Genomic DNA, 57671 nt, shown 5'->3' with positions numbered 1-57671 from the left:
AGGGTGATAAAACATAAATGACCCCGTTGAACCTGCATTTCCCCATGCGTTATACTTGGCCGGCATCAATATCGGTACAGTTTTGATATTCATGATCCCGTAGCCATAATCAATGCCAAGAAAGAATTTACCACAATCTGCTTTCATTTTCTGAATCATGTTCTTACCAATGATTTTTTCCTCTACCAATGCTTTCATGAAAGTTAACAAGTCTTTGTTCGTTGAAACAATGCCACCACCAGCATAAACAATACTTAAGCTTTGATGATTGACTATATTTACATTTTGAATATATAAGTCTGCTACTGGATATTTGCTTTTTTCGATTGGTGTGGAACCATGTAGATAGGAGTTAGTCATTTGCAGTGGCTGAAAAATATACTGATGATAGGCTTCGTGAAGAGGTTGATTTGTGATGTTTTCAATGATTAATCCTAGCAAATGATATCCTGTATCAGAATAATGAAATCCCTGTCCTGGAGGGAAAAATGGCCGCATGTTCTCTTTTGCCCATGTAATGACTTCACGTGGTGTCCATTGATGTGCTGGGTCATTCAGTACCAACTCAACCATCGATTTCCCACGCGTTGGCTTATCCTCCAAAAAATCTTGTAAGCCAGACGTATGATTCAGCAAATGCTTTAGTTGTATTCCGTTGGTATAATCTTTTCCTTGATACACATGTAAGTTATGGTATACATTCGGCTCCAAATACTTTGTCATATACTCATCAAACGAGCACATTCCCTTTTCAACCAAAATGGCAAAAAGAACAGACGTAAATAGCTTGCTCACACTGGCAATATAATAGGGCTGTTGTGCATGTACAGGTGTATTTCCGGTTGTACCTTCTGCCATGTTCACATGTAAATCATTTTTTTCACTTTCTACTAACAAATAGGCATTATGAATTGTAGGATCTTTCTGTACCTTTTTACGAAAATGTTCTTCTATTTTCCTTATAGTTACTTGACCTTCCATACCATCACTCCTTTATTTACCAAACCCTGATGATATATGCGTAGTAATTGATGTCCAAATCAAGCAATTTCATCTAAAATGCTAACCAATTCATCTGGATAAGAGAAAAAAGGTGAATGGTCACTAGGAATTTTATATATTTTTTCAAATGAGGATTTATTTTGCAGTTCTCGTTGAAAGTCAATGGATATCGCTTGGTCCATTAATGTTTCAATATATATTTTGGGCAAATGATTAAACTTGTTATCTGTTAGTTGAACCGGTGTAACAAAGGGCTCTAAGGCTTGATTGCAAAGCTTCTTTTGTGCCTCAGCGGTGTCTTCGTCTGTACAAGCTGCAAAAAAATGTTCTTTTGTTGCGCTTGCATCAATTTCTAAAAGTCTTTGGTCCTCACTAATCGAAACTGGTAAAGGCAAAGCATGCTGATCTTGTTGATTAATATCCATTAGGGTTTCGCCGTTTTTCGGAACCATCGCGGCTAAAAAAATGAGCTTTTTTATTTTGTGGGGGCGATATTCCGCTGCCTGAGACATGATCATTCCCCCCATACTATGCCCTACTAAAATGACAGGTTCAATTGCCTCATCTAGAATATGGCATAAACGATCCGTATACGACTTCAGCGTTACTTTGGATTGGGGAAAATCATCTCTACCATGACCCGGTAAATCAAAGGTTATCACTTTATGCCCTAGTTGTTGTAACATTGGATTAATTTTTCTCCAAACCCATTTTCCTTGAAATGCCCCATGTACCAATACAAACGTACTCAACATAATCACTCCTTTATTTTTATTAAAACGGAAGTAGCGGGATAACAAAATGAAGCATCAAATCGGCTGTCATGTGAGAAACGATTGCATATTCTAACCCCCTTTTCCAATAAAAGTAGCCAAATCCAAGTCCTGCAAATCCATTTCCAATCAAAACATACAGAATCACCCATAAAGAATTTCCTCCATATACTGACTGCGCTAATGACAGATGACCGAATCCAAACACTAAGGAAGCGCCAATAATCGCAATCCAATATACCCAAGGAGAAATGACTTCACGCTTTTCACGCTTACGCATAAACACCTTACTCAGTAGCCATACAATCAAGGTCATAAGTCCAAATCGCATCATTAATTCTTCGGAAATTCCACCTTGAAATACAGTCGTAAGCCCTACCCACCAAGGCATATCCATCTCTTCATTGATCTCAGTGAAGTTTGGGATATTTTTGGCGAAAACGAGTGCAGTCAATAGGGTAATAAATACGGTTGATATCACCCCCCAAACAACAGCCATCCATAAGAATGGACGATCCCATCTAGGCTTTACTTGTTTGTCAAATAAAGCTCGAATCCAGCTCCACTTCAACCCAACCTTTGGTGACAACCAGATGCCAATCATGCTAAACAGAAAGGTAATCAGCACAATATTTATTCCTGACCCCAAAATATATTGACTTGTCGTAATGGGAGTGTCGACTAACTCATTTAATTGCTCTATGGTTGGCCCTGAAACATGAAGTAGATATGGAATTGAAATCACATAAGCAAATAGGGTAATGACACCAAAATATAAAGAATAAGTTAACTTTCTTTTCATCACCAGCAACTCCTTACCGATAATTTTGCAACCAGTCGCGTACATGTTTGATCAATTCTGGGTGTAGGGGATTATGGCGGTTTTTAATATATGCTTTTTTTAATTTTAGAATTGAAACAGGTGGAGATTGTTTCAGCATATGATCCATGTTTTCAATTTCCACGACTTTTACTTGCCCTGACACGCTCTTCTCTACCCGTTCCAATTTCTCAGCATCTGCTTGATAATCCGCTGACCCGGTTATAGCCAGGACAGGACAGTCGATTTTCTTTAAATCCTCTAACACGTTATATGCCAAGTGTTCTCTCATCCATTTAGCCGGAAAAGGAACAAAGAGTTGCGCTTTTATCACATCTTTATCGGATGTCATCACTTTATCCATCCATTTTTTCGTCTTTTGTTCCGATTTATTTTTTAAATGAAAGGTTCGAAACATCCACCCTAGGAATCCTTTCTTACTTTCTAGCTCCTGATAGCTAAGTTCTCGTTGTCGTTCCATGGCTTCTTGTATTTTTTCTCCTCCACCTGACAAGAGAATTAATCCTTGTATTTCTTCCCTAACAGCAAGTGCAGTGCCAAGGGTCGCTCCCTCACTATGGCCTAAAACGATGATATGGTTTTCATCTACGTCAGGATGTTCCTTTAAAAATTGAACAGCCTTTTGCGCATCATTTACCAAATCCCACATCCCGGTTTCGATATGTTTTCCTTCACTTTCACCTGTGCCCCGTTTATCGTAGCGTAATGTGATAAATCCCCATGCTGCAATCTGCTCGGACAAGTCACGGTACAGATTAAATTGCAGTTTGTTTTGATTGATATTCCCATCGCGATCGGCCTTTCCGGTTCCAGGCAAAATCAAAACAGCAGGCGATTTCCCTTGCCCTGTTGTCGAGATGGTAAGGGTTCCCTTTAATACTACACCTCCCTGAATGTCTACTTGTTTTTCTTCAAATGTTTTCATCATGATTCCCCTTCCTCATCAGGAATGATAATCGTTGTAACCTTTCTCTTTCTTCGTTTATGATTTGGCTCCAACGCGTTATATTTCATCAAAACATCACGGATATCCTCGGAAAACTGTTTGAATTCCTCATCGTCCATATGAAAAGCGAACTGTCGATATCCCAATCCATCATTCACTAAATCCTTATTGGCGTTTTCAAGATAACCCCCAAAATCGTTGATGATTCCAGCTAAGAAGTGTATAAAATAATTCATATGTTCTTCATTACTAAGCCCAGCCACAGGAACACTTTCCGCACCTTTTGACAATGCATAAATTTTCTCTATCGTTCCTCTTTTTTGATTTTGATCTACGATTTGTAATAAACCTGCTTTATATAAAGTGTTGATGTGACGATACAATGTCGCATGTGGAACGTTTGAGATACGTTCCGAAATTTGCTTAGCACTAAGGCTTTTTCCACCTGTTAAAGCTTGCATAATTTCCATACGGACAGGATGAAAAATTAGTTTGCTGTATTTTGTATTCAAATTGAATCACCTCTGTTGTTTTCATTATCAATATTAATATCATTTTTGATATTAATCAAGTGTTTTTTTGAAAATATTAACATCACTGCCTTGACTTCACTTTGCCTTTCTGTAACATAAGAGAAAACGGAACTGGTAAAAGGAGGGATCCAATGGAACAGCTTCACTTTGAAGATATTTGGCAATCCTTGCGTGAACCTTTAAAACAGTTTATCAAATCGCGCTTATCAAACGAACAAGATGCTGAGGATATCATTCAAGAAGTCTTTATTAAGATTCATAATCATCTACCAAATTTGAAAGAAGAAGAAAAGCTACAGGCTTGGGTGTATCAAATCACAAGGAATACCCTTATTGATTTTTATCGATGTCGTAATACACAAAAGAATATTTTTGAGGAATCAAAAAAAGAAACGATCCGAACATTTAACGATCAACATACAGAAGAAAATATAAATGAACTCGTCTCCTCATGGTTAAAGGATTTAACAAGTAGACTACCCGAGAAATATCAAGAAGCACTTTCACTAGTTGAATTCCAGCAGATTTCTCAAAAAGAATTAGCAAGCAGGCTCGGTTTATCTCCTTCCGGGGCAAAATCAAGGGTTCAACGAGGAAGAGAAAAATTAAAGAAAGCGTTGCTTGAATGCTGTCATTTAGAATTTGATTATGCAGGAAACATCATTGATTACCGCATCAACCGCGGTAATTGCGCTTGCGCAAAAACGTAAAATCATTTTTGCGTCTTTTTAATTTCCCCTCCGTCTTAACTAATGAAATCAAAAAACAGGAGGGATTTACGATGTCAAACTGTCAAATAAATCAACCAAAAGCTTCTTGTGGATGTGGATCTGAAGGCGAAATTACGGATGTACAACCAACAAGAAAGGAACTTACTATTGATTTTATGTATTTGGACCTTGCCGTCTGTACACGTTGCCAAGGAACGGAACAAAATTTGAATGAAGCATTACATGAGGTAGGTCATTTGTTATCCAATGTAGGGTTTGATATTACGGTTAATAACATCCTTGTTGAAAGTGAAGCACAAGCAGAACAACTGCAATTTGAAAGTTCACCAACGATTCGAATCAATGGGCAGGATATTCAGTTGACAACCAAAGAAAGTAACTGCGCCTCATGCGGAACGATTGTAGGAGAGCATGTCGATTGCCGCGTATGGGAATATGACGGGAAGGAATATACGACGCCACCAAAATCACTGCTAATCGATGCCATACTAAAGAAAGTATACAGTACGGAAAATCATCAAGCTCAGAAAAGAAAGCCCTATGTTCCACCCGAAAATATAAAGAACTTTTTTAAAGCGAAAAAAGCACCAAACCAAGAGGACTGTTGCAATGAAAAACGAAGCGCGCAATGCTGTTGATGATGGGCATTTAATCATATTCTAAAGGGGTACAAACGATGTATCCCTTTTTTAAATTGAACGAAAAAACTCCTTCAATAGTGATAAAGTACACCTGTCTACCTCACTGAATCCATGAAGGCTCCTAGGGGATCTTGATTCAAAGCCTACTCAATTTATTCGACTATTACAGGACTGGACTAGACACGATATAAGTAAACTAGGCATATGATGATGGCAGATATACACGAAAGGAGCACCAGTATATGATTCAACCGCCCATTATTATGCAAAATCCTCCTGTAGAAGAAGTCACAAGCATCAGCTATCCCACCATTAGTCCACACGCAGTCATCGGGACGGATTCTATGATTATCGGAAATATTACGATTACGAACGATGTCTTTATTGGGTTTAAAAATTTACTTCGAGCGGATTCTGGATATCCCTATTATGTTGGACCTAAAACGAATATTCAGGATAATGTCCTTATGCACGTACATCCAGGAAGGGAACATGTTGTAGTAGAAGGGCAGAGATGGGGCGTTTATCTTGAAGGAGAAAATAGTGTACTCCATCATGCTGCGGTTCATGGACCTCTATTTATCGGCCACAACACCTTCGTCGGTCAGCACGCCAATATTTATGATGCAGTTATTGGCAGGAACTGTGTCATTATGCACGGCGCTACAATCACAAACGGAGTAAAAGTTCCCGACAACCGTTTCGTAGCACCTGGTCAATCCGTTTGGAAGCAAGAGGATGCAGACAATCTCCCACCCGTACCCGAAAAACATAAACATTTAAATCAAGAAATTGTAGACCATTATTATCGATTAGGAAAATCCTACTACTATCACACACCATCAGCCTTTTCGTTCACCTAGGGACATGAGGGACAGGTCCCTCGTCCCATCACCCTATTCAGACTGCCCGATACATGAATGATACTGCATAAACACGGCACTATTTAATAAGAAAATGTAATTTTAATTTTCTTCTCCAGTAATGTTTCTTCAAGCCTTTTCAACTTCTTAATCGATTCCTTTGGAGATTCAATGACGATTGCCTCAAATCAATGGGAATCATTCTTCAATAGTTGTATGGCACCGTACAAGTTTCAAAACACACAAAAAGCCCACCTCCAAATTTTTGGAGATGAGCTAATTCTAGAGAACGACCTAAACGAGTCTATCCTCCTATAATCATCTGAGCCAGCTTCCCACACAGCAGTGCTGCGTAGGTTCCGACGATATTCCCGAGAATTCCCATTAATAGACCCACAGGTGCTAGTGCTGGTTGGAATACGGATGCGACAATTGGAGCGGAGCTTGTCCCACCGATGTTACCTTGAGATCCTACAGCTACGAAAAACAGTGGAGCCTTTAATAACCTTGCTGCCGTAAAGATAAAAATGATATGAATGGCTAACCAAACGATTCCCATTAAGATAAACTGAGGCGCCTGCACAATATCCAAGAGATTCGCTTGTGCGCCAATTCCTGTTAAGAATAAGTAGATACCTAGATATCCGATTTTACTTGCACCGTAATATTCTAGATTTCTCACCTTTGTAAAGGATAGACCAATTCCAATAGCCGTGATTAAAATAAACGTCCAAGTAGAGGTATTCATAATATCACTTTTCGGAATAAAGTTCATATCGGCTAATAAACGAATTAGGTAGGAGCCTGCAAATCCAACTCCCAATATTCCGAATAGCTGTGGAAGCTGTAATGGCTTCGCATTTCGTTGAATATCTGTAGCAATATCTGCATTCACTTTCTTAATCGTGGAATTGTCAGCGCCATTCCAGCTATTGAAGCGATCCTGGAAGTTCGCTAACGCAATCATGACACCCATCCAGCTAATTCCAACTAGTGTATCCGTCAAAATAATTGGACTCAAAATATCATCAGGTGTTTTAAACGCCTCAATCATGGCCCCCATATTGGCTGAGCCACCAATCCAGCTTCCGGCGAGTGCACCGACTCCGCGCCACGCATCCTCTGGTAGAATGCCTTGGAATAGAGCAAATGCAATCGGTCCTCCTATGACAATTCCTAATGTCCCAGCTAAAAAGACTAAAACAGCTTTACTTCCAAGTTTAAAAGTAGCTGGAACATTCGTACTAATCATTAGTAATAACAATCCGGCTGGAAGTAAGTACGTACTTAGAAAGCCATATAAGTCCGAACTCTGTGGGATGATCCCAAAGGTCGTGGATAGCATAGGCAAAAAGTACATCCAAATTAAAGGTGGTGCATAGCGGAAAAATTTACGCAAAAATGTATTATCTACAGTAGATAACATAAATACAATCCCGACAATGGCAATTAAATAAGCGAAAATAGCCATGGGATCCTGAATTAATGCCATTTCATTATTCATGATGATCGACACTCCTTGTTGTTAATTATGATAATTTTTAGAAAACATTAGTTCGATAATGTCATCCTGTCGAATTCTATCATTTTTTATCAAAAATAGAAATAATAAATTTTGTGTGGGTCAGGGGGACAGGTCCCCTGACCCACAAATGGTATAAGGCGGCCAACCAAAACTATTCCATGTTTACTAAATATACTATCCGGGAAAAAAACTAGTAAGTCATGCTAATAGGAGGCATAATATAAGGAAAAAAGAGATAATTTACTCCACTCTAGGTGCAGTTAGTGTTGGTGCTCTTACTACCTTACTAATCATGAATCCTAAGAACAAAGCAAAAGAAAACGAGAAAACGAAAGATAACCTACCAATAAAGCAAGCGATCACACCAGAGAAAGATCATCCCGATAATGCCAAAATGGTTGCAGAAGGCTCTCAATTTGGTATTGAATATTAAAATCATTTGAAAAGTGGGTCATAGGGACAGGTCCCTTGACTCACTCTGGGATTTGACTTATGTTCATCAACTAATCAAAGTAAATTCTCCCTACCAAAAAAACTCCCCCAACTATTGGAGGAGTTTTCCCTACTAAACAATCCCATCCGTAATCCCATTATCATCTAAATCAACAGATAGATCATGTTCATCTGGCACACTATCATCATCCATGTCTAGATGTAATTCAACTTCATCATCAATGCCATCATCATCCAGATCAACGGATATATCCCGATCATCCACTAACTTATCTCTGTCCGCATCCAAACCCAGCTGCTGTGAATCAGCTCTTCCATTTAAATCTATGTCTGAATAAATGTCATGATTATCTGGAATATCATTTTGGTTCATATCTAAAAATGGATCGGTCTGCGTCCAGCCGTCTGGTCGAAAAGGATTCTTATTTAACATACTACCGCCTCCTAATTGGATAAGTTGCCCGTTAACTGTAGGGCGTTAGATTCATTTTGCGTCAGCAACATTTCCGTAACGTTTTCTCTCGTATAGTGATTTGCGTGATATAAAGGTAGTTTTTTGTAGGTATGCATAGCAGCTAATCGATCAAAGATGGCTAGTTTTACACGATCTAAATTTCCTTCATTTTCATGAAGTAATCGTTCGCCTTGCTTTTTACTCAATGTATAGAAGGCCTTGCTCACCTCACCAATCGAATAAGGCAGCATGGTGTCCATCATATGTTCAAATGAATCGACTGCTTGATCTACATAAAACGCAATTTTTTGTTTTTCGTTTTGTTCTGTAATTTGCTGTTGTTCAGCTTGCTTCCGTTTGGATTGATATGTACTTAATCCCTTTAATCCTCCCAATGCCAAAAATCCCACTCCACCTGTAAGCAATCCAATACCACCAATGACAGCAGCAGATAGATAATCATGGCCTGAATGGTCTGTAGGAAGTTTTTCTTTCGGAATAATGGCAAAGGACAGGACACTTAAGGACCTTTCGATTTCATTAAGATGCCGTCGTATATGATTGGATATCGATAATAATTGCTTTTGTAATTTTTTATAGTTCTCCACATCGCTGATTGAATGAAATGCTTGTTCTTCCTGCATATAAGCCTGTGGAAATTGAATGGCAACTTGATCTAAGCTTCTTTTTTGTTCCCTAATTCCATAGTACATGAGGTTTAACAATTGATAGTTCTTGTCTACACGCGAACCTCTCTTTTGTTCCACGGCTCTTATTTCATTTTGTAGAATCTTCAATTGTCCAAACAAATGAAAAACGAGAAAATCATTCATTTGTCTTCCCCAGCTCGTATATAAGTCAGTCACCGACGCTTGCTGAAGTAGTGGTAGCTTCTTTTTTCTAAAGGTTGTCTTCATAATTTTTGCATATATATGTTGATCAATTTCTAGGCTTATTTGATTCTGCTTGGTATGTAAATAAAAGGTAACCCGAACGTGATCCTTAACTTCACTTCCACCCGCTTCAATCGATGCTATATTGGAAATCGGAATCTTGAAATGCACATCCTTTGACTGATAGAACCACCAGCTATCATTCTCATAAAAGATGTGATACGGATCTTTGTTTTCCGTGAACATAAAATCAAAATTGGTTTGGCCATCATGATCAGGAAAAAGTAATTCTCTTAATTGCTTTGGAATACTAGAAAAGGTTACATATGATAGCTCTCCCTCGTAAGAAGTAAATTGAATGGTTATACTACCATCTTCATGCTCCGTACAAACCTTCATTTGGGCTCGGTGAAATGAATAGGCTTGGTAATCCTCTAGAAAAATAATGACCTCTTCTTCGCGCACGAGCATACTTATTTTCTCGTCCCGAAATCTTAGTTTACTTAAGGAACCATATAAACGAGAAATAGAGTGATAATATTGATTTTCGATAACATTAAAATCGGATAAATCGATTGCCCTTTTCGCTTTCCTGTCCATGATGATGTATCTGGCATACCCATCCACAAAAAACAACAATACCTTTTTATACCTATATACAGGATCATCTTGATGAAGTGTCATAAAAGGTGTTTTCGTTTCAGGATCAATTACGGTTAACGAATCGTCTCGTTGTTCTATCACCACTTTATGTTCTGTGAACATTTCCTCATTTGTAACAATAAACGTACCACTGTATCGTTTTACAGTATTCTCTATTAAACTAACAAAATTATCAAACAGCCAATTTTCACTTATGGTCACTTCTATTTCACGAACTAGTCGTCCCCTTTGACTAAACCGTCCTTGGAGAGTTAACTTAACCGAATTATTCACAAATACCTCTTTGATACGATCAATATCGATTGGATCTACTCCACTATCATCAAAGAATAACGCCCCACTCTGATAATAAAATTTGGAGGGCGTAGCATAGTTCAACTCTTTTAATCTAATATAACAAGACCCTTCTAAACGATTATCCATTGCTGTAACCCCTAATTAACAAATTTTAATAGTATTATTTTACCATAAAAAATGGGTCAGGGGGACAGGTCCCTTGACCCACTATTGGCATCAAACAAATTACCTGACACCTGGTTCAACCATTCACCGAGTCTGCGGCACGGCCTCCCCACCCCTAACTCTCCTAACACTACGCATTGAAATAAGCGCCGTAATAAGTGAACCAACGATTAATATTCCACCGATCGTAGTCGTAAGTTCTACAGACAGCTGCTCGATGACTACCCCACCAATCAATGATCCAATGGCAACGCCAAAGTGTAGAGCAGAGTTATTCAAGCTTTGCTGAATACCAGATGTCTCTGGAGAGGTTTCAATTAAATAGCTTTGCATCGCGGGTGAGATTGCCCAACTCAACATCCCCCAGATTAACACCACAAACAGGAAAAATACCAAATAGTTCGTCGTGTATGGAATTGCAAACATGACCACACAGAAGATCAAAATCGATATGAAAATAGTTCTCTTCGACCCAAAAATGTCTGCTAATGCTCCCCCTATTCCGCCACCACTAACTGCAGCAATCCCGAATGCGAAGTAGATCACACTGACCCACGTTCCATCGAGGTCCATGGTTGATTGAATAAAAGGCTTTAAATAGGCATAAAGAGCCGTATGCCCTGCCATATATAGAAATGTCGTTAGCTGTGCAAATAGAATCTTTTTACTCCTTAATGTAGCTAGCTGTTCACGAATGGGAATGGATGGCTTGGGTTTAACCCTGTCCATCATAAAGAAAATCCCCACAATGGAAAAGGCCGTCAAAATCGTGATCATGACAAACGGACCACGCCAGCCAAAAGTATTCCCAATCATAAGTCCAATCGGTATTCCGAGTACAAGAGAACCACTAACGCCCATCGACACAATTCCAATGGCTCGTCCCTTATATTTTGGCTCTACGATTGTTGGTGCTAATACCAAACATAAAATGATTAACAAAGCACCACTTGTTGCTGTAATGATGCGCCCTAAAAACAAAACACTATAATTAGGGCTGATGACTGTTACAATATTCCCAATTAAAAAGATGAACAAAGAAACGAGCGTCAACCGTTTACGTTCAATCTTCGCTGTTGCAATCAATAAAATGGGTGATGCAACCGCAAAAATGAAAGAAAAAATCGTAATTAAATACCCAGCCTGCGCTAGGCTAACACCCAAATCTTCCGCAATTAAATCTAATATGCCACTGATAATTAACTCAACCATCCCAATGACAAAAGAAATAACCATCAAAAAATAAACACGTTTATCCACACAAAGCCGCCCTTTCTACGCTGCAAACACGGGGGTCACAGGGACAGGTACCTCGTCCCACCATCTTACTGCCTTATTCACTTTAAGAAATTGCCTTAATGAACAGCATACGAATCTAATTATAATGAAAAACCGGCTGATTTTCATCCTCTCAAACGTTTATAAAAATGTGAACACCATGTTGCACACCGAAATTTGAACGAGAAAGGATGATTCGCATGAACAAGGATGAATTGAGAAAAACATTGTAGAGGTTAACCAGGAGGCGTTCAAGGTAGTTCTGTATATTAGAAGGAACGTGAATTGGTTAAATGATTTTGAGGTTGTTTATATCCCTGATGAGTGGCCCCTTCAAGAAATTTCAGATTTGGGATATGAGGCTTTTCGAATTGGTTTTGAGGCAGGAAAAAGGGAAACTATAAGAGGTTGATTTTGCAATAAGTGTATAGAAATTCAATAGAGCAGTCCGGATTTTTCTGAACTGCTCTATTAAAACCACCACTGTATGTACTATTTACCCAAAATAAAATCCACCGCATCTTGCACCAATTCCGCAAAATCACCTGGCAGAGTATGACCCATCCCCTCTCTGACAATTAATTTGCACGGAACACCCCTTGCTTTTAATCGTTCAATCGCATCTAAAGTTGCTTCATAAAAAGGATCCTGATCCCCAGTAATGACACACCCTCTAACTCCAGGACCTGGTTGAAAGTCGTCAGCAAAATTCACATGTTCAATCGCTGGTACAAGTGCAATAAACCCTCGGAACCCTTGTATACCTAATTCCATGGCTAGCCTACCACCCTGGGAAGCACCAGCAAGAATATTATTCTTATCTCTACCATTATAGGTGGTCATAAACTGCCTAAAAGTATCTGTTATGTCCGCTTTCGCAATGGCTGCATCATCCCAAGAATAGCTGTTATAGCTAAACAATTGCGAAGATTGGGGAAATCCTAATAGGTAGTTTTTTAAAAGCCTTGGGTCACTCCATTGAGCAGCAAATTCCTTTGCATTTGAACCTTTCCAATGTATAGCAAAGATAGAAGTTGATGACTTTGGGTCACCTTCCACTTGTAAAGAAGCAGCAGCTGCCCCCTTCTCCTCCACGTATCTTCCCCTGCATTTTTCTAAAATCTGCTCAAACTCCTCTGAGTCTTTTAGTGGGCTTAGCTCAGGATCTGAATCTAGTAATTCCGGATTCCACCACATCCCACCATCTAGTACTCCTCTAAGTTCAGCGATTGCCTCTTGCTGTTTTCCTTGCAAACAATAAATATTTGCACTCCAATGGCCAAGTCTATCCAGTTTCTCTGGAAAAGTTGACTTAGCCTTCTCTAACAGATTAAGCGCTTCTGCATATTCCTTATTTTTCACATAACTGATAGCTTCTTGCTGGATTTTCGTGAAACTTTTAACGGACATAACAAATCACCTCACCCTTTATTTAGTTCAATGGTAATTGAACTAATATTAACTGTCAATATAAATATAACTTTAACGACAATTATGATACAATAAAAAGAAAAACACTGGAGGGAACATCTTGTCCTTTAAAGTTGAACCGTTATTTTCACCTGTCTATGAATTGTTATTAAGCTTTTCATTATATAAGAGGCAAACCCATTTGAAGTATTTAGATATAGGTCCGAAATGGATATCAGATGTAGAAAGTAAGATCTCTGAAGATTTAAAGCATCGTATACAAGCAAAGGAAGAACTATATTTCGAGGATTTATCTGTATTGTTAATCGCGCAGAGTCCGGTTAAAGAAGATACGGCGGCATTTTTTAAGTGGTTAAAGTCCTTGTCAGCTGGGGATATTTATAATCTACTTACCCCCTACCTCACTGAATCCATGACTGTTCCTGGCGATCTTGATAGGGAGCGTACTCAATTCATTCAGCTCTTGCAGGGTTGGAACGAACAATATTTTCAGACGCTAGATTTAGGGTTTCTCGAAGCATTAAAGCATGATGCGACAAGGGTTAAGCACCGCCTTACAAATGAATTACCGGAGCAAGTAGTACGCTCCGAAAGCCGTTTTGTGGTGGAAACAGATGAATTTACAAAAGTCTATCTAATACCAGCCTACCACTTCCAACCGATGTCTTTAGTGGATGCTTTTGAGGGTACGTTGTTTATTACCTATCCAGCTAGAACAACCACCCATTTTGATGAAGTCATTAGAGTTACCAAAGCATTGAGTGATAGGCGACGTCTTCAAATTCTACAGTTTCTTTCCAGTCAGCCGTCCACCTTTACTGACATCGTAAAGGAAATTGGCATGGCAAAAGGAAATATTCATCACCATCTCTCTGTGCTAAGAGCAGCAAGACTGATTGATATCCTCCTTACCGATGATAAAAACACGTTTTATTACACAACTCATAAAGGATTTTCAAACGAATTACACAACGAAATAACTCAGCTTATGCAAGTAGAATAAGCGGGTCAGGGGGACAGGTCCCTTGTCCCACCCCATCCAGCTACTGAAAACATCAGACTATTCCAAAAAAAATATTCATTTCCAAAGAACAAACTCTCCCTCTCGTGTTACCATTAAAGCTATACATAAAAGAAAGGAAAATGCCCAATGATCATCGTTCACGACATTCTCCAAGCTCGGGAGAACATTGCCAAGTATATTCACAAGACTCCTATCTTACATTCTTCACAGCTCAGTGAAATTTGCGGAAATGAAATGTACTTTAAATCGGAACATTTGCAGAAAACAGGCTCCTTCAAGATTCGCGGCGCTACCAATAAGGTGCTTCAGGCCGTCCAAAGGGAAGCGACATATATAACGGCAGCCTCTAGCGGAAATCACGGTCAAGCCGTTGCCTATATTGCAAATCAATTGGGCGTACCAGCAACGATTGTCGTACCTGTCGACGCAAAGGAAAGCAAGCTGAATGCAATCAAAGCCTATGGAGGTCAAATTGAGAAGTGTGGGACTACTTCGGCGGAAAGGCTGCCAAGAGCCAAGAAACTCGCAACGGAACACAATGGTTGGTTTATCCCACCATATGACGACCCGTTGATTATGGCAGGCCAAGGCACTATTGGTCTCGAAATTTTGGAGCAATTGGATCACGTAGACGTGGTTGTCGTTCCAATTGGCGGTGGGGGTTTAATATCAGGGATTTTAACAGCCATTAAGCAAACAAAGCCAAAGGTAAAAGTTATCGGGGTAGAGCCAGAGACAGCGAACGATACGTATTTGTCCTTAAAAAATAAAAAAATCACCGCTATTCCGGGAACAACGACGATTGCAGATGGACTAAGAACCAGTCAACCGGGGAGTATGACCTTCCCAGTCTTACAAAAATTCTTGGATGATCTTGTACTTGTTTCCGAGGAAGAGATTAAGCGGGCACAATTTCTTGTCATGGAGCGCATGAAGCAGCTCATCGAACCCTCCAGCGCCGTCACAGTAGCAGCCGCTATGAATGGCAAATTAGGAGTCCAGAATAAAAACGTAGTATGCGTTTTATCTGGAGGAAATGTAGATATCGGGAAATGAAGTGGGTCAGGGGGACAGGTCCCCTGTCCCACCTGCCCACCCTCTTTCACAACTCAAGCTTAATTTTCAAAATAACATCCTCAACAAACATGTAAAAACTGTTCTCATCAATATCCTCTTTTTTAACCTTTTTCGTGCTTTTCAGGTTACTGTAAAACTCTGCAAGCTCCAATTCTCCATAGAAGCCATTGTACTTATTTATTTCTTTTCCTTTTAGAATTTCATACAACACAACGTGCTCGAAATCCTTTAATGGTTGATTCCTAAAATCCTCTACTTCTTTAGCGCTTTTGAATAATTTACATTCATACACGAGGGGAATTGGTTTTTGTTTAGCCAAAAAATACAAGTTGGCATTAGATAAGTCGTCAATGGATTCTTCTTTTACCGATAAATTATACAATTCAAACTTTATGGTCTGAATGTCATTGTCTTTTTGGAGTAAGTAATTCTTCAATTTATCGCCTGAATACACGGTTGCCACCCTATCACCCCTTGACCTTATCTTCCCCATTATTGTTATATAAATCGGATTCTTTTACGGATTTTACTCGGGAGAATTGGTCAAGTTAATAGGATAGCTTGCATCACAAATTAAATAAAAAACTGAAAAAGGGGTAAAGTTCCAACAACACCTAGAAAAAATATTGTTGCCGCGCCACACCCCTGTCTTTCCTTCAAATCCTCGGCATACTCTTTTGCACAGTGCTTACAGAGGGTCAACCCCCTCGCCTTGGCTTCCTCTTCCTTTATTTTCTGCGCCTGCTTTTTTCCCTTGAGGATACTGGATGTAGTTGGACAATCATCATCCATGTAATGATAATACTTCCCTAATTTCGTCACAAACACTTCATCACCTTGATGCAAAATGATCACCTACCTCTTTTTAGTGTGATATGAGCACAAAACACCATGCACTGAAATTCTAGCGAGCGCCTGGTGATTCGGATTCTGCAAAGGTTTACTTCTACCCTTATTATACATCAACCATTCGCGCTAAAGACGAATCTTCCTGAAATTCCCAAAGTGGGTCAAGGGACCTGTCCCCCTGATCCATTTTAGATAAAATGAATACACTTATGGGTGCGATGACAAAAAATTAATAGCAGAAAGACGCTAGGCACGGGCTGCTTAGCGTCTTTCGTATAAGTTAAATCAAATAATCCTCGACTAACTCATAGCATCTATCTCTAGTAAGATTTGCTTGAGCAGCCACATATTCTAATGACTCCATTGTACCGCCTTTATATTTTAGCGATGCTTCTTTAGCCTTTTCATCTCTTTGGATGATCCAGTTCCGCTGTTCTTCTCTTAATTCGTCAAACTGCTCTTGACTCAACTGCTCCTTCAAAATTCCGTAAATCTTGTTCAATTCCACATCCCAGACTTCATAACGATACGCTTCCTCTTCCTCCATAGCTAATGTAGTTGTAGCCTCAGAGTTTTCACGCAAAGCTTCCATCTCTATTTTGATATCATTCAGTTTTTTAAGATATTCATCTTTTTGACTAAAACTCACTTGATATGGTTCATATGTACCATCTTGATAAACCTTATAATAACCTAAGTTTCCCGTTTTCCCCGATGTCCGTAAAGGGATGTCTACCAGTTGGACTGTATAAAACGATCCATAATCATCGGATTCAAGCTTCCCGTCTGTACCAAATGAAATATCTGGGTCCTTTCCCTCTTTTAAGTGTTGCTTTAAGTATTGAACAGCTTCCTCTCCATTTGTAATTTGACCATTTTTCTCAACTTCTGATGGTTCCGCTTCATTTTTTGCTAGAACTTCATTTTGTTCTTCGTCTTCGTTCTTTTCGCTAACTTCCGCCTTACCCTCTAATGAATCCTCTGTTTCGTCATCGCTAACGCTTTTACTTTGCTCATCAGGTGAATGGCAAGCAGCTAATAATACGAAAACTAAAGCAAATATAGTTATTAAAATTTTTCTACCGTTATTCATAAAATAGCCCCTCCCTATCATTACTTTATCATAACCTATCCAGTCGCCCCCACATATATCTTATTTTTTAACCAATACTATCCCCAAACTGACAAAAAAGGTTAGGTGGAAATAATGGATCAAAATTTTAAACCTGGTGAAGTGGTCTATATGATTATTCGAAATCCCCATGCTCAAGACGTTGCCCATGTACAACAAGCAGCGATTGTTGAGAATCCAGACAACCCCCATGAATTAGCACTCTTTGCTCATGAAAACTATTTCCCGCTATCCGATGAATTTGCATTATTTAAATCAGAGGAAGAAGCGGAAGAGGCCTATAAAGAAGCGTTTGGTACTCTTGGTGTGGAGGATGCGCGCTTCGATGGTTAAACCATTTGTCCCACAGCTCGTGTATGTTGAACCACGTGCATTGGAATATGATTTGGGGAAAGAGTTAGCTGATAAATTTGAAAAGATGGGGATTGAAATTAGGGAAACCACTTCGCATAACCAAATCCGTAATTTACCTGGGGATAATCATTTTCAGAAGTATCGAACGGCAAAATCCACATTAGTCGTCGGGGTTCGGAAAACATTGAAGTTTGATACCTCGAAACCGTCAGCAGAGTATGCGATTCCCTTCGCCACAGGATGCATGGGGCACTGCCATTATTGCTATTTGCAAACCACAATGGGAAGCAAGCCGTATATTCGTACCTATGTTAATGTGGATGAGATTTTTGATGCAGCAGAGGAATATATGAAAGAACGTGCACCAGAGCCAACCCGCTTTGAAGCCTCCTGTACTTCGGATATTGTGGGTGTCGATCATTTAACCCATACCCTAAAAAGGGCGATTGAATACTTTGGCGAGTCCGATCACGGTCGTCTTCGCTTTGTCACGAAATTTTCCCATGTGGATCATTTGTTAGATGCCAACCATAACGGCCGAACCCGCTTTCGTTTTAGTATTAATGCAGATTACGTTATTAAATATTTCGAACCAGGAACCTCCAAATTGGATGATCGCATCGAGGCGGCAGTAAAAGTGGCAGAGGCAGGCTATCCACTCGGTTTCATCGTTGCTCCCATTTACCTGCATGAAGGGTGGAAGGATGGATATCATGAAATGTTTGAAAAACTAGAAGCCACACTTCCCCATTTTGCTAAAAAAGACCTTACCTTTGAAATGATTCAACACAGATTTACGAAGCCGGCCAAACGTGTAATCCAGGAAAACTACCCCATGACAAAGCTCGAACTAGACGAAACCAAACGAAAAACAAAATGGGGTAAATACGGCATCTGGAAGTACGTATATCAGAAAGATGAACAGGAGGACATAAAAGATACATTAGGCTCCCATATTGAAAAATACTTCCCCGACTCAAGAATCGAATACTTCACCTAGGAACTGGGTCGGAGGGACAGGTCCCTCGTCCCATTTTTCATCAAAATAAAATATGAGAGCATAGGTTGCCTCTGTTCCCTGGGATATTTAATTTCCTCTTAGTCAAAATAACAATGACGAAAAGCTAAAATTACACACAAAGAAACGCTAAGCATAAATCGCTTAGCGTTTTTCATCCGCAACTGGGTCAAGGGACCTGTCCCCCTGACCCACTAGTAGTGTTTGGTTTGGGGGTTTAATCCATGTTCCATATTCTCAATCAGATAGGTTCACATTGCCCTTTTACTAATTGAGGTAACTCCTTTAGCGTTTCGGTGTTTGACAAGGAATCTTTGTCAAACATGATGGCAAGAATCGGAACATGAACCTGCTGAAGTGATTCCCTTGTGTTAAAGGCGAAATGTTCTCTGTACCATTTCGCGTTCACCTTTGTAAATTGGTATTTTACAACATCTTGATCGGTAGAAAGCGCCTTATGAAACATCTTATTTGCCTGTTTTTCGCCCTTTTCATACACGAGTTCTACCTATTTATTACCCTACTTGGAGCTACGTTTAGATGAAATGGGTACGAATAAAATTTTTCATTCCAAGGAGGCAGCTGAGGATTATTTGGATTCACTTTGACTACAAAGGACGACCATTATGATAAAATAACTCTAGTAATCTATTACCGGACGGTGCTAACATGACACAAAAACCCAAATTAAAAGAGGCAGACTTATACCAACCCATCCATAACTATTTCAAACGCAAGGGCTACGACGTTTACGGAGAGGTTAAAGACTGTGACATCGCTGTTGTGAAGGATGAGATGTTAATTATCGTGGAGTTAAAGTTAAACCTAAGTGTGGATCTTCTCATTCAGGCAACAAAACGGCAGCGATTAACGGAGCATGTCTATGTAGCGATTCCTAAACCAAAAAAACACAACCCCCGCTCCAAAAAGTGGCGGGACACCTGTCACCTGTTACGAAGATTAGAGCTAGGACTTATTCTCGTTTCCTTTACAGAAAAGCGTACTCGAGTGGAAATGGCCCTGGAGCCAACCCCATTTCATCGCCCCATCAGCATGGGGAAAGGCAAATACCTAAGGCAAGCCATTATCAAAGAAATCAATGGGCGCAGTGCGAATTATAATATTGGTGGCTCCAGCCGAAAGCAGATCATGACCGCCTATCGCGAAAATTGCATCCAAATTGCGAGCTACCTAGAACAACACGGCGAACTATCCCCAAAGGCCTTAGTCCAAATGGGAACAGGAAAGAAAACACAATCCATCCTAAGTAAAAACTATTACGGCTGGTTTGTCCGCATCAAAAGAGGTGTCTATGAGCTAAGTGATAAAGGCAAACTGGAGATAAAACAATACCCAGAGCTAGTCGAATATTATCGGCGGTAGGGACGGAGGGACAGGTTCATCGTCCCATTTTTCATCAATAAATCTTAGCGTCCTTCGTGTACAACAGGGTCAGTCCCCCACCACATTAACGCGTTAACGCAGTGAGGGACTGACCCCAGCAAGGACCTTGACTATATATCCATCAATATCGGAACAATCATCGGTTCTTTTCTTGTATGTTCTTTTACATATTTCGCTACAGCTCTTTTTACTCGTTTTTTCATGATATTCCACGAATTTCGATCTGCATCACGCAGCTCGTTGATCGTTTTTTTCGTAATCTGTTTCATCCCTTTTCGGAGCTCTGAGAAATTTTGATCGACGAATCCCCGGGAAATAAATTCGGGTTCAGTGAGTAGCTTTTTATCGTGTTTGTTCATCGGGATGATAATCATCAGCATACCTTCCTCTGAAATTTGCTTACGGTCACGCAATACAAATTCCATATCGCCTACGTCCACTCCGTCCACATACGCATCATCAATCGGGATGGTTCTCGTACTGCGTGCCTTCGAGTTTTCAATATCGACAACATCCCCATTTTTCAAAATAAAGGTATGACCTTCCTCTACCCCGACTGATTCTGCCAGCATGCGGTGATGATGCAGCATTCGATGTTCACCATGAATAGGGATAAAGTATTTCGGCTTCATTAGGGTAAGCATGAGTCGCAAATCTTCTTGATATCCATGCCCTGACACGTGCATCCCTGAACTACTTCCCGACCCATAAATAACATGGGCACCGAGTTGATATAAGTTGTCTACAATACCCGTGACTTTCTTTTCATTGCCAGGGATTGGACCAGCGGCAAGAATGACCGTATCCTCAGGTAATATCTCCACATCACGAAAGTTCCCCGTTGAGAGGCGACTTAGAGCTGCCAAGGTCTCTCCTTGACTGCCAGTGCATAAAATCGTCACCATTTCTGGAGGTAATTGATGAATATCACGGACATCAATCAACATCTCGTCCGGAATGTTTATATAACCACGGTCCATCGCAACCTGTACGACATTCAGCATCGACCTACCCAGCAAGGCAAGTTTCCGATTGGTCTTCTCAGCGGCATGGACAACCTGTTGGATACGGCTAATATTCGAAGCGAAAGTAGAAACAATAACCTTTCGTTTGGCCTCGATAAAAATCTGCTCTAAATTTTTACCTACTATTTCTTCAGAAGGCGTATAACCGGGGCGCTCCGCATTGGTACTCTCTGATAATAAAAGTGTCACCCCCTCATTCCCAATACTGGCCATCTTGTGAATATCCGGTCGCTCATGATTCGCAGGAGTCAAATCAAACTTGAAATCTCCTGTATGTACGATCGTTCCATCTGGTGTATTGATGACAATCCCTAAACAATCCGGAATGCTATGGTTCACCTTGAAAAAAGTAATTTTCATGTCCCCAATTTGCACCTCTGAATCGGAGTGAATTTCAATCCGTTCTGTTTCCCGTAACAGCCGGTGTTCTTTTAACTTGATTTCAATCAGTCCCATTGTAAATCGCGTTGCATACACGGGCACATTGAGCTCCTTCAAGAAGAATGGGACACCACCAATATGATCCTCATGGCCATGAGTCACCAGTAGCGCACGCACTCGATCTTGATTCTCAACCAAATAAGTCATATCTGGGATGATTAAATCAATCCCTAATAAACTTTCATCAGGAAACTTATTCCCACAATCAATTAGTACAATATCGTTATTATATTCAAGGGCATACATATTTTTGCCAATTTCATTTAAACCACCAAGAGCGAAAACCGATAATGCATTGCCATTTTCACGCATATTCATCCCTCCTAGTATTAATATGGCTAAATATGCCCTTAATTATTTAGGGTCCTAATTATTTAGGGTCAGACCCCCACTTCACTAAAGCGTTAAAGGATTAAAGCACAAAAAAGGAACAGGGTTCGCCCCTGTTCCCTATTTGTTCACCGATGCATCGTAAATCGATTCCACGGCTTCTTTTAATGCTGCATGAAACTCTTCGTCTGACTGACTGACATTTAAATTTTCGGTCAATGCTCTGGAGAAGCTTGCGATCAACCCTTCGTTATCCTTTAGCTTTTGGTTTGCCTCATCCCGGGAATACCCACCAGATAAAGCAACGACCCGAACGACTTGCGGATGATCAATAAGCTCCTGATAATGATTCGCCACAGTTGGAACGGAAAGCTTCAACATGACAAATTCATTTTCTGCTAATTGATCAAGATGTTTTTTGATTTCCTGTTTCAAAAGTTCTTCAGACTGCTCTTTATCAGCACTATGAATATCAACTTCCGGCTCAATAATCGGAACAAGTCCAGCGTCGATAATCTTTTTACCGATTTCAAATTGCTGATCGACCACTTCTTTGATTCCATCGTGATTGGCCTCTTTTATAACCGAACGCATTTTTGTCCCGAACATCCCGCGCTTGTTGGCTCTCTCTAACTTGTCATCTAAGTCATCGATTGGCTTCATCTTTTGAACACCATCCGAAATGTCAGCTAGTCCTTTGTCTACCTTCAAAAATGGCACAATTCCCTTTTCATTGGCTAAGTAATCCCCGGTGTATTGGCCTTCGATTTTACGGTCCATCGTTTGCTCGAACAAAATAGCGCCAAGAATATGCTCCGAATCAAATGATGGAGAAGTGATAATTCGCGTTCTCATCTCATGTACGAGATCAAACATTTCCGCTTCAGTGGAATATTCACTCTCGGGCACACCATACGCAGCAAGCGCCTTTGGTGTACTTCCCCCACTTTGGTCAAGTGCAGCAATAAACCCTTTTCCGTTCTTCATTTGTTCAAAAAATTTCTCCTGCATTCATCTCACTCCTTTTAAGTAGTTAGATGTCTTTGCATGATTATGAACTATCCATATCTATTGTATCATTTTCGGAGTTCGTGAACAGGTGTCTATGAAAGGTTTTAAGTACTGTTCATCCAAAGTTAATGTTATAATTCTAAATTAATTAAGCTATATTCCACTTATGGAGAGGAACCATTAAATATGCAATCTAAAAAGAAAAAAACAATCCTAATTCTAACCTTAATCATTATTTTCATAGCTACATTACTCGACCTAATATACCAAGGCCTATTTTTCCAACTTTTACCCAAACCCATCCAATCCTATATAGGGAATCTATTATGAATGAAAAAGGTCTGTCCCCACACGAGGACAGACCCCACTTACAAACCTTATTAAACTGACGTAGCCCCTTGGCCACCATCAATTCTGTAGTAAGAGCCACTAATAAAGGATGCTTGATCAGATGATAGGAAGACCATTAGATCCGCAATCTCTTCAGCTGTTGCATAGCGATTCATAGGTACGGAAGCCTCGAATGCTTTACGCGCTTCCTCCGCTTGATCGCCTGCTGCATTTTGCTCAATTCGTCTCATCATTTCTGTGTTTACACCTGATGGCGCAACAGCATTGACACGCACACCATATTCAGCCATCTCTAGTGCAGCAGTTTTGTTTAAGCCGACTACCGCATGTTTGGAAGCAACATAGGCACTCATTCCAGGTGCACCTAGAAGTCCCCCGTTTGATGCTGTATTCACAACGGCCCCACTCTTTTGTTCTTTCATCACCTGAAGCACGTATTTCAATCCGAAGAAAACACCCATGACATTGACACCAAATACGTTTTGGAAATTTTCCTCTGTTTGGTCGGTAATATTATGAAATTCTCCATTGATCCCCGCATTATTTAGAAAGATATCAATGCGACCATAATGATCCTTTGTCTTTTGAACAAAACCCTTAACCTCTTCCTCATTGGACACGTTAGCAGTAAGTAGTAGCTTGTCTTGAGCCTCTATCTGTTCTGCTGCTTTTTCCAAAGGTTCTTGCTTTAAATCTACTAGCGCTAATTTAGCCCCTTCTTTAGCATAGGCTTGAGCGGCTGCAATGCCAATTCCACCTGCAGCACCTGTAATTAGTACAACCTTGTCTTTAAATCGCATAACTGATCGCTCCTTTTTTCTCTTGTTTTATTGTGCTGTAAATCCACCATCCACAATAAGGCTGTTACCTGTCATGAATGCTGAATCATCACTAGCCATAAATAATACAGCCTTTGCCATTTCCTCTGCCTGTCCTAGACGTTTCATTGGTGTGGCTTGAGCTAATTCTTGCTTAATTTCTGCTGGTATGATTGGTGTATCGATATATCCCGGGCACAGGGCATTCACTCGAATATTTTGGTCTGCATACTCAAGACCGAGTGAACGTGTTAGGTTAATGACACCTGCTTTGGCTGCGTTATAAGCTGCATTCCCAGGTGCCCCTACCCAGCCATACATGGAAGCCGTATTGACGATGGTTCCGCCACCTGTTTTTAGCATTTCCCGAATGGCTCCACGTGCCACTAGGAATACACCGTCTAAATCCACGTTTACGGTTTTTCTCCACTCCGAGTACTCCAACTCATGAGAGGGTAGCGTACGGCCAATACCTGCATTGTTAAACAGAATATCGACTTTACCGAATGTGTCTATCGTTTGTTTATAAATATTAGTGACATCTTCTTCGCTTGTAATATCTGCTTTGACAAAAAGCGCTTCTGCCGACAGAGATTTTAGTTCTTGCTCCATCGCTTTTCCTTTTTCTTCATTTAAATCGACGAGTACCACTTTCGCTCCTTCTTGAACGAATAAGCGTGCTGTGGCTGCACCAATACCTGATGCACCACCTGTGATGATGGCGACTTGATCTTGTAATTTCCCCATAATGAATTCCTCCAGTATAATAGAGATGTGAAGAAACATAATGTAAATGCTTACAATTCCATTTTAATCAATCAAAAATCAAGAACCAATCATCAAGTTAAGAACACCTGTCTATTTTATAGACACTTCATATAAATCTGTCTATTCTTTGGAGGTTTTAGCTATGCCAAGCAATCATGTCATGACAACCAAACGACAAAACCGAACTAGAGAAGATTTTCAAACCGCACTCATTGCTCTCATCAAACAAAAGGGATTTCATGCTGTCACTGTTAAAGACATCGTGAAACATGCAGACTATAATCGGAGTACTTTTTATATTCATTATCAGGATAAGTATGAATTAACTGAAGATTTAATGGAGTCCATGCTGATGGGGCTGGAGAAATCTGTTGGGAGACCGTATGTACCAGGACGAACTGTATCGACAACTAAGCTCAATGCCGGTTCCTTCTATATAATTTCATACATTTATGAGAACCGAGATTTTTTTGAGCTGGTTCAATACGAGGACACCATACCGGGATTACACACCCAATTTCCACAAACGATTCTAAAAATCTATCAAGAAAAATTTATTTTCGAAACCTTTCAAGATACTCCAGTCAATATGGATTATTTCACACGCTACACAGCCTATGGATTTTATGGTCTTATATTGAACTGGATTCACAACGGGTTCAAGGAAACCCAGGAGGAGTTTATCCAAGAAGTGATTCATTTGGCGAAGACTCATATAAAGTCGTTGAAGTATGTCGGAGATGAATGACAACGTTCAGAATATTTCCCCCTCCTTTCTACATACTAAAAGCAAAAAGGAGGGTAAAACCATGGCGAAAAGAACCAAAAAAAATGACCCACAACAGAAAAACAAGCAAGGCTTTGATTCAAGTAAAACCGATTCCGAATTTGCAAATGAATTTGGCAGTGCCAATGCAAATCGTGCTCACAAGAAGAAAGCTAAAAAAGCTAGAAAGTCCAAAACGGCTAACATGGATTTTATCGACTAACGAAGAAATGAAAACTACTTACATACAGCCTGTTTAGCGAATAACAAGACCGACTCCAAGGAGTCGGTCTTCAATCTCTATTTTTCATCACATCTGCCAATTCCTTACCAGCCAAATCCTCTTCCTCATATAACCTCTCAATGATATTTTGATAATCCTCTTCACTTCGATTTTGGCTTAACTTATAAGCAGCTTGAACTTCCTCCACTTTTACTTTAAATCCAACAATTCCTTTCATTTGTTTTTTCGTTTGTGAAGAAAGATTCTCCCACAAAGCTGGATTCTTGCGATGTTTTTCATATTTTTGCAACAGAAGAATCAGGTCTTCCTCCAATTCTTGTTCACTCATCATACTACCTGTTCCATACACATGGACAGATTGATAATTCCAAGTGGGTACATCATCTGTCTTATACCAAGACGATGAAATATAAGCATGTGGACCTTGATACATGACAAGAACATTTTCATTGCCACCCTCAAATGTTCGCCATTGTGGGTTAGCATAGGCCATATGTCCAGTTATGTAGTAATCGTCTCCCTGCTTATGTAATTCTAAAGGCAAATGCGTAGCAATCGGTTTACCCTGTTGTGTCGTAACGATTGTTCCAAATGAGTTCCCCTGAATAAACTCTCTGATTTCCTCAAAATCCGTTACCTTATAGTGCTTAGGAATGTACATCAAACTCCCCCTTACATAAAAATTAAACAATGGATTTTGTCATAATCAAGTCCGTTTGTTCTTCATCACCCATAAAGAACGAGTGGGACCCAGTATGCACAAACCCCATTTTCTTATAAAAAGCAATAGCCTTTTCATTCTTTTCCCATACACCTAGCCAAATTTTCTTTTTATGATTTTTTACGGCCATTTCCATCGCTTTCTCAAGCAGATCCTGACCAAGACCATGCCTTTGAAATTTTGACTTTATATAAATTCTTTCAATTTCAAGGGCTTCATACCCCATTGTTTCAGTCTGAGCATCATCAGTATTAACCTTTAGATATCCAGCAACTTCATCGTTCACATAAACAAAAAAGAAATGGGAGGAGTCATTGGACAATTCTTTAGTTAGTTGCTTCTGGTTAAACGCCTTATCTAGATAGGCTTTCATATTTTCAGGTGAATTCTGATTGCTAAATGTCTCATAAAACGTTTCATAACTAATGTCTTGAAGGATGGGCAAGTCCTTCATGGTGCATTTTTTTATCCTCATTCTTTAGGCGCTCCTTTTTCAAAACTTTCCTTTCCATATTAACACAAAAATTCAGATAAGTAATGCTCTAAGCCCCCCACAAACATAGCTAAAGCCTAATTTTCATCTAAAAATTAGGCTTTACTCAAATCACTTTATACTACTCGCAATAAACATCGAGGCGTCCTTGTTCATAAAAATCCGCTCTCCGTGATAAAACGTCTTAATTTCAGTTGATTGAAATCCAACCTCTGAAAAACTCTTTTTCAATTCTTCATGCGAAAAACCGTTATGAACTTTGGGATGATTAATTTGATCGTTTTTGTCAAAGTCCACAATGATAAGCTTGCCCTCACTATTTAAAATGTTGAACAATGCTTGTAAAATTTTTTTCGTATCTGGAATATGTAGGAGGACTAATGACATGAAAACAATATCTGCCATAAGATTTGGTTCTTCTTGTGTAAAATCAGATTGAAGTACCTTCGAGTTGGTCAACCCTTTTTGAGAAATCTTGGCTTTCGCAACCTCCAGCATTTGCTCTGATGAATCGACCAACAAAACAGAATCTACTAAATCTGCTAATTCTAAGCTGATGAGACCCGTCCCACTTCCATAGTCGATTAACGATTTCGTTTGACTGTTTTGTAATTCTGATCTTACTTCTTTCGTTATAACCTTAGCTAATGCAATTCGATCTTCTGTATCATATCGTTTGGCCAGCTGTTCAAAGACGTTATTTTCCATAAACTACTCCTCGATTTCTTAGGTATCCATAGTATTTTTAAATAATCTCCAACACCGTTTTCTTAAAGCTCTCGTAAACAAAGTTCCAAAGCTGTTCTTCCTCAGCGTATCTCTTTTGCAGCTTCCCGAATACTTCCTTTTGCTTTTCAGGAAATGCAGGATCATCCTTTTCCGGAAGTGTGGCTCGATAATCATCGACGATACGTTGAACTTCAGGTGCGCGTGTCCCCCATTTTCCAACTAGTGTTCCCTCATCATTTAATATCAACACAATCGGAATCGCTCGTCCACCATTTGTAAGATGACGGTCAATCAGGTCTGTATCTTCATCTCTTAATGTCACGCGCACATCAATTCCCGCCGCTTCAGCAACCTTTCGAATCACCGGATTGATCATCATAGCATCCCCACACCAATCCTCCGTAATCACTAAAAAGTGTAGAGAATGCTTTTTAAGCTCGTCCGTAAAACCATCATCAGGCACTAGAAACTGCTCGTATACATGAAAGCTTTCCTCTTTTAGCTTGCCCATGTTGTTCATATATTGTTGAATAGTCTTTCCTTCGATAAAATATTGCTCTTCCGTTTTCATTTCATCACCTCTATTTAACCACCATTGTAATCATGAGCATCTGGAAATGCAAAAAACCCCCCCATAGTCAAGGGGGATTTTGTGACATCATTATTTAGATTCCTTTAAGTCCTCAATGGAATCAATCTCCATGTATTTAGGAACAACAAGACCATTGCGTGTACCAGTCAGGTTAACTCCTAAATCCACTAAATCATCTTTATACTTTTTCATATAAGCGTCATGTGTTGATGGTAACCAAGCACCAACCATCGCATCCGCACTTCCATCCGCAACACTAGCGAACATTGGACCTGGTTCAACTTGGACTAATTCCACTTTATAATCCAGTTCATTTTCCAATACGTATTTCACAACATTTGAACTAGCAATAACGTCAGCCCAGGCAACATAAGTCACTTTCACTTCCGCTCCGTTACCAGGCTCAGCACCTTCAACCCAAGATTTAACTAAGTCTTCATTTTCGCTAGCCCATTCTTTTGCCGCTTCTTGTTCTCCTTGACCTTTTTCAATTTTCAACATAACGTCCTGTAAGTGTTCTGGCTCCCATTCAAATTGATCGAAGAAGGTATAAGCTCCTGGAAGATCTTCTTCTAATCCTTTTCGTACAAGCGTGTTTATGTTCTCTTCACCGCCAAACACACCTTTTGGATCTTCAAGCATCTTTAAATCATACTCAAAAAACTTCCAGTGTGGAATCCAGCCTGTAACAATGATAGGTTCTTTTTCCGTAATGGCTCTATCCAATTCCGCAGTCATGGCCGCGCCAGAGCTTTCTTGAATCTCCCAATTGTCTAGACCATACTCAGATAATGCTTCCTCAGCTTGACCCATAATCCCAGCACCTGGATCAATTCCCGTAATCGTATATTCAAGCTTTTCACCAACAGAAGCATTTTCATTATTGGTGTCTTCTTCACTTCCTCCACAAGCTGTTAAACCTACAGCTAAGGCTACAGCTGATGTTAGTAATGATAGTTTTTTAAACATTAAGTATTTCCTCCTTGATGATGATGTATGATTTCGCTAATTGCATATGTTATTATTTTCACATTTGCTAAATACATACTCAAAGTCCAAAATGATTCATATTTTTAGATTATTATGTGTAATGACAATACTCTACCAATATATTAAACTGACACATAGAATCACACTGATTTACTTAAAAATACTCCAATTAAAATAAACATAAGAGCTTTTCAGTAAGCACATTACCATTTTATAGTAAAAGGTAGTTAGGTTAGATATTTGTTTTACTGATTACGATTTTTCTATACATACCATTAAACAGGATGGACGTACCTCCCTTTACTGACACTGCCAATTTGTTATATTTATATAATGAGTATGAAAAAGTAGCTCAATTAAGGGTACAATCATGTACGCCAAAACTGAGCTACTTCTTTTTAGGTATTATGTGGGTGATTTAAGCTTATAACCTTTTCGTTTTATCCACCCAATCGATAAAATTATTCATGACATTATCGATAAATTCAATTGTCGACTCATCACTTAGAATCCCATCATCATCCATCTTATTTTGGATCCCACCAATAAATACTTCATTTCCTGGAAGGGTCAGTGCAGATACTCCCGGAGAGTTTAAAATTTGGCGCAGGTGCATTTGGGCTCGCGCTGTCCCAAGTACACCGATAGAACCCCCTGCGATCATAGCAGGCTTCTTCACCATTACTTTATCTACTCTTGAACACCAATCAATCGCATTTTTCAAAACACCTGGAACCGAATGATTATATTCTGGCGTAACAAAGATCAGACCATCACTATCTGCCACCTTTTGCTTAAAATCCTCAACTACTGCTGGTGGATTTTCTTCTTCATCTTGGTTAAACAGTGGAAGATTTTCAATCGGTAAAATATCAATCTCTGCTTTTTCTTGATAGCGAATTTTGATATATTTCGCAAGTTTTTTATTATAGGATTCCTTGCGAATACTTCCTACAAGTGCTACGAATTTCATTTGCTTATGCCTCCTATTAGCGTAGTTACTAGTCTATTTAAACACTAATCGTATTTTAATCTTATAATTAAAAACCTTCAAATATTTTAGATTGGGTGACTACAATCACATAATTGTCGCCAGAATTAACGTATATTTGGAGGGATCATGATGAGGGATTGAAGAGAAGCAAGAGCTAGAACGACTGATTTAGGAGTTATCAGTTAAAAGAATCCTCGCAAATACCCGTGGTATTTGCGAGGAAATATTCTAAACCCTTGCTGACTCCTTACTCTTCAGTTTTCTTATCTGATTTCGTTTCTCATCCCCCACCGGCATTGTCCCGTTCTCAATCCCTAACTCATCCAACCATCTACGATAAGCAATGGTCAGTGCATCTGATTTTAAGTGCATTTCCATTTGTAGATCTAACGGAAGGAGCTCAGGCTTCTGACTTTCCACCACATCTAAATCCTGATAGAAAATTACGTCTTGAAACTCTCGAAACGGTTCATCTGGCTGATCTAAATCATAGTTTCTCGTTAACAGCATAAAGACTTTACACTGCTCATCATCCTCCTGATTGACAGCAGTTAAAATGGTAAACTCTTCATCTGAACCTTCAGATGTTTTGGTAAATCTAGCGGTTGTCGGGTTTAACACTTCATACACATAATCCGTGTATCCCCCTTTCGAACGGCCATCTGCATTTGGCTGAAACACCGGGATCTTACTTGTAATCAAACGACCATCGATAAATTCTACATCATAATCTACAATTTCTACATGATTCGCATCCCCTAACATTCCCTCATGAACGAACATTAAATGAGATACGTCGAGGAAATTTTCAATAATTCGTGGTGCATTGGCCTTAACTTCATAGGGACCGCAAATGATGGTTCGATACCCCTCTTTGTCATGCTCTGGATATGGAATCAATGGTGCTGGTTCGTCTCCTAGATTCACCCAAATGAGTCCGAGGTACTCCTCACAGTGATAAACGGTTGCACGCGCCTTCTTTGGAATGGGTCTTTCACATGGTAAGGCAGGGATTTTCTCGCACGTTCCCTCTGAATTATATTCCCAAGCATGATAAGCACAGACTAAATTTCCGTCCTTCACTTTTCCTAAGGAAAGAGCTGCCCCGCGATGAATACATAAGTCTTTAAAGGCATGAACCCCTTTATCATTTCGAAATATCACTACTCGTTCGCCCAGCACAAATACCTGCTTGGGATCGTCCTTTAGTTCCTCTGCATTACACACAGGATGCCATTCATTCCATAATTTATCTTGATGCATCGTTATCTCCCCTCCATGATTGGTCCATTTTCAGTCGTCCCCATACTTACAACCTTATTGTCCTCCTCTTTTTCAGGTAGGACCAAATTCAGAATAAGTGCGGCGATCGCCCCTACTGCTGTTCCTGAAGAAACAAAGTACGTGACGAGGTTTGGCAGGTTACTTGAAATATCTGCTGGTAAAAGAACAGCAAATAACGCAATCATAATGGGAACACCAATGACAATCATATTTCGTTCCGTAAATGGTGAATTTTTTACTACCTTAAATCCGTTCATCATAATAACCACACATAGAATCGCAAACACGCCATTAATCACAACAGCTGGAATACTTGCTATCACGTTCATTAATTTTGGCATCATTCCTAAGGCTACTAGAATCACACCACCTGCTAAAATCGGTTTACGGCTCTTCACACCTGTAATCGCAATGATTCCCGCATTGGAGGAGTATCCTGTAACAGGGGTACCGCCAAAGAATGAGCCAACAAAACAGCCTAAGCCCTCTCCAAATGCTCCACCATTCAAACGTTTCTCATCTAGCTTTTCATCCGTTACTTCTCCAACAGTAAACCATGTCCCAGTCGTTTCAATCACTACGATTAAATAGATTGCTAGCATAATGAGAATGGCGTCTAGCTCAAAGGTTGGCATACCAAACGCGAAAATACTTGGTAAAGCAAACCATGATACCTCTGCAACCGATGAAAAATCAACTAATCCAAAGAATGATGCCACAATCGTTCCAATTCCTAGTGCTAAAATAACAGAAGCGAGTTTCACAAATCTAAATCGGTTTTTGACCTTTTCTCCTATATACATACAAGAAATAAGAATTCCAGCCGTAATAAAAGCCACTAACATATTTGCATTAAAGCTTCCCGGTGCAGTGTATATCGAATTGATTGCGCTAGGCATAAGGGAAATCCCCACCACAACAATCACCGTACCCGCAACAATTGGCGGAATAAATTTTTTCACGACTCTACTAAACAAGTTCAGTGGACGTCCTAATAAAGCAATCAACAACGCGCCTGGAATTAAGCTTCCAATCATCGCTCCAACACCTGAAGTCGTCCCAATAGCAGCCAGTGCACTAAGTGGTACAAAGGAAGGCCCCTGCATAACTGGTAGTTTCATAGCAAAGCCTGCTTGAATAAGGGTCGCAATACCACAGGCGATAAAGGTCATTTGAATAAGTAAAGCACTATCAGCTACAGAAAACGTTAATAATCCAGCCAGTATAATGGGAGGAATAAAAAGATCCATCGCCAACACATGCTGCAAACCAACAAAAAAGGACTTCCCAACAGAAATATTCTCATCCTTACTACTCTGTTCTTCCCTATTCTCAGCTTCCAATTTTCTCGCTGTACTCTCCATTCTTCCAACTCCTCCTTAATTAAACCCGCGGGACAGGGGGACAGGTACACTGTCCCACCTTGGTTAGCCCTATGGCGTAGGGTGCCGGCGATTGCCTAGTTGCACCTATACTATCTACCGATTGCCCTGAACGTATAAAAAAGCCCGAAACACACGCTTCACTATGTGAAAGCATGTACTTCGAGCTTTATAAGACCGAAATCAAGACGACCCCTACAAACATAGATGTCATCCGTACTCGCTTTCCATAGTCAGACCATTTACGGTAGTCCGGTAGAAACTTGCAGGCCATATCCCCGCGATTATATGAAAAACATGATTTTGTTTGTGTTTAGTATAACATTCATTTTTCACATTACAAGTATGTTTTTAGTGAAAACATACCTTGAAATCGCGAGTGATCCTGACAAAACCCTTGATTTAACTGACTTCAACCTACTTGTAAGTCCTTATATTTTTTCGATTGGACTTCTATTTTTCAATCCCTTATAATGGCTATTATACCCAAAAACACGAACGATGAGGTGATAACATGAATGATTATTCGCGAATATTTCTTGGGACTGCTTTCACGAGCCAATCTAAAACGGAAATACAAATTCTAAAAGACTATCTGTTCTGTATAGATGAAAATGGGATGATTCAGAACGTGGTGGCACCTGAAGAGAAACTGTATACAACTCTAATCTACGAGTACAAAGGCAAGGATAACTTTTATCGCCTACCAGAGGGACAATACATCCTCCCTGGGTTTGTCGATTTGCATATCCACGCTCCACAATGGGCCCAGTCTGGAACAGCATTAGACCTTCCTTTGTATGAATGGTTACATACCTACACCTTTCCACTCGAGTCAAAATTTCATGATTTGGCTTTTGCTAGGGAGGTTTATAATGATCTTGTCACGACATTATTAGCAAACGGGACGACAACTGCCCTGTATTTTGCCACCGTCCATAAGGAGGCGAGTTTCTTATTAGCGGAAATTTGTGCCCAAAAAGGACAGCGCGGTTTAGTCGGAAAAGTGGTCGCAGATGATCCGGAACAAAATCCTGATTACTACCGGGATTTAGACGCAAAAACCGCATTAGTTGAAACAGAAGAATTTATTTTAGACGTGAAAAAGCTAGCCAAATCAACCAAACAAGGTGTCTACCCAGTTGTGACACCGAGATTCATTCCAAGCTGCTCCGACGAGGCGTTACAGGGATTAGGGGAATTAGCAGCAAAACATAATACACACGTCCAATCCCATTGCAGCGAAAGCGATTGGGAGCATGGCTATGTCAAGGAAAGATTCCACAAAAATGACGCTTTTGCCTTACAAGACTTTGGACTTTTACGCGAAAAATCCGTCATGGCTCATTGTAATTATTTAGAAGACAAGGATGTAGACTTATTTGCTCAAACTGGAACAGCAATTGGACATTGCCCATTATCCAACGCCTATTTTGCCAATGGTGTAATTCCAATCTCTCGCTTTCATTCCAAAGGCGTTGATATTGGCTTAGGTACAGACATTTCAGCAGGTGCCACACCAAGCCTTTACGACAATGCCAAGCAGGCTGTGGTCTCATCCAGGATGTTAGAGGACGGAGTAGACACGTCTCTCCCTCCAGAAAAACGCGGGGTGGCAGGTTCACGCATTACCATCAATGAAGCCTTTTATTTAGCAACAGCAGGTGGCGGCGAAAGTCTGAGCTTACCCGTCGGTCGTTTAGAAAAAAATTATGCTTGGGACGTACAAATTGTAGATACGCAAGCGAAGGGAAATAGATTACCGATTTTTGATGAAAAGGAAGAACTTTATGATGTTTTTCAAAAGATGATGTATCATGTGAAGCCGGTCAATATCCGTGAAGTTTGGGTTCAAGGGGAAAAAGTACATTCAAATTAATTAATAGCCTGGTGTAAGGGGTAGTCCATATCCTTTATTCGTTTTGCTTACGACCATGAACTGTTTATGTTACGATTCATTGTAAAGATGCACGCGAATGGATTTAGCATAAGGAGGAAATTAGGATGCCAACTGTTTACGATTTTACAGTTCAAAAGGCGAATGGCGAGAAACAATCACTGAGAGATTATGAAGGGAAGCCTTTACTCATCGTGAATACAGCTAGCAAATGCGGATTGACAGATCAATTCAGGGGTCTCCAAGAGCTTTATGATCAGTACCATGACAGAGGATTAGAAATCTTAGGCTTTCCATGTGGCCAGTTTAACAATCAAGAATTTGACCAAATTGAACAAACCATAGAATTATGTCAGGTCAATTACGGAGTAACCTTCCCTATGTTTGCCAAAACTGATGTCAATGGCGAGCATGCAGATCCCCTATTTACGTTCCTAAAAGATCAGCAAAAAGGGACCCTATCGAAAAATATAAAATGGAACTTCACGAAATTTCTTGTGGATAAACAAGGTGCAGTCATTAAACGCTATGCCCCTACCACTGAGCCTCATAAAATCGAGAAGGATATTGCTGAATTAGTGTAAAAACGAAGGGGTGCTGTTCTGAACAGCACCCCTTTTTTATTCAACATTGCATCCGAAACTTATTAACGTTAATCCTTTCCTCCACGAGTTCCAGATTTGCCTTTTCCTCGTTTTTGCTCGTCATCAGGCTGTTTCTTGTCTGGGTTTCTTTTTTTCTTCGGTGCATAAGAGTCCTTAACCATCGTTTACCCTCCGTTACAATTGATGTTATAAGCATTGCCAGTCATTAGCGTGTCCGGAATAGGTGGAATTATTCAGAGGGGATGTTCTGTTATAGATTGTTAGATTTAGGGGAGATTGCTTAATGGCGTAAGCATGCTCAAAGACGTTTTTTTGCCTTCTAAAGGATGCTTTGTCCTTGATGGAGTCTCTCATGGACACAGTCTACTTCTTTAGGGCTGTTTTTGTCCTTGAATTACTCTCTCATGGACATTGCATGCCCTCTGTATGACTTTTGGTCTTGATCCAACGTCTCACGGACATCGCCATACTCCCCCGAATGAACTTTGTCCTTCACATTAGTCAGTAAGCCCCTCATACCTTCCTCGCCATCTGCTGCACCGGATCCCAAACGCCATTATAGGGTGGTGCATAAGCAAGATCTAAATCCAGCAACTGGTGAACCGTCATTTGATTGTATAAAGCGGTGGCTAACACATCAATACGTTTGTCCACACCCTTTTGACCAATGACCTGACCGCCAAGTAATTGGTTGGTTTCTTTATGAAAAAGGATTTTGATATGCAATGTTTCACGGCCCGGATAATAGCCTGCATGTGAATTGGCCTTGGTGGTCTGCACTTTATAGGGGAGGTTTAATTGTTTTGCTTCTTTTTCGGTTAATCCTGCACGCCCTAAGGTTAAATCAAAAAATTTTACAATAGACGTTCCAACAATCCCTTTAAAGGTTAAAGGATTGCCTGCCATATTAGCCCCAGCAATTCTCCCTTGTTTGTTCGAAGTCGTGCCAAGTGGAATATGGTCATCCAATTGTTTCACGATATGATATTGGGTAGCACAATCGCCAGCCGCATAAATATTTTTCACCGACGTATCCATATAAGCATTCACATGGATGGCACCTTGCTTGTTCCTATGGATACCTGTCTCTTTTAAAAAGCCTGTATTTGGCCGTATTCCAATCGCCAATAATACCATGTCCGTTTGATAGGACTGCTTATCAGTGATGACCGTGTCCACCCGCTTATTACCTGCAAAGCCTTCTACTGACTCCCCCAGAATGACCTCAATCCCTTGATGGCTAGCTTCTTCATGGATCAATTCTGCCATATCAGTATCAAATATGTTCGCAAGCTGCTCACCACGTTGAATAAGTCTTACTTCCTTGCCGAGAGTTTTAAAGCTTTCGGCCATTTCTAAGCCTACATATCCCCCACCAACAATAGTAGCTTGCTTCACATCCGTTAAATCCTTCATAATATTTTCCGTATCCGGCAGTGTTTTTAAGGTATGAATTCCGTCTAGTTGAACTCCTTCCCATTCCGGAACAATCGGGTCAGACCCCGTAGCAATGAGCAAACGATCATATGAAACCTGGAAAGGCTCTTTTGTTTCTGTATGAATTCCACTTACAAGCTGCTGCTCTACATCCACGTCAGTTACCTCTGTATTGACTTTGGCATTAATCTTATACTTCTCCCTAAATGTCTCCACACTCCGGGCAATCACATGATCAATGGAAGGAATGATACCATCAACAACATAAGGCAAGCCACATTGCCCATAGGAGTACACTTCACCACGTTCAAGCACCGTAATTTCAGCTGAAGAATCTGTACGAAAAATTTCCATCGCCGCACTCATCCCAGCAGCCACACCACCAATAATGACATAACGCAAACCCCATTCCTCCTTTCAAAAGTGGGACAGGGGGACAGGTCCATTGTCCCTCTGGGACGCGGGACCTGTCCCCCCGTCCCCTCCTCACACCTGCCTAAATTGCACATAGTATAATCGTGGTTTTCTATATTCCTAGATAAAGGAGATAGATGCATCATGGATTTAACTTTAGCTCATTGGTTATATTTAGCCGGAACATTCTTCATTATTCTAACCATGTTATTTAGGCAAAATGTGGTCGTACCAGCGTTAGTTATGAGTTTTTTCGTTGCATGGGCCTTTACAGGTTCTTTTTTAGACGGAATTCAAGCTATTTTTAATGCTAACTTAACAGCAGCGTCTGAGCTGTTTAATATCTTCTTGATCATTGCCATTATGACAGCTCTTCTGCGATCAATTCAATCAATAGGCGCAGATGAGCAAATGGTTCAGCCATTTCAAAAGGTCATGAAAAACGGAACTTTAGCCTATTGGGTACTAGTCGTCGTCACGTATGTTTTATCCTTATTCTTCTGGCCAGCACCAGCCGTTCCACTAATTGGCGCCCTTTTGATTCCAGTAGCGATTCGAGCTGGGCTTGCACCAATGGGGGCTGCGGTTGCGATTTCTCTTGCCGGTCACGGTATGGCACTATCATCCGACTTCGTACTGAAGGTTGCACCAGAATTAACCGCTTCGAGTAGTAGTGCTCTTGAGGCGAGTGCTATTGGAATTCAAACCTTAATTCTGTCTCTAATTGCTGGAGCAGTTTCCCTAACTATAGCTTATTTCATGTTTCGCAAAACCATGAAAAAACCAGCAAAACAAAACCTGACTGATTGGGAAAATAGCGGAGACGATGACTTAAACCTTCGAGCAGATGACACCGAGGTTAAAAAAGGCAAATACAGTCCCATTTTCGCATTTCTCGTTCCATTCATCTTTTTAATCATTGTCACATACGTCATTGTTGCAACCTTTTCAAATCTCGTACCTGCCATTGAAGATGGCGCTGGTTCTGCCCTTGTTGGCGGTACCGCGATTCTCATAATTATTATGATATCCCTTTTCCGTGATTACAAAAAAACACTTCAGGAAGTGAGCGACCATATCGTAAATGGCTTCGTGTTTGCCTTTAAAGTCATGGGTCTCGTAATTCCTGTTGCTGCTTTTTTCTTTATCGGAAGCGGCGAATTAGCCGGACAAATTTTTGGTACTGACCCGGAAACGACCCCTTCCTTCCTATTCGACTTAGTCCAGGAAGGGCAGGCCTATATTCCAAACAACGCCTTTTTCACCGCATTAGGCGTACTGATTTTAGGGATGGTTTCTGGTCTTGACGGCTCTGGCTTCTCCGCCCTACCTTTAATCGGGTCGCTTTCGGAAGCATTGGCTGCCTCAACAGGTATGGATCCAACCACGCTTGCTTCGATTGGCCAAATTGGCGCCATTTGGGTCGGCGGTGGCACACTTGTCGCATGGTCCCCCATTATCGCCATTGCGGGTTTCGCAAAAATATCCGTCATCGACCTCGTCCGAAAAAGCTTCATCCCTGTTGTCACAGGCCTGCTTATAACCATGGTATGCGCATTGCTGCTGTTCTAGTATGATATGTGGGACGGGGGGACAGGTCCCTGTCCCATCAATCTCCGCAATATCCCTTTATTCACCAACGTCTACAACAATATCTTCAACAGACGGCTTCTCTTCTATTAAGCCCACTTCACTTAACCAATCGATTGTCTCTTGCCATGAATCCTTATCCTGACTTCCAAATCCGTTCTCAGATTCCATCTTCGGTAAAAGGATTTCCATACTTTCCGCCTCGACTTCCTCTACCAATGGAAAATTCTCTTCCTCCTGATTGTCTAATAAAATCTTTAGTGCCTCATCTTGGTTTTCTGCCATAAATTCATATCCTTTGGTTGCGGCACGCCAAAATGCTTTGATTTCTTCCTCATTCTCTTCCCACGTTTGATCACTAGTTACCGCAATCAGTTCATGATATTCAGGAACACCATAATCAACAGGGTTGAAATAACGAGTGTTGTGTCCTTCATGCTTCAAGACGGGAACCTCATGGTTGACAAATGCCCCAATGACAGCATCCACTTGCTCAGTCACTAGAGATGAACCTAATTCAAAACCTACATCCACCAGGTCCACTTTTTCCGGGTCTCCCCCATCACTTGCTACCATTGTTTGAATTAAGGCCTCGTTTAAAGGAATCCCTGGATAGCCAACGTTTTTTCCTTCTAAATCCTTAGGGCTTTGTATATCACTATTTTCAAGTACAACGGCGTGATTTAATGGAGAACGGACGATAGAACCAACTGCTTTCACAGGCACATTTTCATTCGCTCTCGCCATCACAACATCAGGTTGATAATAGAAACCTAATGTTACTTTTCCAGCAGCTGCTAAGGTTAGGGGGTCTGTCGCATTAGCTGGATACTGGATATTCACCTTAATCCCCTCATCTTCAAAATACCCTTTTTCTTGTGCGACATAGAGAAAGCTATGTACAGCATTCGGATACCAATCCAACATGACATCGATTTCCGTTAGCTCATCACTCTCCCCTGCCTCTTCATTTTCAGAACAAGCTGTCATCACAAATATCAAAGCAATCGCCATCAAAAACAAATACATTTTTTTCATTTTTCATTCCTCCAATTTAATAGCCATTTTTCCATTCCTACAACAACTAAAAATAATAAAATTCCAATCAGTGACAGCAAGACAATCGGGGCAAAAACGCCAGCGCCGTCAAATTGTGTCATCATTCTTCTGCTAAAATAACCAAGACCCGCTTGTGCCCCTAACCATTCCCCAATAGCTGCTCCAATCACACTCAACGTGACGGCTACCTTTAACCCTGAGAAAAAATAAGGAAGAGCAGATGGGATGCTCACTTTTAAAAAGATATCTTTTTTGCTGGCCCCCATCGTCAGTAATAACTCTTTATACTCCTTCTTAGCGGATAGAAACCCGTCAAACGTATTCACCGCAATAGGAAAGAACGTAATCAAAACAGTCACCACAACCTTGCTCCAAATGGAATAACCAAACCAAAGGACAAAAATGGGAGCAAGTGCAATGATTGGGATTGTCTGTGAGGAGATGATAATCGGGTAAAGCGCCCGCTCCACAGACTTACTTAGATTCATCAAAACGGCTAAGCCTACTCCCAATAGGATTGAGATGGTTAAACCGACCATGATAATGAGAAGGGTAGCGGGTAGATGTGTCGACCCCAATTCCGCCTTTAGCTCCCAAAGTCGAATCAAAATCTCCACCGGGGAGGGTAAGACAAAAGGTAGACGAATAATTCTAGCGGTTATTTCCCAGCCTATTAACATGATGAAAACGAGTATGATAGATGATAGATTTGCTATTCGTTTTTTCATCTAGACCCACCTCTTAACTGACCAATAAGTTGATCTTTCAGCGCTAACATCTTCGGTTTGTTTAAATCCAGCAGTTGCCTTGGCCGGTTAAGAGGAACCGTTATTTCTTGTATAGGCTTTTTTGGATAACCCGTTAATACGTAGATTCGATCAGATAAAAATAGGGCTTCATTCACATCATGAGTAATAAATAATATTGATTTCTCTAGCATTCTCCACTGTTTGAGTAGCCACTCTTGCATGGATATCCTCGTGATGGCGTCCAGTGCACTAAATGGTTCATCTAGCAGTAACACATGAGACCCCGTTAAAGCTGCGCGAAGAAACGATACTCGCTGTTTCATGCCTCCTGATAAATCTTTCGGGAAGTAATCCTCATAGCCACCAAGCCCAATTTCCGCTAATAGGGGGCGAACCTTGTGATACGCTTGCACCTTTTTCATCCCCTGTATCTCTAAAGGTAACGCTGCATTTTCGATGATGGTGCGCCATGGCATCAGTAAATCTTCCTGTGGCATATAGCCTACTTCACCTAACCGATTGCCAGTCTCCTTGCCATCAATCAAAATCGTTCCAGCGTCAGAGTGTTCAAGACCCGTGATTAACCGAAAAATGGTGCTTTTTCCTGAGCCACTTGGACCAATTATGCTTACAAATTCCCCCTTTCGCAGATAAAGATGTAGATTTTCAAAAATAAACAACGCTTCATTTACCTTCTCACTCTGTCCATAACGGAAATCGATATTTTTCAATGTTAAAGCCACATCATTCATTTGAAATGATTCCCCCCCTATGTAAAAAAAGCCACTTTTCTTTGATAGAAAAGTGGCTTTATACAAGTTAATCTTATATTTGTGATCCACCACTTCCCTACGCTGGTATTAACCAGATCAGGTTCAAAGGGTCCGGAATATCCGTCTCAGTCAACATGTGACTCCCCTAGTGTTACTGACAAATTTATGAAATTTTCATTTGATAATAGTATAACACAGAATGGGACGGAGGGACATGGGTCAGAGGGACAGGTCCATTGTCCCGACCATTAACCTTTCTTGCTAATTAAAATATTAAAACTTCCCGCCTTATTAATGTCGCAACGGGGAGTTTAGTTGCTCTAAAAGCGTACCTGATGGATATTTTCTCATTCAAAAAGAGGGTCACGAACCAATCTCTATCTCCCTCTCCGTATGCTCATGTATCCCCTCATCATTCTCCACATGAATCACAACCGTATAACTCCCAACCTCCTTAAAAGAGTATGAGCCCGTGTACTCACCAGCAGCTGTTTCTTCCGTATCAACCCAATCCGTATCCACGATTTCATAACGCACATTCGCACCTTTTAATCCCTCTCCATCATTTTCTACATGCGCAATCAATTCGACAGATTCATCTGCATTGATGGTGTCAGGTGCATCAAAATGAATAGCGACACCTTCATCCTGCTCAGAGTGGTCGTGGCCTTCCGCTTCGTGATCCTCTTCGTTTTGCGCACCTTCACCGACTGATATGGATTTCTTCGGCATCGTATGTAAATCCCTAGCTGTTGTATGTGCATACATTTCATAAACGCCATCTTCTTCAAACGTTACTTTAGAAGCATATATCCCCTCACCAACGTGATTCGCCTCCACCATGGTGCTGTCATCTTCATGTCCTTGCTTCCAGTATTCAATTTTGACATCATTTGCATCTGTTACCTGTTCATCCCCATAGGTTACCGTTGCTTTTAATTCAATGGTTTCACCCACATCAGCCTTATCGGGAACCTGAAAATCAACATCTAGAGTTTGTATTTCTTCTGGTTTCTCTTGTCCTTCTGTTTTTTGTTCGGTCTCATTTCCGTCTTCATTTCCACATGATGTGATCATCAGCAGCATTAATAACATAAAACCTATTTTCTTCATTACGTAGTCCTCCGTTGTTTTTTTGAATGTACTCATACTCTCAAGAGGAATATACCATAAATATCATAACTTTCNAAGCCTCATCACTTTAGACTCAATCATATCTGCCGCCTCAGCGCGTCCCCCAGCATTCTGAAAATCCACGGACATTTTATTAGCATTTTCCTGAAACTTCGGATTGGCAAGCACCTCACCAACCGCCTCATCCAGCAGCTTCGGCTTACTCCCCTTTAATTTCGTCCCAACCCCAAGCTCAGCCACTCGCTCAGCAACAACTCTCTGTTCACTATGTAACGGAAACAAAACCATCGGGACACCGTAATACAGACTTTCATTCACACTATTCATCCCGCAATGCGTGATAAAAACATCTGCCTTCTGTAACATAGCCAGTTGATCCACTCGATTTTTCACCGTGAAATTATCAGGAATCATCCCAAGAGAGCTGATATCCGTTTTTTCTCCAACTGACATCACAACCTCAACATCACGGTCAGCAAAGGTCTTGATACAATTTTGGTAAAAGTTCTTGTTTTTATTCAAAACAGTCCCGAGGGCAATATAGACGACCTTTCTCCCCCGCTTCTCTTCCGCTGCCTCAGGAGAATTTACGATGGAAGGTCCCACAAAAGCATATCGATCGGAAAAGGTCTCAGCCATGGGTTGAAATTTCTTCGTCGTGTAAACAATGGTATCTGTCTCATTATCATTTTGAATAATGGAAATAAAATTATCCACCTCATACCCATGGGACCTCAGCAACTCCATTTTTTGATGAATCCGCCGCATCCCAAAGATCATCCGTACCATTTCTTTGATCCCTGGCTTCATCAATTTCGCAGTATGCTGGTTAAAGGCAAAGGTAGTAGTCGAACAGATATACTGAATTCCAAGCTTCTTGGCAAATAACTTTCCCCAAAAGCAGACTGAATCAGAAACAATGCAATCCGGCTGAATTTCTCTTAATTCTGCACACACTTTTTCATCCAGAGCAATGGTCGTATCAGCCACCATTTCAATTAAAGCGGCAAAATCCTTCCCTACCTTACGATTCAATTCCGCCTCGGCTATTTCAGGTAAAAATTCATCACAGGAAATAAAAGTTGCTCCAGCAGCCTCTATTTTTTGTTGAAATTCATGAAAGGAGTAGTACCAGACTTCATGTCCCCTTTCGACTAGCTCCGAAACCACCGGTAATGTGGGATTTGTATGTCCATGTGCTGGGATTGAAAAAAATACAATTCGACTCATCTTTATTCCTCATCTCCTAACTCGGCATTTCGGATCATATCGGCAAATTCTAGGAAGCTATCACTTTTGAGAATGGCAATGCCTTTTGTCGCATCCTCCCCTAAAACGACCAGCTTATCACCAGCTTGAATTTGATACATATCCCGTGCTTGTTTCGGAATGACCACCTGTCCCCGCTCGCCGACCTTTACCACACCAAAGAACTGCTTCCCCTTTGGTCCCAGCCGCTCGACCTCTTCCTCACTCATACTCCCGGATAGCTGATCCAAGGTGATCTCAAAAATGTCCGATAAAAGCCTACATTTATGTATATCAGGCAGCGCCTCATTATTTTCCCACTTGGCTACCGTCTGGCGTGACACGTGAACCCTTTCAGCAAGTGCTTCCTGACTCATTTTATGCTTCTTACGTAAAACACGAATATTCATACCAATCATATTCTCAGCTCCTTATAGGGTTTACTATATAGGAGAGTTCAGGGGAAGTCTATCAAGTGAATGATACAATTTTTGTTAATAACTGTGGCAGTGTGAATTTCATAGTATATGATATGGTAAAATAAGGTTAACAACATGACGTACGATTCACAGAAAATCTCAAAAAGGAGGCAAACCCATGGAATACACCAAACTAGGCAACACTGGCCTAGACGTTTCACGAATCTGCCTTGGCTGCATGAGCTACGGCGAACCGGATCGAGGTAAACACCCTTGGTCACTCAACGAAGAAGACAGTCGCCCTTTCATCAAGAAAGCCCTCGACCTCGGCATCAATTTTTTTGACACAGCCAATGTGTACTCAAATGGCTCCAGTGAGGAAATTGTTGGCCGTGCACTAAAGGATTACGCGAACCGGGATGAAATCGTCCTCGCAACAAAGGTGAACGGCCGGATGCACAAAGGGCCAAACGGAGCTGGACTTTCGCGCAAAGCCATTATGGCGGAAATTGACCATAGCCTAAAGCGCCTGGGCACGGATTATGTGGACCTCTACCAAATTCACCGCTGGGACTACAACACGCCAATCGAGGAAACCATGGAGGCATTGCATGATGTGGTCAAGGCTGGAAAAGCACGCTACATAGGAGCATCATCCATGTATGCCTGGCAATTTTTGAAGGCCAATCATGTTGCTGAGCAAAACGGCTGGACCAAGTTCGTTACCATGCAAAATTATCTGAATCTATTATATCGCGAGGAAGAACGAGAAATGCTCCCCCTTTGTAAAGAGGAAAAAATCGGCGTCATGCCTTGGAGCCCCATGGCACGCGGCCGTTTGACGCGAGATTGGGAGGAATCGAGTAAGCGAAAGGAAACAGATGAGTTTGGTAAAATGCTCTATTCTCATACTGAAGAATCTGATCAACAAGTGGTGGAACGCGTCAAAGAGGTCGCGAAAAAACGCGGAGTACCACGTGCCCAGGTTGCTCTTGCCTGGGTGCTGCAAAAAGAACCCGTATCATCCCCGATTGTAGGGGCGACTAAGCTACACCATTTAGAGGATGCGGCGGCCGCTCTTGAAGTGAAACTGACAGATGAAGAAGTCCAGCACTTGGAAGAGCCATATGTTCCGCATCCAGTGCTTGGGTTTTCATAAATTTTATATAATGAAATGAAAAACTCCTGATAAATTGGTATAAAGGGTTTACTTGTGAAGTGCAAAATGCTTAATCAAACGTAAAAAGGGCTTAGAGAAATTTATCTCTAAGCCCTAAGTTTTTATAATTCTTTCTTCATCCAATAATTCCAACTCAAAATTCTCTACAATAACTCTATTAATGTATTCAAAAAAAGAAACTTAAATAGCTTTATTAGTTTATTTCCAACTTTTTCCGATGAAATATTCGCTTCATGGATTGAACCTATTATTTTTTATTAGAATTTATCGAATAAGCCAACCCTTGTTTTGGAATACTTTCATCTTTTATAAGTAAATTTTGGAATTTCCCTTAAACACCTCCTTCCTTCCTATGTGATATCCTGCTTCAATATAAAAATTAGCGTTCCTGCTTGTTCCAGAAACGCTCTCCGATTGTTTAAGTGTAGTCCTTCACATTCCTTTTTGCAAAAGGGGGAACGCTATTTCAAATAAACTTGTAATGCAACTTTATCCCCATAAGACCAAACAGTGTTTTCTATTTTAAGGTTATTACTAAATTTTTCAATCCAAACTTGTTTTGAATTTAATAATGCCGTTAGTTGAGCTGAATTAAGGTTCGTTTCTTCAATTTGTTCATTTTTCTGATAAACAAACACCACTTTTACTGAATCTTCTTCATTAGTCACAACACTCATTAGTTTCACCCCCATTTATTTTATTAGGATTAAATACGATTAACATTCGAAACATGTTTCAATCTTTCACTAACACTAAATTTCTCACTCGTGTTAATTACGATGTGAATTTCATTCAATAGACTCTATGAAATCTTTTAAACCTGGATATAATCATATAAATACACACGAGATTTCCTTGAGAAAACTCGTGTGTTTTATGATGTGGTTTGTAATGATTTCACGCCTGAAGTGAACCAGTTATAAATTGGTATCAGGAAGTTTTTTCATCAAGCTATTTCACTCAGGAATCAAGTTTGACCCTGAATTAATCCCGTCAGTTTAAAGAAGAATTCGATCAAAAAGCACTTTCACCAAGTCCGGTTGATTTGGCCTTATTTTGATCCCGTCACCTTCATGAATATTCCGATCCGTTACTTTTATAAACATTTCACCCACATACTTATTCACGTCCACTGGTTCTATAATTTAGTCTGCTTACCCTTTATTCAGTCAACCCGCTTCATTCACGTCAAAAACTCTATTAATCACGTCAACTCACATCTAATTCTGCCCAAAACTCATCTATTCCCGTCATCCACCTAACACGTTTAGTTTCTGCAATTTAAAAAGCACCATTCCTTATATTTGGAATGGTGCCCCTCCCAAAAAACGGGACAATGTACCTGTCCCCCCAACCCACTTTTATGCTACTCGTTCTTGTAAAATTCGTTCCATTTTCTCCTTTACCTCATCCGTCAAAACCACACAGCTATAAGTACCCAATCTCGACTTGATCCTCAATTCATACCGATCATTAACTTCTTTCGAATGGCCGTAAAATCTGTGGTTTACATCAATACGGACAAATGAGTAGGATTTGATTTTTTCCCAAGGGATAAACCGGCTTCCGCTAAGCACACCGTCTTCAACAAATCCAAACATATTAAACAGGTCTCGAACGTGAACCAATGGTACAAAAATCATAAGATAAAAAGACCAAACAAAGTCTTGTAATAGCCCTGCGATGAACATTGACGTCACAAATAATAGTGTTACAGAGTAAAAAATAATTCCCAATTTTTGTTTGGAGTAATGGGGTAAATCCAATGCTTTTTGCGGGCCTTTTCTAATCGCAGCCATTTCCTCATCGGTTGACGGAAATACCATCTTGTTCTTCATCTTTACCATCACCTGAATAAAATGAAAAGTATAATAGCTTAAAACAACGAGTACGAGTATATTCATAACTATTTTCATGAGAAAACCACCTTCACTTTTTCCACTTTTTCTCTGTATCCTTTGGAATCAAGAGAGCAAAGACTACATTAGCAATCACTCCACCTAAAAGCACGAACAATAAATTCATCCACTCAAATTCATCCCGCCAAAAGCTGATGATTAAAAAAGAGATGGTAAAACCTAGCAAGGTACCGACAAGCATATTCCAACGCATTTTTCACCCTCCCAAAAAGGCTTTCCTAATAAATCATACGAGTGACCCTCTCAATATGTTTCAATTAAACAGGTGATGCAGTAACCGATCCCGATCATCAAAAAATTGTTTCATAATCTGATAATGATGAGTTTCCTCAAGGCGTACCTCTTGCATCCCGTCCTCTGTAAGCTCAATGATTTTCGCTTCAGGATATGCCATCAATATCGGCGAATGAGTCGAGATTAGAAACTGAGAGCCTTGATGAACTAGTTCATGAATTCTAGCTAACATAGACAATTGCCGTAGCGGAGACAAAGCGGCTTCCGGCTCATCTAAGATGTAGATTCCTTTTCCTTGAAAACGTTCATTAAAAGCGGCGAAAAAAGATTCCCCATGAGATTGTTCATGAAGAGATTTTCCCCCAAATGAATCAATGATCTTCCCTCCTCCCTCTGGTTCTTTATCCAATTCCTCAATGTTCGTTGCTACATTATAATAGGTTTCTGAACGAAAGAAAAAGCTATCCCGCGCTCTATGTACTCCCTTTACCACTTTCAAATATTGGTCCAAATTGGAATGAGAATCATAGCTTGAAAAATTAAAATTAAACGTGCCCCCTTCAGGATTAAAGCCCATGGCAATGGCAATTCCTTCAAGCAAAGTAGATTTTCCCATACCATTTTCACCAATTATATAAGTCACATTAGGATGCAGTTTTAGATTCTTAAACTTTCTAATAACCGGGAGCGAAAGTGGAAACCTGTCAAAGGATAAAATTTGCTCCCTCTTTAATTCAACCTCGCGAATATATTGACTAACATGATTTAATCTCATCAAGGGTCCTCCTGAATACTTCGGTAAGTATAGAATAACATATTGTAAATCGTTTGAAACAAACCGTGTAGGCTGTTCGTATCTAGTATAGCGCATGCACTCGTAGTATAATCGATGCGGATAAACAAACTCTTTAAATCTATTAAGTATGAGGAGGCTTACATATTGAATGAGCAACTACAATCACCAGAACATAAATTATCGAGTAAATCAGTCAAAGTATGGTTACTCCGCGAAGCTATAGAGAATCTGATTGGATTCATTGTCTTCATCGTTCTCTTTATATTTGATTACAAGTTCACATGGGTCGATTGGGTCGGATGGGTTCTCATCGGTTTAGCTGTATTGGGTATTCTAGGCGCCATTTGGGGATTCATTAGACCTTATTTCTTATACAAACACTGGCGTTACGATATCAGTGAGGAATTTTTGCAATTAAAGCACGGAGCTCTTAAGGAAGAGCATCAGCTAGTACCGATGACAAAAATCCAGTCCGTCTCAACAAAGCAAGGGCCATTACTGCGAAAATACGACCTTTATTCATTATCCGTGCAAACCATGGGCTCCTCACACACGATTCCAGCTCTTGATCAAGAGGTCGCCACCAAACTAAGAAACACCATTGCGCAATACGCGAAAGTGGAGGAGATGGGCGAATGAGTAAAATGAAACGACATCATCCCTTTCAAATCCTCTATGATTTATGGGAACTTATTAAGAATGCATTTTTCTTTATTTTTCTATTATTTGTTCTCCAAGCTGGCTCTGAATCATGGTGGGTGAAATATGGAAGAATCGCCTTCCTAGTGGTCTTCACTATTAGTATGATTTATATTGTGCTCAAATGGCTGACACTTCAATATAGACTGACCGACACAGCCTTTGAGTTGACAGAGGGTGTGTTTAATAAGAAAAAGCAAACCGTTCCTTTTTCAAAAATCCAACATGTGAAGCGGGAAAACAAGCTAATCCATCGCATATTGGGTGTTACATCTATCACATTTGAAACTACCTCTCAGGGGGATAATAGTTCTGTAAAATTTGAGGTTATCACGCACAAAGAGGCTGAACGTTTGCAAAAAGAAGTCTTTCAGCTGAAGAATAAAGAAGCGAATGAGGAAGCAAATATAAAGCTTGAGGAAGAGGAATTTCAGCCTAACTCTGTGGAACCAGAACGAACCATTCATTTCAATCCAACCAAAAAGGAAGTATTGAAGGCTTCATTTACGTCTCTCAGTTTTTTAGCTGTCATCCCAATTGGTGCATCCTTACTCTCTAAGCTTGAGGATTCCTTTCCATTTGAGCAACAGGCTGATGGTGTTATATCTTTTCTCTTGGGGGCTTGGTGGATGATCGCAATTGCAGTCCTTTCATTGGCCCTGCTTGTGATTGGCGCTGGCATCCTCTGGACTTATTTGCGTTACGGAAAATACGAGATTGCCTCTGATGAAGGCAAAATTTATATTACAAAAGGTGTTTTAGAAGAAACGGCTTTTTCCATTACGAAGAAAAACGTGCAGGCCATCCAAGTGAATCAGTCACTGATGAAGCGAATCCTTGGGCTCGCGGAAGTAAAGCTTGTTTGTGCAGGAGGTAAAGAAGGGGATCAATCCGATGTGAACAATCTTTATCCATTTCTCCCTATAGATAGAGCCTATCAATTAATTGCTGAATTATTGCCAACCTATGAAATTTCAAATACGATGTACCGCCTACCAAGAAAAGTCTTTTGGCTACGTATACTAACGCCAAGCTGGGTTTGGATCATCGCAACCATAGGACTCTACTTTTGGAAGCCGGACATATTTGGATTATCGGAGTATTGGTGGGTACTCTCGATCCTATTACTTGTTTTGATCACGGCTTCAAGAATACTGAACTATACCCAAACACGTTTTACGATCAATAACCAGTACCTTCAGTTTAAGAGTGGAGGGTTTAGCACATCTATGTTTATCAGCAAGCGCAGCAAGTTTATTGAGGTAGCAGCTTCACGTAATATCGTACAGCAAAAGCTTGGTTTAGCCACATTAGATACTGTAAATCGGGCCAATCCTGTTTTACATACTTCTATTGATGACGTGCCAATCGATTGGGCAAATAAATTTTTCACCTGGTATAAAGGAAGACAGCAAGACATGAAAACGCATGGGTAAATAAACTACCCATGCGTTAAGCATATAAACGATTATCTATTCGTCTTTCTCACAAAATAATCCGCTAAAAATGAAAGAGGTACACCTATAGTAAATAAAAGCATAGGCATGATTCCCAATATCTTTGGTTCATTATCAATGGCTACATCGATAAAAAGAAAAATCAAACCAATAGCATTGAACAGTATGCTTATGTTCTTTATCGTATCCCATTTGTTCTTAGGTTTCACTCTAGATGGTTCCATTATCTCTCTCCTAATTTACCATTTCGCATTCGGGTCATAATGTTTTTCAATATTTCTTTCTGTAACCTTAATCCCTGGAATAATATACTTCTTATCATCAATCTTCGTCCAGTTCCCTACTAACTCCTTTTTCTCAAGATACTTGGTCATAAAATCAACCGCTGTTGCCCCCATGGTCGGCGAATAGGTCACCGAAACGAGAATTTTCGGTCGTTCATGGTTTTTTATCATTTTGTAGACGTCCTTCATCCCTGCACAGGAGAGGATTCGAACCTCGTTTTCTTTTCCAAGGTCACGGATGGCTCGAACAATCCCCATCGTCATGTCGTCATCATGGGAATACACAAATTCAGCATCATGGTGTTCCTTCAGCAATCTTTTCGTCACTTTATAGGCCTTTTCCCGGTCAAAATCGCCAAACTCACTGGCAACAAGCTCGATTCCCGGGTACTTCTCAATCATATTAATGAATCCTTTACGGCGAATGTCGGAAATGGGAGCTTGTACTCCTTTAATTTCAATGATTCTCCCGTTTACCTCACCTTTTTCCTGCTTTAAGGTATCCACTAAAACTTCGGCCGATCCTCTTCCTGTTTCCTCATTGTCTCCACCAAGATAGACCGTATATTTGCTCGTATTCAAATCCCGGTCGAGGATCAACACATCAATCCCCTTGGAATAAGCCTCTTCCACTAACGGTGTAACGGAATCATCATGGGGGAGAATGACCACCGCATCCACGTCTGCATCTAGAAATTCCCTCATGTCTCTATGCTGCTCGGAGGCATTTTTAGACGTTAAAAACAATGTATCCATATGTTCATGCTTCAATGTTTCCTTTTTCGTCGTTTCCACCAACGCCCCCATCCAGCCATGATAGGCAGTTGGCAATGAAAGTCCTAACTTAAACTGCTTCGTTCGATCAAACTGACTCACATACAATCGTAAATCCTTCGCATGACGATTTAGCCTATCCGACATCTCCTGCATCTGTTCCATCGAAGCGAGGTTTTCCTCGGATGATGCCGCTACCGTTTCCACTTCAATTGTGTTCTCCTCAGAAATTTGAATCGTCTGGTTCATCAGCTCTGACACGTTTGTAGAGTGATTAGAAATCGTGTTTGAAAGCTCATATAATGTGTTAAATTCACTGGAAATATGCTGGATAGAATCAATAATATTCAACAGTTTTTTACTCGTATCATTCGCGACAGAGGTTCCCTTGTCCGTCTCTGCCGTCAACACCTTCGTATAATCAACAGCCTGCAGAGCATTTTCATTTACTTCATGAATAATGGAGGAAATTTGATTCGCACTTTGTTCCGACTCATCTGCTAATTTTTTCACTTCATCTGCAACAACCATAAAACCTTTCCCATGATCCCCAGCTCGTGCCGCCTCGATGCTGGCATTTAAAGCAAGTAAATTGGTTTGCTTGGAAATATTCGTAATCACTTCTATGATATTATCAATCTCTGACGTTTGGCTATTTAGTTTTTCGATGAACTTTGCAAGCTTATGTACAGACTCATTAATCATGGCCATTTGGTCAATATTTTGATCAATATATCCCTTTCCATCCTCAGCTTCCTCAGAGGCATTGGACGCCACATTTGATAGATTCAATACTTTTTCACTTACCTCTGAAATCGTTTCCTGCAGGTTAACCATAGCCCCTAAGCTTTCCTTCGCCTGTTCCGTTTGACTGATAGAGCCATTGGAAATTTGACGAATCGAATCGGTCACACGGTCAGAAATATCCCGTATTTCCTTGATGACGAGAGACAATTCATCAGATGATATTGTGACCTCATCTGATAGGCCATTCGTTTTTTGGATTAGTTGATGAATACTGGAAACCATCTGATCAAACGACTGTGAGAGCTCCCCCATTTCTCCACTTTCGTCAAAGCTCAGGTTCCCGCTAGCCACTTCATTGGTAGCTTTCTCCATTTGTATCATCGGTTTCAACATCGACTTTAAGGTCATATATAAAACTATGAAAAATAAAGCGCTACCAAAAAACAATATGCCTATTAAAATCGCAAGGCTCTCCACATAGAAGGCCGATAAAACCATTGGTACGAAAATAAAGAATGATAGAATAATTGCTATATAAAATTTGGACTGCAATCCCTTCAAATCCATTTACACTCCTTTACTGGTGACCCTTTCCATCATTCTACCATGGATTTTCAACAAAAAGTTACAATAATTGAATTTTTTTCACATGTTGTGCTTGTAAATTTGTGAAGCTGAGTACGGGGAAATGTGTAATCCAGTCTACACCATATATAATCCTTGCAGTTTCAAAATTATTCACGTTTGTACAACCAGTAATCCCGTCAAAAAAATAAACCAACAAGTCTGCTCAATTAGGCTCAAATGTGTTCCCGTTAACTTTTTGAATCATCCATTCAGTTGCTTGTGGAATCACGTCAGGTTGCAGTTTATTCATGTCAGCTCCTACTATATTCCTACCAGTTTATCCCTTGATTCAGTCAACATACCACAATCAAGTCGGTTTATCCATCATTCATGTCGCAATTTCACGAATTCAGTCCCATTTCCAGTTAATCACGTCAACCAGCACACAATCAGGTAAAAAGGCTTATTTTATAAAACTTTCAAAAAACACCTGTCCTTAGAACGAATGTTCTGTTAATATTACTGCATAGGTAGGAACAAAAACCAATCTTGGCTTCCCCACAGTAAATGTTGGTATCGGTTCCTACCTATTTAACTTATGAATTCCTTCTATTCTCCACCCAATACTGTACCCCATATAAAATAAAGGCCTTATAGAAAATATAAATAAAAAACTGTAAATAACTTAAGCGATGCAGACGAATAATTTTCATTTTCTTCAGCAAAGGCATGACTGGAATAGTAAAAAGACCGTCTGCAAGGGTGTTTAACAATAGAAATTTTTTAAAGTTCCCATATGTAAATCGTAAAATCCACATCGACATCGGCATATAGGGACCCAAATCGAATGGCAGTTCATTTTTCACAAATGATTTATCCTTATCAAAGAACTCCCACCAGCCCAGTTTCTTGCCGATCATATGATTAAGGATTTCCACAACAGTTGTGACAACCCCAGCCACAGTAAACCGTTTTAAATTTCGCTTTCCAAAGAAAATCATCGTTAACCAAGGAATAAGAATGATACTTAAATTAAAAATCAGATGCCTATTAGAAATCCCACTTCTTCTCCTCATCATAAAATTCACCATAACCTTCCATGTAGACTCACCCCTTAAAATCCCCAAAAACCTAAACGCTATTCGGGACGAAGGGACAGGTTCATTGACCCACTTTTCAACAAAATTTTCATAACAAACGGAAATCCAGAAAAAATATACAAAACAAAGGAGGTGGACCAAATGGGTGAGAAAAAAAATCCTAAAAACCATAAAGTTAAAGCTTACCAGGAAATAAACGAGGAAATTACAAAAGAGGAAGAACTAAAGAAAAAGCGACCAACCCCGCAACCACAGGATTTTGAGGATATTGAATACTAAATTAGAGCTTTTCAAACGATACTTAACCCATGAAAAAACGTGCCATCACAAGTGATGTGCACGTTTTTTCGTTCAAAGTGGGTCAAGGTACCTGTCCCCCCGTCCCCTCCGCCCCTCCTTTCACGACGATTGGTCTAGTACATTTGGTTTATTTTCCCAAGTTAATACTTCCTTAATTAATTCTCAATATAGATTTAACAATTAGTTGTTAGTTTGAAACTAGATTGTCACACCAGGTTATTCCAGCAAAATAATTCTAGGAGGTTTCATTTGATGAGTACTCATAATGAGAAGAGTATCAACCGCCGAGATTTTCTAAAAGTTGGGGGGATGAGCACGGCTGCAGTTACATTAGGAGCTACGGGTCTCCTTTCCTTTGGTACTGCACAACAGGTTTTAGCAAAGCCAAGAAACTCCAAACCAAGCTTTAGTGGATATGGTCCGTTAGTCAAGGATCCAAATGGAATTTTGAATCTTCCCAGGGGATTCAAGTATCAAATGATTTCAAATGAAGGGGACAAGCTTTCGAATGGTGCTAGAATTCCTGCTAATTTTGATGGAATGGCCTCTTTTCCTGGAAAACATCATTCAACGATTCTGGTAAGAAACCATGAGTTAGGGGAAAATTCTAATCTCCCTGTAGAAGGGAAAAACCCTTATCGGAAAGATGTATGTGGAGGAACAACAGCACTTATCGTCGGTCCCAATAACAAGGTCTTGGATGAATATGTCACCTCTTCAGGTACGATTCGAAATTGTGCTGGTGGTGGAACTCCATGGGGAACTTGGTTGACATGCGAAGAAACTCTCGAATTTGGTCATGGTTATGTATTTGAAGTCGACCCACATGACCCAGAAAACAAACTTTCCAAAACACCAATCAAAGAAATGGGGGCTTTTTCTCACGAGGCATGTGATGTGGACCCGTCTACAGGAATTGTGTATTTGACAGAAGATCAGTGGGGACAAAGCTTCTTTTATCGTTATATTCCAAATGATCCTCAGCCTAAACCAGGTGCTTTACAAAAAGGTGGTAGGCTACAGGCGGCAGCTATTGAAGAAAATCCCAATGCCGACATAGATGGCTTTAATCCTGGACAAACCTTTGGCCTTGTTTGGAAGGATGTGGATCCGGAAAAAGCAAATTTAGACGCAGATGCTAAGGGATGCCTTAAATTTTTCCGATTAGAAGGATCCTACTTTAAAGGTGGAGCGTTTTGGTTTAGTGACACGGGAGCCGGTGAAAAGGGACTTGGACAAATCTATCGCTATATTCCGGCCACCAATACGTTGGAGTTATTTTATGAAGGTTCAAGTGCATCTAACATGCAAAGTCCTGATAATATTTGTATCACACCTTGGGGCGATCTTTGGTTTGTTGAAGATGGAGATGGCCAGGACCGAATTATGGGAATTACGCCTGAGGGTGGAGCATATGAGTTCGGAAAGAATGTATTAAATGGGTCTGAGCTTGCTGGGCCATGTTTTTCTACTGATGGAAATACCTTTTTCGTCAATATTCAAAATCCTGGCATAACGTTTGCCATTACAGGTCCATTTGCACGACGAAATTCAGGACGTCAACGTCACATGGCACATGCGAATCCTCCTCAGCAACTTGCTCCTAAAATGTCAGACAAGCTAATGGCATTTGCGGAGCGTGAAGGAATGTCTCAGCTGGAAGCAGCGGCTTTCCATCGTCACGGAATGCCTATTATATAAGATTTCATAGGAGGTGAAAAAAATTGTTACAAAATATTGGAATACCTGGCTTGATTCTTGTACTCGTGATTGCATTGGTCATTTTTGGCCCTTCTAAATTACCAGAAATCGGTCGTGCATTTGGGAATACGCTTAAGGAATTTAAAAAATCAACCAATGACCTGATGTCAAGTGATGAAGAAACTCAAAATAATGAACTAAATAACATTCCTTCACTAGAAAAGAAACAAAGCAAGACGGGAAGTTAAATCATTTCAGGTGTAAGCCCCCCAAGCTTACACCTTCTATTTTAATTAAACCTTGCCAGTTGCACTTTCTGAGAGTATTGAAAAGGAGTGTCTCTCATGGATCATAGAGAAATGCATGTGATAGAACATATCGAGGAATTACGGAAGCGAATCATTTTCATCCTCATTGGATTCATTTTATCTTTTTTGATTTCTTTCCTATTCATAGATCAAGTCTACCAATTTTTAATCAGAGATCTAAACGGACAATTAGCGTTATTAGGACCAGGTGATATTATTTGGGTCTATATGATGATGGCTGGAGTTGTGGCCGTAGCAACTACCATTCCCATTGCAGCTTATCAATTATGGAGGTTTGTCCAGCCTGCGCTTACAAGAGAAGAACGAAAAGTCACCTTAGCGTTTATCCCTGGATTATTTTTTCTGTTCCTTGCCGGGATTGCTTTTGGGTATTATGTCTTGTTTCCATTGGTTCTTTCTTTCGTCCAGTCCCTTGCCGGGGAACAGTTCGAAACCTTTTATACGGTGGATAAATATATTCGGTTTATGATTAACATTAGCTTACCCTTTGGCTTTTTGTTTGAAATGCCAGCTGTTGTGATGTATCTAACTAGATTAGGACTCATCAATCCAGTTAAACTAGCAAAGCTACGAAAATATTCCTATTTTATTCTCGTAGTCATTTCTGTTCTAATCACACCACCAGATTTTATCTCTGATATCCTTGTAATCATTCCATTATTCCTATTATATGAAACAAGCATCCTATTAAGCAAAATAATCTACCGAGGGACGGAGGGACAGGTTCACTGACCCATTTTCCAACTATTGTTAATAAAAATAGAGGTGGAAAGAGGAAGAACTAAAAACAGCCAACCCCAAAGCCCTATTATAAAAAAACAAAAAACGTGCGTGGATGGTGGTTACCCCCAAAAGTTAGAGTTTTTATTATGCAGCTGATTGGCTGGATTGAGTTCGGTATTCAACTGGACTCAATCCAGCCAATTTTTCTTTTGATCGTTCATGGTTGTACCAGTAAATATATTCTTCTATC

62 protein-coding genes and 2 riboswitches (1 of these 64 running past the window's edge) are annotated in these 57671 nt (G+C 40.3%); of the genes, 21 read left to right on the top strand and 41 right to left on the bottom strand.

Annotation, left to right across the window (positions count from 1 at the left end):
* The 5 genes in view from GH754_RS17805 to GH754_RS17785 are tightly spaced (at most 59 nt apart) and all read right to left on the bottom strand, a layout consistent with a single transcriptional unit that may run on beyond the window.
* Positions 1–981: the 5' portion of a serine hydrolase domain-containing protein gene (locus GH754_RS17805; protein WP_153730006.1), read on the bottom strand. 96 nt of this gene lie to the left of the window's left edge; only the first 981 of its 1077 coding nucleotides appear in the window; the start codon lies at positions 979–981; the stop codon falls past the left edge of the window.
* Between the two features lie 59 nt (positions 982–1040).
* Positions 1041–1754 carry an alpha/beta hydrolase gene (locus GH754_RS17800; RefSeq protein ID WP_194841403.1) on the bottom strand — a complete coding sequence of 238 codons (714 nt, stop codon included), beginning with the start codon at positions 1752–1754 and terminating at the stop codon, positions 1041–1043.
* 22 nt (positions 1755–1776) lie between these two features.
* Entirely contained in the window at positions 1777–2577 is an 801-nt protein-coding gene (locus GH754_RS17795; RefSeq protein ID WP_194841402.1) for a CPBP family intramembrane glutamic endopeptidase, read from the bottom strand.
* A gap of 13 nt (positions 2578–2590) precedes the next feature.
* Positions 2591–3544: an alpha/beta hydrolase gene (locus GH754_RS17790; RefSeq protein ID WP_228550303.1), complete on the bottom strand. Its 954-nt coding sequence runs from the start codon at positions 3542–3544 to the stop codon at positions 2591–2593.
* Entirely contained in the window at positions 3541–4074 is a 534-nt protein-coding gene (locus GH754_RS17785; protein ID WP_153730003.1) for a helix-turn-helix domain-containing protein, read from the bottom strand. Before GH754_RS17785 ends, GH754_RS17790 begins: the two co-directional genes overlap by 4 nt.
* Positions 4075–4226: 152 nt before the next feature.
* Here GH754_RS17785 and sigZ point away from each other — a divergent pair, with 152 nt between their 5' ends.
* From sigZ to GH754_RS17770, 3 genes are all read left to right on the top strand, one after another.
* Entirely contained in the window at positions 4227–4805 is a 579-nt protein-coding gene (gene sigZ / locus GH754_RS17780) for an RNA polymerase sigma factor SigZ (RefSeq protein ID WP_153730002.1), read from the top strand.
* 71 nt (positions 4806–4876) lie between these two features.
* Complete coding sequence (locus GH754_RS17775) at positions 4877–5464, top strand: DUF2703 domain-containing protein (RefSeq protein ID WP_153730001.1); 588 nt, start codon at positions 4877–4879, stop codon at positions 5462–5464.
* 245 nt (positions 5465–5709) lie between these two features.
* Positions 5710–6330, top strand: a complete 621-nt coding sequence (locus GH754_RS17770; RefSeq protein ID WP_153730000.1) for an LbetaH domain-containing protein — start codon at positions 5710–5712, stop codon at positions 6328–6330.
* 304 nt (positions 6331–6634) lie between these two features.
* Here the strand turns inward: GH754_RS17770 and GH754_RS17765 are convergent, their stop codons facing one another.
* Positions 6635–7834: a DUF819 family protein gene (locus tag GH754_RS17765; RefSeq protein ID WP_194841401.1), complete on the bottom strand. Its 1200-nt coding sequence runs from the start codon at positions 7832–7834 to the stop codon at positions 6635–6637.
* Positions 7835–8147: 313 nt separating this feature from the next.
* Here GH754_RS17765 and GH754_RS19510 point away from each other — a divergent pair, with 313 nt between their 5' ends.
* Positions 8148–8288, top strand: coding sequence for a hypothetical protein (locus tag GH754_RS19510; protein WP_194841400.1), 141 nt, complete (start codon positions 8148–8150; stop codon positions 8286–8288).
* A gap of 132 nt (positions 8289–8420) precedes the next feature.
* On the opposite strand, the gene GH754_RS17760 is transcribed toward GH754_RS19510, so the two are convergent.
* The 4 genes from GH754_RS17760 to GH754_RS17745 form a co-directional block, all read right to left on the bottom strand.
* Positions 8421–8741 (bottom strand): hypothetical protein, encoded by a 321-nt coding sequence (locus tag GH754_RS17760; protein ID WP_153729999.1) that lies wholly within the window; start codon positions 8739–8741, stop codon positions 8421–8423.
* A gap of 11 nt (positions 8742–8752) precedes the next feature.
* Positions 8753–10741, bottom strand: a complete 1989-nt coding sequence (locus GH754_RS17755; protein WP_153729998.1) for a hypothetical protein — start codon at positions 10739–10741, stop codon at positions 8753–8755.
* A gap of 123 nt (positions 10742–10864) precedes the next feature.
* The gene (locus tag GH754_RS17750; RefSeq protein ID WP_323742092.1) at positions 10865–12040 is read right to left on the bottom strand and encodes an MFS transporter; all 1176 of its coding nucleotides are present in this window, start codon (positions 12038–12040) and stop codon (positions 10865–10867) included.
* 510 nt (positions 12041–12550) lie between these two features.
* Positions 12551–13468, bottom strand: a complete 918-nt coding sequence (locus tag GH754_RS17745) for an alpha/beta hydrolase (protein ID WP_153729997.1) — start codon at positions 13466–13468, stop codon at positions 12551–12553.
* Positions 13469–13589: 121 nt separating this feature from the next.
* Between GH754_RS17745 and GH754_RS17740 the strand changes: the two genes are divergently transcribed.
* Complete coding sequence (locus tag GH754_RS17740; protein WP_153729996.1) at positions 13590–14492, top strand: ArsR/SmtB family transcription factor; 903 nt, start codon at positions 13590–13592, stop codon at positions 14490–14492.
* Between the two features lie 147 nt (positions 14493–14639).
* On the top strand, positions 14640–15569 hold the full coding sequence (locus tag GH754_RS17735) for a threonine ammonia-lyase (protein ID WP_153729995.1): 930 nt from the start codon (positions 14640–14642) through the stop codon (positions 15567–15569).
* A gap of 46 nt (positions 15570–15615) precedes the next feature.
* Here GH754_RS17735 and GH754_RS17730 read toward each other — a convergent pair whose 3' ends face one another.
* From GH754_RS17730 to GH754_RS19765, 3 genes are all read right to left on the bottom strand, one after another.
* The gene (locus GH754_RS17730) at positions 15616–16053 is read right to left on the bottom strand and encodes a hypothetical protein (protein WP_153729994.1); all 438 of its coding nucleotides are present in this window, start codon (positions 16051–16053) and stop codon (positions 15616–15618) included.
* A gap of 110 nt (positions 16054–16163) precedes the next feature.
* Entirely contained in the window at positions 16164–16436 is a 273-nt protein-coding gene (locus tag GH754_RS17725) for a hypothetical protein (RefSeq protein WP_153729993.1), read from the bottom strand.
* A 283-nt stretch (positions 16437–16719) separates the two neighbouring features.
* Positions 16720–17532 (bottom strand): lysozyme inhibitor LprI family protein, encoded by an 813-nt coding sequence (locus GH754_RS19765; RefSeq protein ID WP_228550302.1) that lies wholly within the window; start codon positions 17530–17532, stop codon positions 16720–16722.
* Positions 17533–17646: 114 nt separating this feature from the next.
* Between GH754_RS19765 and GH754_RS17715 the strand changes: the two genes are divergently transcribed.
* A complete protein-coding gene (locus tag GH754_RS17715) occupies positions 17647–17904 on the top strand; it encodes a transcriptional regulator SplA domain-containing protein (RefSeq protein WP_153729992.1) in 258 nt (85 codons plus the stop codon).
* Positions 17897–18925 carry a spore photoproduct lyase gene (gene splB / locus GH754_RS17710; protein WP_153729991.1) on the top strand — a complete coding sequence of 343 codons (1029 nt, stop codon included), beginning with the start codon at positions 17897–17899 and terminating at the stop codon, positions 18923–18925. Before GH754_RS17715 ends, splB begins: the two co-directional genes overlap by 8 nt.
* Before the next feature lie 259 nt (positions 18926–19184).
* Here the strand turns inward: splB and GH754_RS17705 are convergent, their stop codons facing one another.
* Complete coding sequence (locus tag GH754_RS17705; RefSeq protein WP_153729990.1) at positions 19185–19442, bottom strand: hypothetical protein; 258 nt, start codon at positions 19440–19442, stop codon at positions 19185–19187.
* Between the two features lie 170 nt (positions 19443–19612).
* Here GH754_RS17705 and GH754_RS17700 point away from each other — a divergent pair, with 170 nt between their 5' ends.
* Complete coding sequence (locus GH754_RS17700) at positions 19613–20326, top strand: DUF2161 domain-containing phosphodiesterase (RefSeq protein ID WP_153729989.1); 714 nt, start codon at positions 19613–19615, stop codon at positions 20324–20326.
* A 131-nt stretch (positions 20327–20457) separates the two neighbouring features.
* On the opposite strand, the gene GH754_RS17695 is transcribed toward GH754_RS17700, so the two are convergent.
* The 4 genes from GH754_RS17695 to GH754_RS17680 all read right to left on the bottom strand — a co-directional run bounded on the left by GH754_RS17695 (position 20458) and on the right by GH754_RS17680 (position 25070).
* Positions 20458–22125, bottom strand: a complete 1668-nt coding sequence (locus tag GH754_RS17695) for a ribonuclease J (RefSeq protein WP_153729988.1) — start codon at positions 22123–22125, stop codon at positions 20458–20460.
* 138 nt (positions 22126–22263) lie between these two features.
* A complete protein-coding gene (locus tag GH754_RS17690) occupies positions 22264–23154 on the bottom strand; it encodes a fructose bisphosphate aldolase (protein ID WP_153729987.1) in 891 nt (296 codons plus the stop codon).
* Between the two features lie 380 nt (positions 23155–23534).
* Entirely contained in the window at positions 23535–24305 is a 771-nt protein-coding gene (locus tag GH754_RS17685; protein ID WP_153729986.1) for an SDR family NAD(P)-dependent oxidoreductase, read from the bottom strand.
* A gap of 27 nt (positions 24306–24332) precedes the next feature.
* Positions 24333–25070: an SDR family NAD(P)-dependent oxidoreductase gene (locus tag GH754_RS17680; RefSeq protein WP_153729985.1), complete on the bottom strand. Its 738-nt coding sequence runs from the start codon at positions 25068–25070 to the stop codon at positions 24333–24335.
* Between the two features lie 163 nt (positions 25071–25233).
* Between GH754_RS17680 and GH754_RS17675 the strand changes: the two genes are divergently transcribed.
* Together GH754_RS17675 and GH754_RS17670 are read left to right on the top strand one after the other, a co-directional pair.
* Positions 25234–25839 carry a TetR/AcrR family transcriptional regulator gene (locus GH754_RS17675; protein ID WP_153729984.1) on the top strand — a complete coding sequence of 202 codons (606 nt, stop codon included), beginning with the start codon at positions 25234–25236 and terminating at the stop codon, positions 25837–25839.
* 61 nt (positions 25840–25900) lie between these two features.
* Positions 25901–26080 carry a hypothetical protein gene (locus tag GH754_RS17670; RefSeq protein ID WP_153729983.1) on the top strand — a complete coding sequence of 60 codons (180 nt, stop codon included), beginning with the start codon at positions 25901–25903 and terminating at the stop codon, positions 26078–26080.
* A 70-nt stretch (positions 26081–26150) separates the two neighbouring features.
* Here GH754_RS17670 and GH754_RS17665 read toward each other — a convergent pair whose 3' ends face one another.
* The 8 genes from GH754_RS17665 to GH754_RS17630 all read right to left on the bottom strand — a co-directional run bounded on the left by GH754_RS17665 (position 26151) and on the right by GH754_RS17630 (position 33268).
* A complete protein-coding gene (locus GH754_RS17665; RefSeq protein ID WP_153729982.1) occupies positions 26151–26762 on the bottom strand; it encodes an FMN-binding negative transcriptional regulator in 612 nt (203 codons plus the stop codon).
* A gap of 22 nt (positions 26763–26784) precedes the next feature.
* Positions 26785–27297, bottom strand: coding sequence for a GNAT family N-acetyltransferase (locus GH754_RS17660; RefSeq protein ID WP_153729981.1), 513 nt, complete (start codon positions 27295–27297; stop codon positions 26785–26787).
* A 129-nt stretch (positions 27298–27426) separates the two neighbouring features.
* Complete coding sequence (locus tag GH754_RS17655) at positions 27427–28023, bottom strand: class I SAM-dependent methyltransferase (RefSeq protein WP_153729980.1); 597 nt, start codon at positions 28021–28023, stop codon at positions 27427–27429.
* Positions 28024–28060: 37 nt separating this feature from the next.
* Positions 28061–28615 (bottom strand): thioredoxin family protein, encoded by a 555-nt coding sequence (locus tag GH754_RS17650; RefSeq protein WP_153729979.1) that lies wholly within the window; start codon positions 28613–28615, stop codon positions 28061–28063.
* Positions 28616–28705: 90 nt separating this feature from the next.
* Complete coding sequence (locus GH754_RS17645) at positions 28706–29605, bottom strand: glycine betaine ABC transporter substrate-binding protein (protein ID WP_153729978.1); 900 nt, start codon at positions 29603–29605, stop codon at positions 28706–28708.
* A gap of 445 nt (positions 29606–30050) precedes the next feature.
* Positions 30051–30599, bottom strand: a complete 549-nt coding sequence (locus GH754_RS17640) for an NADPH-dependent FMN reductase (RefSeq protein ID WP_153729977.1) — start codon at positions 30597–30599, stop codon at positions 30051–30053.
* 249 nt (positions 30600–30848) lie between these two features.
* Entirely contained in the window at positions 30849–31883 is a 1035-nt protein-coding gene (locus GH754_RS17635) for an aromatic ring-hydroxylating dioxygenase subunit alpha (protein WP_153729976.1), read from the bottom strand.
* Positions 31884–31885: 2 nt separating this feature from the next.
* On the bottom strand, positions 31886–33268 hold the full coding sequence (locus GH754_RS17630; protein ID WP_153729975.1) for a nucleobase:cation symporter-2 family protein: 1383 nt from the start codon (positions 33266–33268) through the stop codon (positions 31886–31888).
* A gap of 228 nt (positions 33269–33496) precedes the next feature.
* Positions 33497–33598: riboswitch (purine riboswitch) on the bottom strand.
* A gap of 202 nt (positions 33599–33800) precedes the next feature.
* Between GH754_RS17630 and guaD the strand changes: the two genes are divergently transcribed.
* Together guaD and GH754_RS17620 are read left to right on the top strand one after the other, a co-directional pair.
* Positions 33801–35165: a guanine deaminase gene (guaD, locus tag GH754_RS17625; protein ID WP_153729974.1), complete on the top strand. Its 1365-nt coding sequence runs from the start codon at positions 33801–33803 to the stop codon at positions 35163–35165.
* 125 nt (positions 35166–35290) lie between these two features.
* On the top strand, positions 35291–35767 hold the full coding sequence (locus GH754_RS17620; RefSeq protein ID WP_153729973.1) for a glutathione peroxidase: 477 nt from the start codon (positions 35291–35293) through the stop codon (positions 35765–35767).
* A gap of 534 nt (positions 35768–36301) precedes the next feature.
* On the opposite strand, the gene GH754_RS17615 is transcribed toward GH754_RS17620, so the two are convergent.
* The gene (locus tag GH754_RS17615; RefSeq protein WP_153729972.1) at positions 36302–37627 is read right to left on the bottom strand and encodes a CoA-disulfide reductase; all 1326 of its coding nucleotides are present in this window, start codon (positions 37625–37627) and stop codon (positions 36302–36304) included.
* Positions 37628–37783: 156 nt separating this feature from the next.
* Between GH754_RS17615 and GH754_RS17610 the strand changes: the two genes are divergently transcribed.
* Complete coding sequence (locus GH754_RS17610) at positions 37784–39211, top strand: hypothetical protein (protein WP_153729971.1); 1428 nt, start codon at positions 37784–37786, stop codon at positions 39209–39211.
* 57 nt (positions 39212–39268) lie between these two features.
* On the opposite strand, the gene GH754_RS17605 is transcribed toward GH754_RS17610, so the two are convergent.
* The 6 genes from GH754_RS17605 to GH754_RS17580 all read right to left on the bottom strand — a co-directional run bounded on the left by GH754_RS17605 (position 39269) and on the right by GH754_RS17580 (position 44611).
* Positions 39269–40267 (bottom strand): ABC transporter substrate-binding protein, encoded by a 999-nt coding sequence (locus GH754_RS17605; RefSeq protein WP_153729970.1) that lies wholly within the window; start codon positions 40265–40267, stop codon positions 39269–39271.
* Complete coding sequence (locus GH754_RS17600) at positions 40264–41016, bottom strand: ABC transporter permease (protein ID WP_153729969.1); 753 nt, start codon at positions 41014–41016, stop codon at positions 40264–40266. The genes GH754_RS17605 and GH754_RS17600 overlap by 4 nt, the downstream gene beginning before the upstream one ends.
* Positions 41013–41789, bottom strand: coding sequence for an ABC transporter ATP-binding protein (locus tag GH754_RS17595; protein WP_153729968.1), 777 nt, complete (start codon positions 41787–41789; stop codon positions 41013–41015). Before GH754_RS17595 ends, GH754_RS17600 begins: the two co-directional genes overlap by 4 nt.
* A gap of 77 nt (positions 41790–41866) precedes the next feature.
* A riboswitch (TPP riboswitch) is annotated at positions 41867–41967 on the bottom strand.
* Between the two features lie 206 nt (positions 41968–42173).
* Entirely contained in the window at positions 42174–42923 is a 750-nt protein-coding gene (locus GH754_RS17590) for a FixH family protein (RefSeq protein ID WP_153729967.1), read from the bottom strand.
* Between the two features lie 63 nt (positions 42924–42986).
* Positions 42987–44174, bottom strand: coding sequence for a macrolide family glycosyltransferase (locus GH754_RS17585; protein WP_153729966.1), 1188 nt, complete (start codon positions 44172–44174; stop codon positions 42987–42989).
* A gap of 2 nt (positions 44175–44176) precedes the next feature.
* Positions 44177–44611 (bottom strand): helix-turn-helix domain-containing protein, encoded by a 435-nt coding sequence (locus tag GH754_RS17580; protein ID WP_153729965.1) that lies wholly within the window; start codon positions 44609–44611, stop codon positions 44177–44179.
* A gap of 178 nt (positions 44612–44789) precedes the next feature.
* Here GH754_RS17580 and GH754_RS17575 point away from each other — a divergent pair, with 178 nt between their 5' ends.
* The gene (locus tag GH754_RS17575; RefSeq protein WP_153729964.1) at positions 44790–45770 is read left to right on the top strand and encodes an aldo/keto reductase; all 981 of its coding nucleotides are present in this window, start codon (positions 44790–44792) and stop codon (positions 45768–45770) included.
* Positions 45771–46252: 482 nt separating this feature from the next.
* Here the strand turns inward: GH754_RS17575 and GH754_RS17570 are convergent, their stop codons facing one another.
* The 4 genes from GH754_RS17570 to GH754_RS17555 all read right to left on the bottom strand — a co-directional run bounded on the left by GH754_RS17570 (position 46253) and on the right by GH754_RS17555 (position 48719).
* A complete protein-coding gene (locus tag GH754_RS17570; protein ID WP_153729963.1) occupies positions 46253–46468 on the bottom strand; it encodes a hypothetical protein in 216 nt (71 codons plus the stop codon).
* A 684-nt stretch (positions 46469–47152) separates the two neighbouring features.
* Positions 47153–47707 (bottom strand): DUF5673 domain-containing protein, encoded by a 555-nt coding sequence (locus GH754_RS17565; RefSeq protein ID WP_153729962.1) that lies wholly within the window; start codon positions 47705–47707, stop codon positions 47153–47155.
* Positions 47708–47720: 13 nt separating this feature from the next.
* Positions 47721–47903, bottom strand: a complete 183-nt coding sequence (locus tag GH754_RS17560; RefSeq protein WP_153729961.1) for a hypothetical protein — start codon at positions 47901–47903, stop codon at positions 47721–47723.
* 60 nt (positions 47904–47963) lie between these two features.
* On the bottom strand, positions 47964–48719 hold the full coding sequence (locus GH754_RS17555) for an AAA family ATPase (protein ID WP_153729960.1): 756 nt from the start codon (positions 48717–48719) through the stop codon (positions 47964–47966).
* A 165-nt stretch (positions 48720–48884) separates the two neighbouring features.
* On the opposite strand from GH754_RS17555, the gene GH754_RS17550 reads away from it, so the two are divergent.
* Positions 48885–49379, top strand: coding sequence for a PH domain-containing protein (locus GH754_RS17550; RefSeq protein ID WP_153729959.1), 495 nt, complete (start codon positions 48885–48887; stop codon positions 49377–49379).
* Positions 49376–50875: a PH domain-containing protein gene (locus GH754_RS17545; protein WP_153729958.1), complete on the top strand. Its 1500-nt coding sequence runs from the start codon at positions 49376–49378 to the stop codon at positions 50873–50875. The genes GH754_RS17550 and GH754_RS17545 overlap by 4 nt, the downstream gene beginning before the upstream one ends.
* Positions 50876–50907: 32 nt before the next feature.
* On the opposite strand, the gene GH754_RS17540 is transcribed toward GH754_RS17545, so the two are convergent.
* From GH754_RS17540 to GH754_RS17530, 3 genes are all read right to left on the bottom strand, one after another.
* On the bottom strand, positions 50908–51120 hold the full coding sequence (locus tag GH754_RS17540; RefSeq protein WP_153729957.1) for a hypothetical protein: 213 nt from the start codon (positions 51118–51120) through the stop codon (positions 50908–50910).
* Positions 51121–51135: 15 nt separating this feature from the next.
* Positions 51136–53262, bottom strand: coding sequence for a methyl-accepting chemotaxis protein (locus GH754_RS17535; protein WP_194841399.1), 2127 nt, complete (start codon positions 53260–53262; stop codon positions 51136–51138).
* A 602-nt stretch (positions 53263–53864) separates the two neighbouring features.
* Positions 53865–54344, bottom strand: a complete 480-nt coding sequence (locus GH754_RS17530; RefSeq protein ID WP_153729955.1) for a hypothetical protein — start codon at positions 54342–54344, stop codon at positions 53865–53867.
* 165 nt (positions 54345–54509) lie between these two features.
* On the opposite strand from GH754_RS17530, the gene GH754_RS17525 reads away from it, so the two are divergent.
* From GH754_RS17525 to tatC, 4 genes are all read left to right on the top strand, one after another.
* Positions 54510–54647, top strand: coding sequence for a hypothetical protein (locus GH754_RS17525; RefSeq protein ID WP_153729954.1), 138 nt, complete (start codon positions 54510–54512; stop codon positions 54645–54647).
* Between the two features lie 273 nt (positions 54648–54920).
* Positions 54921–56369 carry an alkaline phosphatase PhoX gene (locus tag GH754_RS17520; RefSeq protein WP_153729953.1) on the top strand — a complete coding sequence of 483 codons (1449 nt, stop codon included), beginning with the start codon at positions 54921–54923 and terminating at the stop codon, positions 56367–56369.
* 23 nt (positions 56370–56392) lie between these two features.
* Positions 56393–56617, top strand: a complete 225-nt coding sequence (locus GH754_RS17515) for a twin-arginine translocase TatA/TatE family subunit (RefSeq protein ID WP_153729952.1) — start codon at positions 56393–56395, stop codon at positions 56615–56617.
* A 96-nt stretch (positions 56618–56713) separates the two neighbouring features.
* On the top strand, positions 56714–57430 hold the full coding sequence (tatC, locus tag GH754_RS17510) for a twin-arginine translocase subunit TatC (RefSeq protein ID WP_153729951.1): 717 nt from the start codon (positions 56714–56716) through the stop codon (positions 57428–57430).
* A gap of 135 nt (positions 57431–57565) precedes the next feature.
* On the opposite strand, the gene GH754_RS17505 is transcribed toward tatC, so the two are convergent.
* The coding region (locus GH754_RS17505) for an IS3 family transposase (protein WP_153728279.1) at positions 57566–57671 on the bottom strand (106 nt) is incomplete at its 5' end.

Source organism: Salinibacillus xinjiangensis (assembly GCF_009649735.1).
In the GTDB taxonomy this organism is placed as follows: Bacteria; Bacillota; Bacilli; order Bacillales; family Alkalibacillaceae; genus Salinibacillus; species Salinibacillus xinjiangensis.
This window is presented reverse-complemented; position numbering and strand designations above follow the sequence as displayed.

What these genes read in the sequence shown, in the direction of transcription:
- GH754_RS17690 (WP_153729987.1), bottom strand. Translation starts at nt 23,154, where the DNA reads ATGCAGGAGAAATTTTTTGAACAAATGAAGAACGGAAAAGGGTTTATT.
- splB (WP_153729991.1), top strand. Translation starts at nt 17,897, where the DNA reads ATGGTTAAACCATTTGTCCCACAGCTCGTGTATGTTGAACCACGTGCA.
- sigZ (WP_153730002.1), top strand. Translation starts at nt 4,227, where the DNA reads ATGGAACAGCTTCACTTTGAAGATATTTGGCAATCCTTGCGTGAACCT.
- GH754_RS17765 (WP_194841401.1), bottom strand. Translation starts at nt 7,834, where the DNA reads ATGAATAATGAAATGGCATTAATTCAGGATCCCATGGCTATTTTCGCT.
- GH754_RS17555 (WP_153729960.1), bottom strand. Translation starts at nt 48,719, where the DNA reads ATGAGATTAAATCATGTTAGTCAATATATTCGCGAGGTTGAATTAAAG.
- GH754_RS17665 (WP_153729982.1), bottom strand. Translation starts at nt 26,762, where the DNA reads ATGTACATTCCTAAGCACTATAAGGTAACGGATTTTGAGGAAATCAGA.
- GH754_RS17760 (WP_153729999.1), bottom strand. Translation starts at nt 8,741, where the DNA reads ATGTTAAATAAGAATCCTTTTCGACCAGACGGCTGGACGCAGACCGAT.
- GH754_RS17675 (WP_153729984.1), top strand. Translation starts at nt 25,234, where the DNA reads ATGCCAAGCAATCATGTCATGACAACCAAACGACAAAACCGAACTAGA.
- GH754_RS17680 (WP_153729985.1), bottom strand. Translation starts at nt 25,070, where the DNA reads ATGGGGAAATTACAAGATCAAGTCGCCATCATCACAGGTGGTGCATCA.
- GH754_RS17630 (WP_153729975.1), bottom strand. Translation starts at nt 33,268, where the DNA reads ATGGAGAGTACAGCGAGAAAATTGGAAGCTGAGAATAGGGAAGAACAG.
- GH754_RS17545 (WP_153729958.1), top strand. Translation starts at nt 49,376, where the DNA reads ATGAGTAAAATGAAACGACATCATCCCTTTCAAATCCTCTATGATTTA.
- GH754_RS17645 (WP_153729978.1), bottom strand. Translation starts at nt 29,605, where the DNA reads ATGTTTAAAAAACTATCATTACTAACATCAGCTGTAGCCTTAGCTGTA.
- guaD (WP_153729974.1), top strand. Translation starts at nt 33,801, where the DNA reads ATGAATGATTATTCGCGAATATTTCTTGGGACTGCTTTCACGAGCCAA.
- GH754_RS17610 (WP_153729971.1), top strand. Translation starts at nt 37,784, where the DNA reads ATGGATTTAACTTTAGCTCATTGGTTATATTTAGCCGGAACATTCTTC.
- GH754_RS17620 (WP_153729973.1), top strand. Translation starts at nt 35,291, where the DNA reads ATGCCAACTGTTTACGATTTTACAGTTCAAAAGGCGAATGGCGAGAAA.
- GH754_RS17770 (WP_153730000.1), top strand. Translation starts at nt 5,710, where the DNA reads ATGATTCAACCGCCCATTATTATGCAAAATCCTCCTGTAGAAGAAGTC.
- GH754_RS17580 (WP_153729965.1), bottom strand. Translation starts at nt 44,611, where the DNA reads ATGATTGGTATGAATATTCGTGTTTTACGTAAGAAGCATAAAATGAGT.
- GH754_RS17540 (WP_153729957.1), bottom strand. Translation starts at nt 51,120, where the DNA reads ATGGAACCATCTAGAGTGAAACCTAAGAACAAATGGGATACGATAAAG.
- GH754_RS17560 (WP_153729961.1), bottom strand. Translation starts at nt 47,903, where the DNA reads ATGCGTTGGAATATGCTTGTCGGTACCTTGCTAGGTTTTACCATCTCT.
- GH754_RS17595 (WP_153729968.1), bottom strand. Translation starts at nt 41,789, where the DNA reads ATGAATGATGTGGCTTTAACATTGAAAAATATCGATTTCCGTTATGGA.
- GH754_RS17775 (WP_153730001.1), top strand. Translation starts at nt 4,877, where the DNA reads ATGTCAAACTGTCAAATAAATCAACCAAAAGCTTCTTGTGGATGTGGA.
- GH754_RS17525 (WP_153729954.1), top strand. Translation starts at nt 54,510, where the DNA reads ATGGGTGAGAAAAAAAATCCTAAAAACCATAAAGTTAAAGCTTACCAG.
- GH754_RS17735 (WP_153729995.1), top strand. Translation starts at nt 14,640, where the DNA reads ATGATCATCGTTCACGACATTCTCCAAGCTCGGGAGAACATTGCCAAG.
- GH754_RS17575 (WP_153729964.1), top strand. Translation starts at nt 44,790, where the DNA reads ATGGAATACACCAAACTAGGCAACACTGGCCTAGACGTTTCACGAATC.
- GH754_RS17745 (WP_153729997.1), bottom strand. Translation starts at nt 13,468, where the DNA reads ATGTCCGTTAAAAGTTTCACGAAAATCCAGCAAGAAGCTATCAGTTAT.
- GH754_RS17660 (WP_153729981.1), bottom strand. Translation starts at nt 27,297, where the DNA reads ATGAGGATAAAAAAATGCACCATGAAGGACTTGCCCATCCTTCAAGAC.
- GH754_RS17650 (WP_153729979.1), bottom strand. Translation starts at nt 28,615, where the DNA reads ATGAAAACGGAAGAGCAATATTTTATCGAAGGAAAGACTATTCAACAA.
- GH754_RS19765 (WP_228550302.1), bottom strand. Translation starts at nt 17,532, where the DNA reads ATGAATAACGGTAGAAAAATTTTAATAACTATATTTGCTTTAGTTTTC.
- GH754_RS17565 (WP_153729962.1), bottom strand. Translation starts at nt 47,707, where the DNA reads ATGAAAATAGTTATGAATATACTCGTACTCGTTGTTTTAAGCTATTAT.
- GH754_RS17635 (WP_153729976.1), bottom strand. Translation starts at nt 31,883, where the DNA reads ATGCATCAAGATAAATTATGGAATGAATGGCATCCTGTGTGTAATGCA.
- GH754_RS17520 (WP_153729953.1), top strand. Translation starts at nt 54,921, where the DNA reads ATGAGTACTCATAATGAGAAGAGTATCAACCGCCGAGATTTTCTAAAA.
- GH754_RS17530 (WP_153729955.1), bottom strand. Translation starts at nt 54,344, where the DNA reads ATGAGGAGAAGAAGTGGGATTTCTAATAGGCATCTGATTTTTAATTTA.
- GH754_RS17790 (WP_228550303.1), bottom strand. Translation starts at nt 3,544, where the DNA reads ATGATGAAAACATTTGAAGAAAAACAAGTAGACATTCAGGGAGGTGTA.
- GH754_RS17700 (WP_153729989.1), top strand. Translation starts at nt 19,613, where the DNA reads ATGACACAAAAACCCAAATTAAAAGAGGCAGACTTATACCAACCCATC.
- GH754_RS17600 (WP_153729969.1), bottom strand. Translation starts at nt 41,016, where the DNA reads ATGAAAAAACGAATAGCAAATCTATCATCTATCATACTCGTTTTCATC.
- GH754_RS17640 (WP_153729977.1), bottom strand. Translation starts at nt 30,599, where the DNA reads ATGAAATTCGTAGCACTTGTAGGAAGTATTCGCAAGGAATCCTATAAT.
- GH754_RS17655 (WP_153729980.1), bottom strand. Translation starts at nt 28,023, where the DNA reads ATGGAAAATAACGTCTTTGAACAGCTGGCCAAACGATATGATACAGAA.
- GH754_RS17670 (WP_153729983.1), top strand. Translation starts at nt 25,901, where the DNA reads ATGGCGAAAAGAACCAAAAAAAATGACCCACAACAGAAAAACAAGCAA.
- GH754_RS17685 (WP_153729986.1), bottom strand. Translation starts at nt 24,305, where the DNA reads ATGCGATTTAAAGACAAGGTTGTACTAATTACAGGTGCTGCAGGTGGA.
- GH754_RS17715 (WP_153729992.1), top strand. Translation starts at nt 17,647, where the DNA reads ATGGATCAAAATTTTAAACCTGGTGAAGTGGTCTATATGATTATTCGA.
- GH754_RS17590 (WP_153729967.1), bottom strand. Translation starts at nt 42,923, where the DNA reads ATGAAGAAAATAGGTTTTATGTTATTAATGCTGCTGATGATCACATCA.
- GH754_RS17795 (WP_194841402.1), bottom strand. Translation starts at nt 2,577, where the DNA reads ATGAAAAGAAAGTTAACTTATTCTTTATATTTTGGTGTCATTACCCTA.
- GH754_RS17695 (WP_153729988.1), bottom strand. Translation starts at nt 22,125, where the DNA reads ATGCGTGAAAATGGCAATGCATTATCGGTTTTCGCTCTTGGTGGTTTA.
- GH754_RS17755 (WP_153729998.1), bottom strand. Translation starts at nt 10,741, where the DNA reads ATGGATAATCGTTTAGAAGGGTCTTGTTATATTAGATTAAAAGAGTTG.
- GH754_RS17570 (WP_153729963.1), bottom strand. Translation starts at nt 46,468, where the DNA reads ATGAGTGTTGTGACTAATGAAGAAGATTCAGTAAAAGTGGTGTTTGTT.
- GH754_RS19510 (WP_194841400.1), top strand. Translation starts at nt 8,148, where the DNA reads ATGAATCCTAAGAACAAAGCAAAAGAAAACGAGAAAACGAAAGATAAC.
- GH754_RS17605 (WP_153729970.1), bottom strand. Translation starts at nt 40,267, where the DNA reads ATGAAAAAAATGTATTTGTTTTTGATGGCGATTGCTTTGATATTTGTG.
- tatC (WP_153729951.1), top strand. Translation starts at nt 56,714, where the DNA reads ATGGATCATAGAGAAATGCATGTGATAGAACATATCGAGGAATTACGG.